At 65.4% G+C, this 48405-nt stretch carries 41 protein-coding genes, 2 tRNA genes, 1 rRNA gene, 1 other RNA gene and 2 pseudogenes; 16 read left to right on the forward strand and 31 right to left on the reverse strand.

Annotation, left to right across the window (positions count from 1 at the left end):
* Positions 1–118 (forward strand): annotated as a pseudogene (locus HCR68_RS14300) (GntR family transcriptional regulator); the annotation flags it as partial.
* Positions 119–143: 25 nt separating this feature from the next.
* Here the strand turns inward: HCR68_RS14300 and HCR68_RS10970 are convergent.
* The gene (locus HCR68_RS10970) at positions 144–734 is read right to left on the reverse strand and encodes a methylated-DNA--[protein]-cysteine S-methyltransferase (RefSeq protein WP_167149419.1); all 591 of its coding nucleotides are present in this window, start codon (positions 732–734) and stop codon (positions 144–146) included.
* Between the two features lie 1198 nt (positions 735–1932).
* Between HCR68_RS10970 and HCR68_RS10975 the strand changes: the two genes are divergently transcribed.
* From HCR68_RS10975 to HCR68_RS10995, 5 genes are all read left to right on the forward strand, one after another.
* Positions 1933–3231, forward strand: coding sequence for a hypothetical protein (locus HCR68_RS10975; protein WP_167149421.1), 1299 nt, complete (start codon positions 1933–1935; stop codon positions 3229–3231).
* Positions 3232–3302: 71 nt separating this feature from the next.
* Complete coding sequence (locus HCR68_RS10980) at positions 3303–3584, forward strand: hypothetical protein (protein ID WP_167149423.1); 282 nt, start codon at positions 3303–3305, stop codon at positions 3582–3584.
* A 283-nt stretch (positions 3585–3867) separates the two neighbouring features.
* Complete coding sequence (locus HCR68_RS10985) at positions 3868–4212, forward strand: hypothetical protein (protein WP_208320590.1); 345 nt, start codon at positions 3868–3870, stop codon at positions 4210–4212.
* Positions 4209–5447: a relaxase/mobilization nuclease domain-containing protein gene (locus tag HCR68_RS10990; protein WP_167149425.1), complete on the forward strand. Its 1239-nt coding sequence runs from the start codon at positions 4209–4211 to the stop codon at positions 5445–5447. Before HCR68_RS10985 ends, HCR68_RS10990 begins: the two co-directional genes overlap by 4 nt.
* On the forward strand, positions 5398–6000 hold the full coding sequence (locus HCR68_RS10995; protein WP_167149427.1) for an SNARE domain-containing protein: 603 nt from the start codon (positions 5398–5400) through the stop codon (positions 5998–6000). Before HCR68_RS10990 ends, HCR68_RS10995 begins: the two co-directional genes overlap by 50 nt.
* 82 nt (positions 6001–6082) lie before the next feature.
* On the opposite strand, the gene HCR68_RS11000 is transcribed toward HCR68_RS10995, so the two are convergent.
* A complete protein-coding gene (locus tag HCR68_RS11000) occupies positions 6083–6715 on the reverse strand; it encodes a hypothetical protein (RefSeq protein ID WP_167149428.1) in 633 nt (210 codons plus the stop codon).
* Positions 6716–6821: 106 nt separating this feature from the next.
* Positions 6822–7670 (reverse strand): hypothetical protein, encoded by an 849-nt coding sequence (locus tag HCR68_RS11005; protein ID WP_167149430.1) that lies wholly within the window; start codon positions 7668–7670, stop codon positions 6822–6824.
* 162 nt (positions 7671–7832) lie between these two features.
* Between HCR68_RS11005 and HCR68_RS11010 the strand changes: the two genes are divergently transcribed.
* Positions 7833–8075: a helix-turn-helix transcriptional regulator gene (locus HCR68_RS11010; RefSeq protein WP_167149432.1), complete on the forward strand. Its 243-nt coding sequence runs from the start codon at positions 7833–7835 to the stop codon at positions 8073–8075.
* Here the strand turns inward: HCR68_RS11010 and HCR68_RS11015 are convergent.
* From HCR68_RS11015 to ftsE, 9 genes are all read right to left on the reverse strand, one after another.
* Positions 8063–8302 (reverse strand): hypothetical protein, encoded by a 240-nt coding sequence (locus HCR68_RS11015; RefSeq protein WP_167149434.1) that lies wholly within the window; start codon positions 8300–8302, stop codon positions 8063–8065. The genes HCR68_RS11010 and HCR68_RS11015 overlap by 13 nt on opposite strands.
* An 11-nt stretch (positions 8303–8313) precedes the next feature.
* Positions 8314–8859: an antirestriction protein ArdA gene (locus HCR68_RS11020; RefSeq protein ID WP_167149436.1), complete on the reverse strand. Its 546-nt coding sequence runs from the start codon at positions 8857–8859 to the stop codon at positions 8314–8316.
* A 782-nt stretch (positions 8860–9641) separates the two neighbouring features.
* Positions 9642–9893: a hypothetical protein gene (locus HCR68_RS14000; RefSeq protein WP_208320591.1), complete on the reverse strand. Its 252-nt coding sequence runs from the start codon at positions 9891–9893 to the stop codon at positions 9642–9644.
* A 144-nt stretch (positions 9894–10037) separates the two neighbouring features.
* Entirely contained in the window at positions 10038–10343 is a 306-nt protein-coding gene (locus HCR68_RS14010; RefSeq protein ID WP_208320592.1) for a hypothetical protein, read from the reverse strand.
* 278 nt (positions 10344–10621) lie between these two features.
* Positions 10622–10992: a transfer-messenger RNA gene (gene ssrA, locus HCR68_RS11030) on the reverse strand.
* Positions 10993–11174: 182 nt separating this feature from the next.
* On the reverse strand, positions 11175–11711 hold the full coding sequence (gene smpB, locus HCR68_RS11035; RefSeq protein ID WP_167149438.1) for an SsrA-binding protein SmpB: 537 nt from the start codon (positions 11709–11711) through the stop codon (positions 11175–11177).
* Between the two features lie 161 nt (positions 11712–11872).
* Positions 11873–13189 (reverse strand): M23 family metallopeptidase, encoded by a 1317-nt coding sequence (locus HCR68_RS11040; RefSeq protein ID WP_167149440.1) that lies wholly within the window; start codon positions 13187–13189, stop codon positions 11873–11875.
* Between the two features lie 6 nt (positions 13190–13195).
* A complete protein-coding gene (gene ftsX, locus HCR68_RS11045; RefSeq protein ID WP_167149442.1) occupies positions 13196–14113 on the reverse strand; it encodes a permease-like cell division protein FtsX in 918 nt (305 codons plus the stop codon).
* A 12-nt stretch (positions 14114–14125) separates the two neighbouring features.
* On the reverse strand, positions 14126–14815 hold the full coding sequence (ftsE, locus tag HCR68_RS11050; protein ID WP_167149486.1) for a cell division ATP-binding protein FtsE: 690 nt from the start codon (positions 14813–14815) through the stop codon (positions 14126–14128).
* Positions 14816–15030: 215 nt separating this feature from the next.
* On the opposite strand from ftsE, the gene HCR68_RS11055 reads away from it, so the two are divergent.
* Positions 15031–15603: a hypothetical protein gene (locus HCR68_RS11055; protein ID WP_167149444.1), complete on the forward strand. Its 573-nt coding sequence runs from the start codon at positions 15031–15033 to the stop codon at positions 15601–15603.
* On the opposite strand, the gene HCR68_RS11060 is transcribed toward HCR68_RS11055, so the two are convergent.
* From HCR68_RS11060 to HCR68_RS11075, 4 genes are all read right to left on the reverse strand, one after another.
* On the reverse strand, positions 15596–16270 hold the full coding sequence (locus tag HCR68_RS11060) for a single-stranded DNA-binding protein (protein WP_167149446.1): 675 nt from the start codon (positions 16268–16270) through the stop codon (positions 15596–15598). The two genes, HCR68_RS11055 and HCR68_RS11060, sit on opposite strands and share 8 nt — an antisense overlap.
* Positions 16271–16438: 168 nt before the next feature.
* Positions 16439–17941 carry a GTPase gene (locus HCR68_RS11065; RefSeq protein ID WP_167149448.1) on the reverse strand — a complete coding sequence of 501 codons (1503 nt, stop codon included), beginning with the start codon at positions 17939–17941 and terminating at the stop codon, positions 16439–16441.
* On the reverse strand, positions 17938–19539 hold the full coding sequence (locus HCR68_RS11070) for a GTPase domain-containing protein (RefSeq protein WP_167149450.1): 1602 nt from the start codon (positions 19537–19539) through the stop codon (positions 17938–17940). The genes HCR68_RS11065 and HCR68_RS11070 overlap by 4 nt, the downstream gene beginning before the upstream one ends.
* Before the next feature lie 329 nt (positions 19540–19868).
* Positions 19869–19941, reverse strand: a tRNA-Arg gene (locus tag HCR68_RS11075).
* Between the two features lie 395 nt (positions 19942–20336).
* On the opposite strand from HCR68_RS11075, the gene HCR68_RS11080 reads away from it, so the two are divergent.
* Positions 20337–23030, forward strand: coding sequence for an ATP-binding cassette domain-containing protein (locus HCR68_RS11080; protein ID WP_167149452.1), 2694 nt, complete (start codon positions 20337–20339; stop codon positions 23028–23030).
* Between the two features lie 88 nt (positions 23031–23118).
* Here HCR68_RS11080 and HCR68_RS11085 read toward each other — a convergent pair whose 3' ends face one another.
* Positions 23119–25692, reverse strand: a complete 2574-nt coding sequence (locus HCR68_RS11085; protein ID WP_167149454.1) for a serine/threonine-protein kinase — start codon at positions 25690–25692, stop codon at positions 23119–23121.
* Between the two features lie 179 nt (positions 25693–25871).
* Here HCR68_RS11085 and orn point away from each other — a divergent pair, with 179 nt between their 5' ends.
* The 3 genes from orn (at position 25872) to HCR68_RS11100 (ending at position 27756) form a co-directional block, all read left to right on the forward strand.
* Positions 25872–26483, forward strand: coding sequence for an oligoribonuclease (gene orn, locus HCR68_RS11090; RefSeq protein WP_167149488.1), 612 nt, complete (start codon positions 25872–25874; stop codon positions 26481–26483).
* 125 nt (positions 26484–26608) lie between these two features.
* A tRNA-His gene (locus tag HCR68_RS11095) sits at positions 26609–26684 on the forward strand.
* A 211-nt stretch (positions 26685–26895) separates the two neighbouring features.
* On the forward strand, positions 26896–27756 hold the full coding sequence (locus HCR68_RS11100; RefSeq protein ID WP_167149456.1) for a polysaccharide deacetylase family protein: 861 nt from the start codon (positions 26896–26898) through the stop codon (positions 27754–27756).
* Between the two features lie 5 nt (positions 27757–27761).
* Here HCR68_RS11100 and tagD (HCR68_RS11105) read toward each other — a convergent pair whose 3' ends face one another.
* Positions 27762–28169: a glycerol-3-phosphate cytidylyltransferase gene (gene tagD, locus HCR68_RS11105; RefSeq protein WP_167149458.1), complete on the reverse strand. Its 408-nt coding sequence runs from the start codon at positions 28167–28169 to the stop codon at positions 27762–27764.
* A 907-nt stretch (positions 28170–29076) separates the two neighbouring features.
* On the opposite strand from tagD (HCR68_RS11105), the gene HCR68_RS11110 reads away from it, so the two are divergent.
* The gene (locus HCR68_RS11110) at positions 29077–29850 is read left to right on the forward strand and encodes a DUF6270 domain-containing protein (protein ID WP_167149460.1); all 774 of its coding nucleotides are present in this window, start codon (positions 29077–29079) and stop codon (positions 29848–29850) included.
* Between the two features lie 25 nt (positions 29851–29875).
* On the opposite strand, the gene HCR68_RS11115 is transcribed toward HCR68_RS11110, so the two are convergent.
* From HCR68_RS11115 to HCR68_RS11145, 8 genes are all read right to left on the reverse strand, one after another.
* Positions 29876–31492, reverse strand: coding sequence for an OmpA family protein (locus tag HCR68_RS11115; RefSeq protein ID WP_167149462.1), 1617 nt, complete (start codon positions 31490–31492; stop codon positions 29876–29878).
* 451 nt (positions 31493–31943) lie between these two features.
* Positions 31944–34364: a hypothetical protein gene (locus HCR68_RS11120; protein WP_167149466.1), complete on the reverse strand. Its 2421-nt coding sequence runs from the start codon at positions 34362–34364 to the stop codon at positions 31944–31946.
* Complete coding sequence (locus HCR68_RS11125; protein WP_243859070.1) at positions 34361–34813, reverse strand: hypothetical protein; 453 nt, start codon at positions 34811–34813, stop codon at positions 34361–34363. Before HCR68_RS11125 ends, HCR68_RS11120 begins: the two co-directional genes overlap by 4 nt.
* Before the next feature lie 60 nt (positions 34814–34873).
* Positions 34874–35266 carry a glycerol-3-phosphate cytidylyltransferase gene (gene tagD / locus HCR68_RS11130; RefSeq protein ID WP_167149468.1) on the reverse strand — a complete coding sequence of 131 codons (393 nt, stop codon included), beginning with the start codon at positions 35264–35266 and terminating at the stop codon, positions 34874–34876.
* Between the two features lie 216 nt (positions 35267–35482).
* Positions 35483–35605: a hypothetical protein gene (locus tag HCR68_RS14475; RefSeq protein ID WP_279586994.1), complete on the reverse strand. Its 123-nt coding sequence runs from the start codon at positions 35603–35605 to the stop codon at positions 35483–35485.
* Positions 35606–35679: 74 nt separating this feature from the next.
* Positions 35680–36810, reverse strand: a complete 1131-nt coding sequence (locus HCR68_RS11135) for an LCP family protein (RefSeq protein WP_243859071.1) — start codon at positions 36808–36810, stop codon at positions 35680–35682.
* Between the two features lie 26 nt (positions 36811–36836).
* On the reverse strand, positions 36837–38012 hold the full coding sequence (locus HCR68_RS11140) for a branched-chain amino acid aminotransferase (RefSeq protein WP_167149470.1): 1176 nt from the start codon (positions 38010–38012) through the stop codon (positions 36837–36839).
* A gap of 84 nt (positions 38013–38096) precedes the next feature.
* The gene (locus tag HCR68_RS11145) at positions 38097–39164 is read right to left on the reverse strand and encodes a 3-isopropylmalate dehydrogenase (RefSeq protein ID WP_167149472.1); all 1068 of its coding nucleotides are present in this window, start codon (positions 39162–39164) and stop codon (positions 38097–38099) included.
* A 120-nt stretch (positions 39165–39284) separates the two neighbouring features.
* Between HCR68_RS11145 and HCR68_RS11150 the strand changes: the two genes are divergently transcribed.
* Both HCR68_RS11150 and HCR68_RS11155 read left to right on the forward strand, forming a co-directional pair.
* A complete protein-coding gene (locus HCR68_RS11150; RefSeq protein ID WP_167149474.1) occupies positions 39285–39905 on the forward strand; it encodes a TetR/AcrR family transcriptional regulator in 621 nt (206 codons plus the stop codon).
* Positions 39902–41152, forward strand: a complete 1251-nt coding sequence (locus HCR68_RS11155; RefSeq protein WP_167149476.1) for an MFS transporter — start codon at positions 39902–39904, stop codon at positions 41150–41152. The genes HCR68_RS11150 and HCR68_RS11155 overlap by 4 nt, the downstream gene beginning before the upstream one ends.
* Before the next feature lie 95 nt (positions 41153–41247).
* Here HCR68_RS11155 and ilvC read toward each other — a convergent pair whose 3' ends face one another.
* The 3 genes from ilvC to HCR68_RS11170 are packed head-to-tail and all read right to left on the reverse strand — an operon-like array spanning position 41248 to position 44591.
* The gene (gene ilvC / locus HCR68_RS11160; RefSeq protein WP_167149478.1) at positions 41248–42279 is read right to left on the reverse strand and encodes a ketol-acid reductoisomerase; all 1032 of its coding nucleotides are present in this window, start codon (positions 42277–42279) and stop codon (positions 41248–41250) included.
* A gap of 9 nt (positions 42280–42288) precedes the next feature.
* A complete protein-coding gene (gene ilvN / locus HCR68_RS11165) occupies positions 42289–42801 on the reverse strand; it encodes an acetolactate synthase small subunit (protein WP_126413069.1) in 513 nt (170 codons plus the stop codon).
* A 5-nt stretch (positions 42802–42806) separates the two neighbouring features.
* A complete protein-coding gene (locus HCR68_RS11170; protein WP_167149480.1) occupies positions 42807–44591 on the reverse strand; it encodes an acetolactate synthase large subunit in 1785 nt (594 codons plus the stop codon).
* Between the two features lie 432 nt (positions 44592–45023).
* Between HCR68_RS11170 and HCR68_RS11175 the strand changes: the two are divergent.
* A pseudogene (locus HCR68_RS11175) lies at positions 45024–46653 on the forward strand (TrkA C-terminal domain-containing protein).
* Between the two features lie 104 nt (positions 46654–46757).
* On the opposite strand, the gene HCR68_RS11180 reads toward HCR68_RS11175, so the two are convergent.
* Together HCR68_RS11180 and rrf are read right to left on the reverse strand one after the other, a co-directional pair.
* Positions 46758–48068: a threonine/serine exporter family protein gene (locus tag HCR68_RS11180; RefSeq protein WP_208320594.1), complete on the reverse strand. Its 1311-nt coding sequence runs from the start codon at positions 48066–48068 to the stop codon at positions 46758–46760.
* Positions 48069–48284: 216 nt separating this feature from the next.
* A 5S ribosomal RNA gene (gene rrf, locus HCR68_RS11185) occupies positions 48285–48402 on the reverse strand.
* Between the last annotated feature and the right edge of the window lie 3 nt (positions 48403–48405).

Here is a 48405-nt window from a genome sequence, read left to right on the forward strand (position 1 = left end):
GATCAGCTCGGCGAAGGCTCATCGGGCCATGCTCCAGGCCGCCCGCGCCGGAGACGCCCAGGCCTACCGCCAGGCCATCACCCAGCACTACGCCCCGCTCCTGGCAGCCCTCACCTGAGCCGACCGGGGCCCGCCGGCTCAGGTCACTCGAGCCCCTGGGCACCTTCACGGCTCAGCAGAGCGGTCTTCACCGCGGCCCCATAGCGGAATCCTCCGATACTCCCGTCTGAACGCCGGATCCGGTGACAGGGGATGAAAAGCGCCGCCGCGTTACGCGCGCAGGCTGAGGCCGCGGCCCGAGAAGCGGACGGGTTCCCGCTGAGACGAGCGAGCTCGGTGTAGGTCAGAGTCGTGCCGGCCGGAATCTCTCGCATCCGGGACCAGGCCCGCTCGATGAAGGGGCCACCTGTCTGGAGAACAGGCACCTCTCGGGGCTCGTTGTCCTCACCGCGGTAGTAGGAGCGCACGGCGGCGACGGCGCGCGCCAGGAGCCCGTCGATCTCCTCGACCGAGCACTCCTTGATACGAGACGGCCTCAGGCTCGGATGGATGAGTCCGGCCAGCTCCGTGGTCTGAGAGGTCCATCCGGAGGCGAGCACGTACTCGGTCCGATCGGCTCCGTCACCGACGCAGTCGTCAGCACCGTCGGCGCCACCATGACCAGTGACGATGGTGAAGGGGCCGTCCGGGGTGCTCACGGTGAAGCTGCGAGCAGTGGCGTTCGTTGTCGTCATGACGCCAGGCTACGCAGTGCTCCAGACGCGTTCCACCGGTTCCGTCCTTCGGCCACGACACAGCGGAGGGCCCGCTCGAACCTAACCGTTCAGCGGGCCCTCTCATGGGAGTCGTGGGGCTCAGGGTGCACGTGTCGAACTCATCCCGGCGCGAGACCACCTACTGCTGGTGACGATCGCTGCGTAGAGCGGCGATGTGGCAGAAGCAGACTGGAGCGCCACTCATTTGACCCGCAGTTGACATGCTTGGTAGAGTCTGGCGCACGCACTTTCAAACGAAGCGCCAAGGTGTCGGGTCGCCCGTTGTACGACGAAATCCCAGCTGCCGTCGAATCTTGCAGGGCGGAACTCATCGGGTCGACAGGCACAGAAGCACGACGAACCGATATGGCCGTTGCATAGGAGACGTAAGACCGTTCTGGCGAGGTTCACCCACGGGGTGAGTTATGTCTACTACCCAGACGACCAACGATTTAGCCGCGCTCTCGGTCCCGGCCACGGGGGCCGCCGCCCTCATCGGTGTCGACCCCCGCACGCTCTCTAACTGGCGCACACAGGGCATCGGCCCGGCCTTCATGCGCGTCGGTACGCCCCACTCACGCACGCTTTACCGTCTCGATGACCTGCGGGCCTGGCTCAACACCAACCGGATCGAGACACCCACTTTAGGCGGTGGCACGATGACCTCCGCCGGCCTCTCCCCCGCTGACCCCTGTAGCAGCTTTGACAGCCACTCGTGCAGCGGTTCTGCTACACGTCGTGCTACACCGTTTCCCCTCGAATACCAGGCGAACCGTCGCGAAGTAGCAGAAGCGGTAGCAGTTCGTAGCAGAGCCGCTGCAAGAGCTGCTACAGCGTTCCCCCTGACATACCAACCGAAACAGGCCCTTGTAGCAGATGTAGCAGTTTTCGGTAGGTCAATGGCACAGAGATGTTTTCACGTAGAACACGTGCATCTCTGTACCTTCTGTACCTCCTCGCCTGCTCCTGAGTCTGAAACCGTGCTCTATCAAGGAAAACGGATTACGCGCGCAGGCGCGATTCGGTGGGGTTCAGGTACAGAACGCGTTACACGGATCTGTACCTCTGTACCTCTTCCAGGTGCAGAAGGCACCGATGCGTACCCGAGGGCTGGGGCCTCACATGACACGGTTAGTGGGTTCCCACGTGCCCCACGCTCAGCAGGAAAGGACTCGCCATGAGTGACAGCAACATGATCGACCTCTTGGAGGACAAGCACCCAGTGCGTGTCTACAAGTTCGTTCAGCACCTCGATGGGACGGACTGGACTCTCGACGCTCTGGAAAAGGGCTTCAGCCACCGCACCATCAAGGGCTGGGCCTGGATTCTCCATGACCAGGACGTCGGTACCGATCACGTCCACGTCCTGCTATGGACCCACAAGGAGATCAGCCCGGAGGTCCTCGCCTCGTGGTTTGCATTGCCCGGCCCGCAGGCCCAGAAGGTGCGCGGCGGCAAGGCCGCGATCAAGAATGAGCTCGACTACATGCGGCATCAGGACCGCAGTTCACAGGACCTCGGCAAGGTCCGTTATCCCGACTCGGCGATCCGCACCGTCCCTGGCTGGGACTGGTTGGCCTTCGACCGGGAGATGGATGAGCGCCGCATCCTGTCGGGTAGCAGTCGGCAGCGTTCCCGCAACGTCGCGCAGGCCATGAGCAGAGGTCTTTCGGTGAGGTCTGCACTCACGCGCTCGACGACGACGGAGACCCGTCTGCGTCGTGCTCGGGCGCGCTACCTCCTGGCGCAAGAGCCGCCGCTGTTTCGGCTCGCGTTCTACATGTACGGCAGTGACGCCCTTCTCGTGGACGCGATCGGCCAGGGTCTCGCCGAGGCACTGGCAGGGGGTCATGATGAGGTGTTCGTCGCCAAGGACGGCATTGACGAGTACGACGGGGAGCGCGTCCTCTACTGGAACACATCCACGTCTGAACTGGTCCCAGGAGATGACCTGCGAGGTGCCGCACTGGTAGCGGCACTTGACGTGTTCCCAAGCAGGACGCCGGTCAGCACGAGGTTCGGACACACCCAGCTCATCCACGAGTTCACCGTCATTAGCGGCACACAACCGTACCTCAGACCGAAGGCGCCCCTAGGCGGTTTTCGCGAGTTCTTGGAGGCGATGATGAACCACTTAGCACCCGCACGTCTGCCGGTCCTCGTCCTTGTGAGCACCGACGAGTTGGAGGTTCAGGTGAACGCCGGACTCCTCGACGAAGGCACGTTCGACCAGTATCTCACCCTGGGACGTTTTCGGATGAACCTCCACAAGGTTCTCGCCCATGCCCGCGGTCTTCCCGAGAAGCAGCGTCGTGCCGTCGAGCGCGACGCCACCCGGCGGCAGGTCGCGCCGGTCCTTGAGGCCAGGGATCGGGTCATTGGGGCGCTCACCCCGTCTGACTCCCCTGCTGGAGAGAGCCTGCCAAGCGCGCTGGAGCATTTGCTCGCCGAGATGGGTGAAGAGGTGGCCACATAACCCGCAGTACCCGCCCGTCAAGTGAGCAAACCGAGGAAACAGACCAACCAGTAGCCGAAAGGAAAGTCACCATGAGCACCACCAACCTTGAGCGGCTCATCGCCGACGAGCAGCGCAAGCACGCTGAGCGTCTCAAGCGCCTACGCACGCAGGCCGAGAAGCAGGAGAAGATCCTGTTCCAAGAGATCGCGCGCCTCCTACGTGCCCAGGACCCTGAGCGCTTCGAGCAGTACGCCGAGCACGTCAAGCAGCAGCGTGAGGCCGATCGCCAGGCGCGATCAGAGCGTGCGGCTGCCTCGCGTGCTCGGAAGAAGGCTGAGACTGGCAGTGAGGACGGTGGCCGGTATGAGTGACGCATGTCTGAACCGGCTCGGCGTCGCGAACACTGCATTGTCTGTCCCTGCCTCGGGCGCCAGGCAGGTAGGGGTGGCGTCCTCCTCGCCCACAGGGAGCGAAGCGAGCGAGGACGAGGGCCAGCGCACGGATGGAGGACACGGGAGCTTGCTCCCGATGTCCGACACCGTGCCTGCTGGCGCCATGAACTTCCACTCGCCCACCGTGCTCAGTACTTCGGGTGGAAGTTCATGTGAGCCTGCCCCAACGATGCAGAAGAAAGCACAGGGGGCAGGCTCACGGGTGACCCTCGACGCACATCTCGATGTGAGGGTCACCCAAGACGAGCGCGAGGCCGTCAGGCGTCGCGCGAGCACGCTCGGCGTGAGGCCGAGCACGTGGACGAGAGCCATCCTGCGCGACGCGCTGGACGAGCGTCGCCACGAGGTCGAGGCGCTGGCTGCGCAGGCGGCTGTGCCAGAACCCGCGCCAGAGCTCACTCGGCTTACTGAGCAGCTGCGTCGGGTTGGGGTGAACCTCAACCAGACCAGGCGCGCCGGTGACGCGGTGGACAGCAGCCTCTTGCACGACGTCCTGGCGGCGGTCACCGAGATACGTGCGTACCTCGGTGACGGGGTCTCGCTATGAGCACGGTCAACGTCCAACCCACGACGAGCGCACGAGCAGCCGTCACCTACGCGTTGCTGGGCACCGGCAAGCGCAGAGCACAGCACACAGCCGACGGCACAACGCGCGCGGCGGCGCTGTCGTGTTCTCTCAGGTCGGTCGAAGAACTCATCCTGCGAGCGGAGCTAGTCTCGGCAGCGCTGGGTCGTCGCAACGAGATGTACACGTACACGCAGAACTTCTCGCCCGAGGAGTTCGACGTTAGGAACCCCGAGCACGTGCAGCGCGTGCACGAGCTGGGTGTCATGCTCGCGAAGCGAATGAACACCGCAGACCACCTCGTGGTCACGCACACCGACAGCGCGGGTGGTCACGTGCACAACCACATATACGTCATCAACCACGACAACCTCACCGGCAAGGCGCTCACACGCTGCCGGTCGTGGTCGCGCGGTCTACGCCAGGTCAACGACGAGCTCATGCGTGATGAAGGATGCCAGGTGCTCCCATCGCCCGAGGCTCCCAAGCCGGACTGGGACCTACGACGCGGCGCGTTCAAGGACGGCGGCTTTGAGCAGGTGCTCGGTGACAAGATCGCCGAGGCGCTGATGGATGCTCGTTCTGTTGACCGCGGGGCCTTCGAGGAGGTCCTAGCCGAGCACGAGGTACGGCTGCGTGTCACCGATCGTGACGGGTGGACCTACTCGATGAGACGAGCAGACAACGGCAAGTGGGGCAGGCGCAAAGCCTCGTCCCTGTGCGACGAGTTCACAGCATCGGGCGTCCAGCCCATTTTCGAGTACCACGCCAAGAAGATGAAACACAACCCACGTATGAAAGGAAACCATAATGGGGCTTCTCGAACAGATGAGGGAGCAAGACGACTGGGACGCATCTACGGAGACCTTACCCAACTTGATCTCGAGGTTCGACAGCGTAGAGCAGCATCTATCCAAGCTCACAAAGCACATCTCGGATCAGACGGCCTACATGAAGAGCGCCGACGAGAATACGGCAACACAACTGGAGAGTCTGTTAACCTCGCATCCAAACGAGCAGCACTTGACCGAGTTCGTCGAGATGCGGAGCAGGCTGAGCGAGATCGAGAAGACGATCGTCGCCGTCTCCGAAACGCTCACCGCATCACAACACGTGACACTCCCCAACGGCACGACCATACGATCAGCAGATTTTCAGGCCTACAACTTGACGCAGGGAATCAACAACCAGCTCAAGACGATGGTTTCGAGCTGTGATCATCTTGCTAAGGAAGTCCGTCAACGCGGCACCGTTCGCATCAATACCGACAAGCTCACCCAGCATTGCGTTGGCGTCCTCGATAAACGACTAGCGCTGGCCGTCGAAGGCCCTTTACGGCGTCTCGAAGAAAGATTGGACGATCTCGAGAGACGCGTGTCCTCTCTGGGCGCGAAGGAAGTCTCTCGTGCTGTCGGCGAGGTTGAGCGGGTAACCGCCAAAATCGATGAGCTGATGGAAGCGATGCGAGACGCCGAGCTTCGTATTGACAGGCTCTCAGCCCGGGTGACCTGGGTGAGCGCAGGACGCATGTGTCTTGCGCTGCTTCCACTTGCCGTCGTGCTTCTGGTGGTCGGAGGCCTGACCTTGGGGGCCTTCCACGCACTCGGCGTGGGCCCCATTCTGGGCTGGGCGTGGGCATCGTTCGCAGCGGCTCAGGCATGGTGGGCCAAGGCATTAATCGCACTGGGGACGCTCAGTTGCGTTGCGGTCTTCATATGGCTCGTCGGGAGGGCCTCGCGCTGGATCGCCGATGAGTACGCGCGCTGGTAGCAATAACGACGCACAGAAATAGCGGGGCCCTGAGACCGTTGCGACGGTCTCAGGGCCCCGCAGACACCTTCGTGGAGCCAGGTCACATTGTTGTGAGCAGGTGGATCGTCTGGCCGGCGGCCAGAGAGATTAGTGGAAGGAATCCTCCTAGAGGTGAGAACGAGATGACGATCATGATGCCTGCTGTGATGGCGCTTCTCTTCGCCAGGGTGCGTAGCGGCAGGTCGAGCTTCGTGGCGATAAAGCCGAGTAGCACAGCGGGGATGGCCCAGATCAGAGTGGGGTTGATGAAGGAGAAGATGAAGCCCGCGACGTACAGGGGGTTGTCCTCGAGCACTTCTTCGGTGGTGGTGCCCTTGAGACCTTCGATCATCATGTCGAGCCCGAGCACATCGGATATCGTGGCTAGGGTCAGGCAGAAGGCACCTACCGCTACTAGGCCGGGTGCGAGCTCTCTAGCCTGTCGCCCCGCCGGGCTGTCCCATTGAGAGCGTAGCCACACCCAGAACCGGCTGTTGCAGGCGGCCTTGGTGATGATCAGTGACACAGGGACGAAAGCCACCGCCAGAATGACTATCACCGCAAGCGCGGCCGGGAAGATGACATCGCGATCGGGGTCGATCCCCATCACAGGTCTACCTGCGGCGACGATGTTCGCGGATATCACATCTATTGCCCTGAACTCCACGGCGACCAGTGCGATCCACACGAGCATCAGGGCCCACCACCGCTTACGTAGCACGCGACTGAGCGTCCAGGTGCGGGGCTGTGCACTTCTCATCTTTGCTTCTCCTCGTGGGCACCTCAAGGGCCAGTTGATCCTACTTTTTCTTGAGCCAGTTGCCCGAGGTGTCTCGCTCGTACTTCTTGGTCTCGTTGTTGACGAATCCGATAGTGCCGTCCTGCATCACGGTGATGCCGATCTCGGCGATATCGTCGCGGTGCTTGCCGTCGTACATCCGGAAGGTCATGTCGGTGGCGGCCGATGTGTCATCGAAGCTCGTAGCGCAGGACTCCACGATGGTGAAGCTGCTCGTGGAAGTCATGTACAGGCCCCTCTCGGGGTTGGACTCACTGAGCTTTTTGTTATCAAAGACGTCTTTCCTCCCCGGAAACAGGAAGGCAGCCACGTTCTGTGCGGGCGTTTTCTCCTCACCGCTACTGGTGCTCTCCTGCTCGAGCTCGGCCCGACGGGTGCTGAGCTCAGAGGCGCGGGCCTTGGTCTCCCGCTCGATCGCTGCGTCACTGGCCTTCTCACCGAGTTCCTCCTCGACATCCTCGCGGATCTCGTCCTCGGTGGCACCCCCGAACTCCTCGCGCAGCTGTTCATCGACGTTCTTGGCTCGCTTCGTCGCCTGCTGCTCCTTGGTCTGCTCGGGCGCTGACGCGACGACCTCGCCGCCACTTGCGTAGGTAACCGCGCCATCGACGGCGCACATACTCGATGAGTCGAGCTTGTGCGCGGTGAAGGTGACGCCGGTGACGGGAACCTGGTTGCCGTCCTTGGTGACGACGTCGATAAGCCCCTGAGGCAGCTGGGCAGTCGCTGTGCCCTTGGAGACGAAGTTGCTCAACGAGGCGAACTCGTAGACCTGGGCTGACGGGCTGCTCGCACCGCCTGAGGCGCCGCCGGACGGAGCGGTAGCGGCTGAGCACCCAGCGAGCGACACAGCACCTACGAGCAGGGCAAGAGTCAAGACGGTTCTGGAGGGACGGGACATAGGGGTACCTCGATTCGGTTGGTGGTTCAGGACGATCATACGGAACTCATCGCTTCCTGTAGAAGCGATGAGTTCCTGGAATCGATGGATTCCGCCTCTCACGATGGGGACGTGGCGACATCGTTGAGGCAGCGGCTTGGCGCGAATCTGCGCGCCGAGCGTCGTCGCCGTCAGCTCACGCAGGAGGACCTGGCTGAGCGGCTTGGGGTGACAGCCCGCTACCTGGGCGGTATCGAGCGGGCGGAGCGCAACCTGACGCTCGACTCCGTTGACGCCTTGGCCCAGGACCTCGGGATCGACGCCCTGGACCTGCTGGCCAACACGCCCGCAGAAGGGCCGATTCAACGCCCGTAGAGACGCTGAAGGACAGCCGGGCTCGGACTCAGCGATGAGGCCACGGCGCTCCAGCTCATTGCCTCGAACTCGACCAGCTCACGCACGTGGACAGCGATCGCCACATCCACAGCGTCACGCAGTGCCGCCAGGCTGCGCAGCTCAGACTCCCCCACTGAGAAGTGGGGGTCCTCATGTTGGACATGGAAGGCCGCGACATGGGCCCGGGCGTGCTCATAGGTCTTCATGCGCCCTCTCCTCAGAAGTCGCGGAAGACGAAGACGCCGCCACCAGAAGCATCAACGATGGTGAAGTCGTGCCGGCAGTCGCACTCGTACCTGTCCCAGTCGAAGTACCGGACAGCTTCCTCCGACCACTGGCAGAACACGCCACAGTCGTCGGCCCAGGACTCCACGAACTCGCGGAACGAGTCCCAGCAGCCCTGATCGGCCTCCTCGAACTCTCTGGCCGATGGCACGCCGTTGACATCCAGGGAGGGTGAGCAGTTCTCGCACCAGGCGAGAAACTCTTCCCAGCGGTCAACCCCGACGTCGACGAGGATCTCGCCCCAGGCAGCCGCCTGCGACTGCGAGATCTCACTGACACCACGTGGGAGGTAGTCAGAGTCAAGTACGACCACTTCTTCGCAGCCTGGGTAGACATGCTGCCGGCCTCCGTGGACCTCGGCGAGGGTCACCTCTTCGACCATGTCACAGGGGAACCAGCAGCCGACCAGGTGGCCACTGTTGTTGCAACTCAAGCATCCGAGCCACACAGCGGGATGAACACAGGTGTTCGTTGTCATTGGAACCTCCCAAGTAAGGGGAGGTCAGGCTGCGGCAGTCCAGTCTCGGTAAGGACGCTCACGGGGACAGCCCGACCTCCATTACCAACCTCGGGCCGTCGGCGACGGCCCCTGCCCCGCCCCATGCCCTGACGTTCAGGGTGGCGACCACGCCGTAGGATCGTTGATGAGTTCGACTGGACAAGGAGCGAATTGTGAGGTCTATGCCCACGTACAACGACAATCAGATGGTCGTCGCGTACTACCGGTACTCCTCCTCTTCCCAGAACGAGGCCTCTATCGAGCAGCAGCGCGAGATGGTCCACCGCTGGGCGAAGTCGCAAGGTCTCGTCGTCGTGAACGAGTACGAGGACGCAGCCAAGACCGGCACCAACGCCGACCGGCCTGGCTACCAGCTCATGCTGCGCGAGCTCCCGAAGATCAAGCCCGCCTATGTCGCGGTGTGGAAGAACGACCGTCTGGCACGCAAACGCGCCGAGCTGATCCTGGTCAAGCAGACAATCCGCAAGGCCGGTGCCCGTGTGCACTACATCGAGGGAATCTCCCCCACCGACTCACCCGACTCGATCCTCATGGAGGGCGTAGCGGACGCCTTCGCCGAATACTACTCGCTCCAGCTCTCAGCCAACATCCGACGAGGCCAGCGGTACAACGCCGAGCGGGCGCTGAGCAACGGCCACAAGATCTTCGGCTTCACCGTGGATACCGACAAGCGCTACATAGCGGATCCGGAGACCGCGCCCATCGTCACCCAGATCTTCGACGACTACGCCCACGGCATCTCAATGCAGAAGATCGCGGATCGCCTGAACGCCCAGGGTATCCGCACGATCCGTGGGTACCAGTTCACACCCAAGAACCTGAACAAGCTCCTGAAGAACCGCGTCTACATCGGTGAGTACTCCTTCGGGGAGCATGTCATCGAGGACGGTATGCCCCGCCTCGTCGCCGACAACGTCTTCGAGCAGGTCCAGCGCAGGTTCGCAATCAACAAGCGTCGCGGGGCCAAGACGAAGGCCGAGCTGGCCGCCCAAGGAGAGGAAGCGCCCGACTACTGGCTCACAGGGCGAATGTACTGCCTGACCTGCGGGGGACCGATGGAGGGCGTGAGCGGCACGTCCAAGACAGGCCGGACCTATCGCTACTACTACTGCCTCAATCAGCGCAAGAAGAAGTGCTCAGCCAAGACGGTGCGCAAGGACGAGATCGAGACCCGCGTCACGGAGATCATCGAGTCCTTCCTCCATCAGCCTGACATGCTGGCCTCGTTGGCTGTCGACTTGGCCGACCACTACCACGAGACCCACGAGCGCGGCGATGAGATCCTCAATGCGCTGGAGGCCCGCAGAAGAGATATTGAGACCAAGCTCGCCAACTTCGTCAAGGCGATCTCCCAGGGGATCTTCAACGAGTCGACCGCTGAGGCCATGAACGCCCTGGAGGCCCAGAAGCAAGAACTCGACGCCGCGATCCAGACCGAGCACGTCAAGGCTGCCCTCTTTGAGGACAAGGTCTCAATCGGAGCGTTCTACAAGAGGTTTGCCGAGGCCACGATCGACACCGTCGACACGCGCGACCGACTGTTCGACTACTTCGTCGACAAGGTCTTCGTCGGGCGGAACCAGATCGTCATCGCGTCCTACTACTACGACAGCGAGAAGCACATCGAGTTCGAGGACCTGGAAGAGACCCTTCTCAGCGGGGACAGAGCAGGGGAAGTGCGAACCTATGCTCGAAAGCACGAGTTCGACACTTCCCCCTCAGGTGGAGATGGGGGGAATCGAACCCCCGTCCGACGGGCGCACAACAGGACTTCTCCGGGTGCAGCTCGCTAGCGATTTTCTCGGCCCCGGCGTCTCACGCGAGCAAGGACGCCGACGGGCTCAGTCGATAGAGAGTCCCAAGAGCCCTACCGACACGGGCTCTCAGCAGTGGCTTCCTAGATGACGCCAGGAACCGGGGCGGAAGCGCTCCCCGGGCTGACGGACTTCGAGGCTCGCTCAGGCGGCGAGGGCGAAGTCGGTGCGAGTGTTATCGGCACCTATTGGTTCGCGCAGAGCGTTGACGAGATGACTGCGCATCCTCGACCCGCTTCTCCTGAACCTACGACCGTCGTCGAAACCGATCATCCCCTGTGGACTTGTCACCGGTCTCCCGAAGGGGGCCGGAACATGCTCCCGATGGAGCCAAACAATCCTAGCAGCACAGAGGGGTGAAAGCACCGGGTCATGGATGCTCAGCGTGTCACACGATCATGCAGCCGGGGCTTCCGGGACGGGCATCTCACAGACGGAACGCCACGGCCGTCCGTCCTCTCAGCCCCGACGCCGGTTTGCTGCCGCCATGGCTCGGGCGGCCTCCCGCTTGTCCTGGGCCTCACGCAGTGCCTGGCGCTTGTCCCAGTCCTGCTTGCCTCGCGCCAGGGCGATCTCCAGCTTGGCGCGTCCACCGATGAAGTACAGCTCCAGCGGAACCACGGTGTAGCCCTTGGCCTGGACCCTGGTCTCAAGGCGCTCCAGCTCGGTGCGGTGCAGGAGGAGCTTGCGCTTGCGGCGTGGGGAGTGGTTGTTCCACGTCCCTTGCAGGTACTCGGGAATGTGGGCGCCCTGGAGCCAGGCCTCACCGTGGCGGTCGATCTCGACCCAGGCCTCAGTGAGCGAGGCGCGCCCCATGCGCAGTGCCTTGACCTCGGTACCGGTCAGAACCAGCCCCGCCTCGTAGCGGTCCTCGATGAAGTAGTCGTGGACGGCCTTGCGGTTACGAGCCACTGTCTTGTGGGCGTCGGAGGCGGCCTTGGCCTTCTGCCCAGCGGTGGGCTTAGGAGCCCGACCGGACCTTGCTCCAGGAGTCATCGGCCTGTCCTTTCACGAGTACGGGATTCGAGCGCGCCCGTGTCAGCACGGCCCGAGGCGTTCTCAAGCAGCCCTCTGGTCCCTGACCCGGCCGCGGAACCACGGCGTGGCACGAGGATGCGCAGGCTCAGGAGTTTACGGGGCGCGTCAAGACGACTCGACTAGAAGCCGGGCAGAGACATCGGGTCGATGTAGACCCCGTCCTGAGCCACCTGGAAGTGGACGTGCGGTCCCGTTGCGTAACCGGTCGAGCCGGTGGAGCCGACGACGTCACCGCGGTTGACGTACTGACCGTCGGCAATGGTGCGTCCCGAGAGGTGGCACAGAGTGATGACGTAGGAGTGCCCGTCGATGATGCCACCGTTGATGTCGATGCCGATGCCGCAGGACTCGGAGTTCCAGTAGGTGGCCACTCCGGAGACGGAGGCGTACTGCGGTGTTCCCTCACTGGCAGCGAAGTCGACCCCCTGGTGCCCGGTTCCGGTTCCGGTGACCGGGTGAACGCGGTAGCCGAAGGGCGATGTCACCTCGAGCGGACCGGTGATCGGGTGACCGATGTACCCGTCTCCCAAGGAGTCTGAGGCGATCGAGCTGGAAGGAACTGATGGCATCGTACCGGCGCTGGCCGCAGCCCGGTTGGCGGCGTCGATCTCGGCGACCCGAGCGGCCGCTGCCGCTGCATCGGCGTTGGCCTGGTCGAGCTGAGCCTGCAAATCACTCTTACGGCTCTCCAGCGCTGACGCGGCTGCCTGCTTATCAGCAGCCAGCTTGGCGACCTCGTCCCGCTTGGTCTGGGCTGTATCCCGAGCAGTCTTGGCATTCGACTCAGCGGTGTCGGCCTCGGTCTTGAGCGTCCCCACTCGCGTTGTAGCGGCGTTCTGCCTGGCCTCACGGTTGGCGTTCTGAGCGCGCTCGACCTCGGCGGCGGAGAGAACCGCCTCCTGGACCCCTGAGCCGATCTCGACGGCGGAGGCGCGTTGGTTGAGGTCCTCGACGTCCTGTGAGGCGAGGACATAGCTCCAGGAGGTGACCGAGTTGTCACCCTGGTAGGTGGACACCACGATCTCCGCCACGGAATCCGAGGTCTCCGAGGCGGTCTTCTTGGACGCCTCCGACTCCTGCTTGACCGTGTCGAGACTGCTCTGCGCCGTGGTCAGGCGGTCACTCGCGATCTGCTGCTCCCTCTCCTTCTCGGCCAGGGTGTTCTCGGCACTGGTCAGCTCATCCTCCGCGGCGGTCAAAGAGTTCTGGGCGTTCTGCAACGAGATGTAAGCCTGTCCCAGATCGGCGCTGACCCCCTCGAGGGAGGAGATAACCTCCTGCTGCTTGCGCTGCGCCTCGTTCTGGTTCGCGACGGCGTCATCGCGTTCATCAGCCAGGGAGATGTCACCGGAGTAGAAGAAGGCGAGGCTGGCGGCGGCCAGGGCGCAGATCGCGGCGCGTCGACGCGAGTGGCGAAGGGACAGGCAAGACAGCATGTGAGATCAGACCCTCGTGTACTTGGACAGTGAGAAGGCGGATGAGACCGCAGCCAGGGCGATGGCCGCAAGGATCAGCCAGGGCGACAGGAGGAGGACGTCCCTGGTGCTGATGAAGGCGCTCGTGAAGGAGATCGAGGATGCGAGCCACCCCTCCACGACATATCGGACGCCCACCCACAGGGTGGCCACGGCCAGGACCGCTCCGGTCAGGGCCGCGATCATTCCCTCGAGGATGAAGGGCAGCTGGATGAAGAGGTTGGAGGCGCCCACCAGGCGCATGATCCCCGTCTGGCGGGCACGGGATATGGCTGACAGCCTGATGGTGGTCGAGATGAGCAGAACCGCGGCCACTGCCATGATGGTTGCCAGCCCACCTGTGATCCAGGAGGCGCGGTTCATCACAAGGAAGAGAGGCTCCAGGGTGGAGCGCTGGTCGACCACGCGCTCCACGCCGCTGTGTCCCTCGAACTGCTCGGCCACCAGCTTGTAGTTCTCCGCGTCCTTGAGCTTGATGCGGAAGGACACGGGCATCATGTCCTCCGTGGCGTTTCGCCCCACGGCCGAGTTGGCGTAGGCCTTCATGAAGTTCTGGTAGGCCTGCGCCTTGGTCTCCATCTGATAGGACTTGACATAGCCGGAGGGGGCGCCGCTGGTGATGAGCTTCTCGACGTCGCTGATCTGAGCCTCGGTGGCCTCGCCGTTGGCGCAGTTGGAGGAGGCAGATGCCTTCGGGCACATGTAGACCGAGACCTCGACCTTGTCGTACCAGTCGCCCTTCATGGTCGAGATCTGGCTCTGCAGCAGCGACGATGCGCCTACGAAGAGCAAGGACACGAAGGCGACGAGAATGACCGACACCGTCATCGCCAGATTACGGGACATGCCCTTGGCGGTCTCCGAGAGGATGAAACGCAGTCTCACAGTTCTTCTCCTTCAGCGGTCCGAGCCGTAGACACCGCGGTCCTGGTCGCGCACGACCTCACCGCCCTTGAGCTCGATGACGCGTTTACGCATCTGGTCAACGATCTCGTCGTCGTGAGTCGCCATGACGACCGTGGTCCCCTGCCGGTTGATGCGGTCGAGCAGACGCATGATCCCGACCGAGGTTGAGGGGTCCAGGTTTCCGGTGGGCTCATCGGCAAGGAGAAGCTTGGGCCGGTTGACCATGGCGCGGGCGATGGCGACGCGCTGCTGCTCACCCCCGGAGAGCTCGTGCGGGAGACGCCTCTCCTTGCCTGCCAGCCCCACAAGGTCGAGGGCCTCCGGCACGGCGGAGAGGATGTAGTGGCGGGGCTTACCGATGACCTGGGACGCCAGCGCCACGTTCTCCAGGACGTTCTTGTTCTCCAGGAGCCGGAAGTCCTGGAACACGAAGCCGATCTCCCGGCGCAGCTGAGGCACCTTCCATGAGGAGATCTGCGACAGGTCGCGTCCCAGGACGTGGATGCGTCCCTTGGTGGGGCGCTCCTCACGCAGGACAAGACGCAGGAAGGTCGACTTCCCTGAGCCCGAGGCGCCCACGAGGAACACGAACTCGTCGCGGTTGACCTTGATGTCGACGTCGTCAAGTGCCGGACGCGCCCCGCGTTTGTAAACCTTCGATACGTGGTCGAAGCGGATCATCTGCTCGTTGCTCCCCTGCTGCGCCCCGAGCACGGCGCCCGGGTTCATGGCGTTACGGTCACCGTATGCGCCAACACGCCAATTTCCCGCCGTGACACGCCCACCATCGATGTGGCTTGTCCTGGCGACACCAAGGTGTGATGCTCTTGTGATCGGAGGAACCGGACGAACCGCGCTCCAACAGCTGACCGGGAAGGCGTTCTAGGCTTGGCCGCATGAGTGAGATCTCCTTGTCGCAGGCATTGTCACGGGCCTTCGAGGATCGCGTCGATCTGGGGTCCTGGGCAGGTTTCACCCCTTCACTGGCCCAGTTCCTCGATGAGGTGTGCCGGCCGGAGCCGAGACCGGCCACGCAGTGGGGAGAGGCTCCCGACCAGGCCATTGATCCCTCCGGAGGAACCCTGCTGCTGACTGCTCCCGTCCCCATGGTCAAGGCGGAGGAGCTGGTCCAGGAGGGGCGCTGGTCGCGACTGCTGTCGCGGCTGGCGCTGTCGGCTGCCCCTGTCCCGTCGCCTGACCTGCCGGGCATGGTCCTCATCGGTCGCTCCGACGGGATCGAGGTGTCTCTACCCGAGCTTGATGCACAGGGCAGAGTGCTGCTCGGTCCCACCGAGCGAAGGATCCTGGGCGCGATCGGATGGCAGGAGACCAGTCATGTCTTCACCCGGCTGCTCCCCGACGGCGAGGAGACGGCCGAGCTGGTGACCCGCATCCTCATTGAGGTGCTCGAGGTCGCTCATCCCGCGGACCTCGACTATCTTCTCCGCGCGCATTCCGAGGTCAGCTGATCTCCGTCGCCTCCTCGACGAGATCGTCGGCGAGCTCATACGCCGGCCATTGCCGCCCGGTCTCCAAGGAGGTCGGACCGATGACGGCGGGCTCGGGGCTCTGAGACGGCGCATAGGACTCCGATGAGCCTGCAGGGGGCTCAGTCTCCTGCGAGACGAGGTCCGAGGTACTCGAGGTACTCGAGTTGCTACTGTCGGCCGGCCCCTCGGTGTCCCAGTGATCCGATGAGACGCGGTACTCGCTGCCGGACTCGACCTCGGTGTCACCGGCACCGGCTCCTGAGGAGGCGGAAGGCGCTGACTCCGAAGCCCTGACTCGCGCGAAGCGGGACTCTCCTCTGGTCAGGTCATGCCCCGCGGCCTGCAGCGTGATGACGTTCGTCTCGTGCTTCCTGCCGTTGCTCTCCCATGACTCCTGAGAGAAGCGCCCGGTCAGCAGGACCGCATCGCCTTTGCGCACCGAGTGACTCAGGTTGACGGCGAGCTGGCCCCACGCCTTGGCGGTGAACCAGATCGTGTCGGCGTTGTTCCAGCCCTGATCGGTGCGGTAGGTCGGTGTCACGGCGACGCGAAGACGGCAGTAGGGACGGGCGTTGTCCCCGACACGGGACAGGACCGGATTCGTTCCGACAACGCCCTGGACGGTGAGTTCGAGCTGACGAGTCATGAGGAGGCTCCTTGGTCGTGAGCGGGCGGCGCTCTGCCGCCCCTTGACCACAACCGTGCTCGTCAGACCCCTCACCCGCCCAACGGTCCCCGCGCTGCGTCCCCGCACGAACGCCAGCAGGTGCAGCACCGTCGGCTGTGGCCACCGAAAGACCGCGGAGATTCTGGCTTACAGTCCCAGGGCGGCCTGCAGCACCCGATGCTTCTCCAGAACTCTGGCGGCGGGCCGGCTCAGGCCGCGCTCGACCACGGACTCCAGTCGAGCACGCACCTGCTGCCCGTAGCGTTCAGCCTCGCGGCGTGCCCTGGTGCGCCGACGCACCGTGGCCAGCAGGACAGCCATGATCCCGAGGACGATGAGGCAGACGGGGACGATCTCGATGCTCTGGCGCAGCGCCTCAAGCCCCTCCCGGACCACGGAGGCGACCAGCCACGACACCCCGCCGATGGCCAGGAGCAGGCCGCCCCACCACAACAGGTCGATCACCGGCTGACGGTGTCCCGGCAGCGGGACGGAGCCGACCGCCTCAGCGGTCTGTCCCGCCAGGGTCTCAGGCGGGACCACGGACGACTCCATGCTTCGGGCCCAGGCCGGCGGCAGCCCCTGCGAGGTGCGGTGAACCCAGGTCGAGTGAGCCGAGGCCACCGCGGTACGAGAGGGAGGCTCAGGACGGGCCAGGGCCCTGGGTAGGACCCGCGACAGACCGGCTCTCACCGAGTCCTCCACCGCCTGGGCTCCTGAGGCCTGCAGCAGCACCTTGGTGGCGTCCTCGGTCAGATCGGCATTGAGCTCCACCTTGTTCTTAGCCACCGTGGGACGCAAGCGCCGCGTGATCGCATCGAGCTCGGCAGAGGCGGTACGAGCCGCATTGGACTCCCGGGCGACGCGCTGGCGCAGCAGACCGCGTACGACGTCGAGATTGTCACCGCGCACCGCCGACACCGGCAGCACCTGAACCCGGCTGAGACCGTCCTCCTTGAGAAGAGAGCCGACGTCGTCGAGCAGGCTCGCCAGTCCACTCTCCGGAAGGGTGTCCACCTGGTTGACCAGGACGAGCATGTCCTCCTGACGGGCGCCCAGCCCGCGCAGGTAGCCGTCGTGAAGGGCTGCGTCGGCGTACTTCTGCGGATCAACGACCCAGACGAGGATGTCGGCCAGCGGCACAAGTCGGTCCACCTGCAGCGAGTGCTCCGTGGTCACTGAGTCGTAGTCGGGGACGTCGAGCAGGACCAGGCCGGACATGCTTCCCTGGTCCTGTGCGTCAAGAAGTGAGTCCCTCCGGATCCGCCGCTCCGAGGAGACCCCGAGAAAGTCCAGGAGCGGACCGGCATCGTCGCCCCAGGAGCAGGCGGCGGCCCGCGACGTCGTGGGCCGGCGCGCACCGACATCGGCGAAGTTCAGCTGGGTCAGGGCGTTGAACAGGGATGACTTTCCCGAGCCGGTGCCCCCGAACAGTGCCACGACCGTGTGATCCACTCCCAGTGCCAGGCGTTGCGCCACGGCATCAAGCGCCTTGTGAGCGGGGATCGACAACGAGGCCGGCACCTCGGTCGGGCACGTGCGCAGGGCATCTCGAACCGCGTTGAGACGGGCGTCGAGGCGCGCGGCGTCGAGCACCTCGAAGTCCGTCTGCGTGGCGGACGAGGCGGAGGAGGCGTTGGGCTGGCTCATGCTGTGGCTCCGGGACGGGTGAAGGGCTTGAGCTCGCCCGAGCGCAGGCGCAGCGCAGCGGCGAACCCAGGAGCGGGGGCGAGCGAGGTCGCCGCCCCCTTGGGGACTGTGGCGGTCAGCGCCTCCGTAACCGCTTCCACCAGGAGGGTACCGGCCTGAAGGGTCTGCTCCTCCAGCCCCAGACGCCTGGCGGCTAAGACGGCTCCGTCGACACCGGCGGCCGCGGAGATGAGGAGGTCGATGACGCTGGCGGGGGTCAGTCTACGAATATCCTGCGGAATCTCGATATTGGCCTCGAGGTAGCCGACCCAGGCATCGATGGTCGCCACCGCTTCATCGCCCTGCCCCAGGATCTTGGCAGCACGCTCACCGGCACCCACCTCGGCCCAGGCTCGCTCCGCCTTGGCACTCAGGGCGGCGATCGCGGCCTGGAGCTGGTTGGCAAGTGCCTCGCGGGCATCGTTGGCCAGGTGGGAGAGCCCCTCGGCACGGGCCTTGTCCGCCTTGCCCAGGAACCCCCTGCGCATCCTGCTGCCCTGCGCCAAGGAGGCCAGCGGGCCGCCGGATGAGGCCAGGGTGATCCACCGGGTGGCGGTAGCCCCCTGGCCCGCGGAGCCGGATGTGATGTCGGCGCTCAAGGACTCGATCGCTCCATCCCTCAGCCGCTGACACTCCTTCTCCAGGTCCTGCGCCACCGCCTCCTGGGCATCGACGTCATCAGCCAGGTGCTCGAGGTCAGTGCGCAGGGTGCTCCACACGCCTCTGCCCGTACGACGCACAAGACCGGCGGCGCGGTGACGGCCGGCAAGGAGCTGCAGCCAGTCGCGCAGCTCGGTGACCCCTTCACCCGACAGCAGCCCCTCGTGCGGTCCGGCGTCCGGGACGACGAAGAACGGCGCCTCCGACAGCCCCAGCCCCTGCAGTCGGGTGATGAGGTCGCGGCGCACCTCGGCCAGGATCGTTGCCGGCACCCGGTTGAGAACCACACCGATGGGGGTCTCGCGTCGTGCGGCCTCCTCCAGGGTCATCCAGGGCGTCTGGTCGCCGTAGCGCGCCGCGGTGGTGACGAAGAGCCACAGGTCGGCCGCCTCCAGCAACCTGCCTGCCAGCGTCCGGTTGGCCTCGTGCACGGAGTCCAGGTCCGAGGCGTCGATGAGAGCCAGGCCCGCTGGGATGGCAGCGGAGACCTCCTGACGGCATACCTCCGTCAGAGGGTGCTCGCTCAGCGACTCCATGTCCTCGGGGTTGGCCACCAGGACGGGGACCCGAGTGGTGGGCCGCAGCACTCCGGCGTCCGAGACCTCCTGGCCGAGCACGGAGTTGACGAGGGTCGACTTTCCCGCACCCGTGGAGCCTCCGACAACCACGATGGACGGGATGTCGGCGTCCTGAAGTCGGGGAATCACCTGATCACGGACCTGTCCGATGAGGCCGTCGCGCAGCGTGCGCGCAGCCTCGATGCCATGGGAGCTCAGGGTCAGGTCGAGGCGCTCGAGGTCCCTGACCAGGTCAGTGAGGACATCGAGGAGCTGGACACGACTCAGCGAGGAGACGGGGGCATCGTCCTCGGAGTGGTGCGAGGGGACAGGAGCGGGCATGTGCCAACACTATGAGCACATCAGGGCAGAGTCGACGATTGATCTCGACAGTTCGCGCCATGAGTGTCGGGAGCTCGGCGAGAATCTCCTGTTACTCCACTGTGATGATCGAGATCATGCGCCCGACGTCGCGAAAGCGAGGAGCACCTCCCCTCAGAGGCACGACAGACCGGGACCGGACCAGGACAGACGCAGACCGCCACCGGCGGCTCATACGGCAGGCAGGACCATCAGTCCTCGGCAGGACATCGTCGTCACGCCCGTGCGACCCAGCGGCCCGAGTGGTCGGTCATCCTAGGAATCTCAACCTTTTCGAGGCCGATACCCAGTGCCCCCGGCCGGACTCGAACCGGCAACCTGCGGATTAGAAGGCCGATGCTCTATCCATTGAGCTACGGAGGCGTGCGCAAGCGCTCGACCAGCCTACGCCATCAGCGGGGAGGCTCCAGTCCCCGACGAGAGTCGCCCCAGCGTCGCCTTCAACACCAACAGGCGATCACGAGCCGGTCACGCCGCCATTACGGGAGCACATCCAACCGGGCGTGCGGCCGATTCCGCACGCCCGCTTACAACCAGCCTCCGCGCCGCTCTCCACACGGGCTGCAACGCAGCCGTGACAGCACTGCAACCACGCTGTGACCAGCCAGAACGACAGCCCGTGGCGATCAGCGCCCTGGACCACGACAGAATCTCAATGTAGTCAACCTCATACTGGATAGTCCTTACTCTTAGCGATGACGGCGAAACCCCAGTATCGTGGCCGGAGCCCCGCCGCACGCCCCTGGAAGGACCGCGCCTTGCCCACTCCCGCACTCATCGTGCGCTCCCTCTCTGCTCAGGCCTCGCTGGATCCTCATACCTTCACCACGCCTTTCACCGTGGGAAGGTCACCTGACAGCGATGTTCAGATCGTCCACCCCCTCGTGTCTCGAACGCATCTGCTGGTGACCCCCACCCCATCCGGGTGGGCCGTGAGCTGCCAGGGACGCAACGGCATGCTCGTCAACGGGGCCGTCACACGTGAGGCGCTCGTGACCCAGGGCACTCGAATCCAGCTGGGTGACGCCTCAGGACCGGCTCTGGGACTCACCCCGGTCGTCTCCGACGCCGCTCCTCACGCCGGGCCCCCCATTCAGTCGCAACCGATGGGTCAGCCTGTCCGATCAGCACCGAGCGCACCCTTCATCCCGTCCCAGCCAAGCGCGGCTTCAGCGCCACAGGCCACCCCCCACCCCCAACCTCCTTCCTCGGGTCTCCCCCCGACAACAGCCGTCCCGTCACAGGCCCGCCCCATGCCCCCGGCCATGAGCTCAGCGGGTTCAGCGGCCACCTACGTCGCCTCCGGAAGCCCGCAGGGAGCGCCGTCGTCGAGCTCGGCGAACTCCGGCGTCTTCCCCTCCTCCCGACACACGCTCAAGTCCTTCCGCATCACCTCCTCGGGCACTATCGGGCGAGCCCCCGACAACACCCTCGTTCTGGACGACCCGCTCATCTCCAAGCACCACGCCCGTATTGACGTCTCCGCCAACGGCATGGTCGTCACCGACCTGGGATCCACGAACGGCGTCTACGTCGCCGGCCAACGAGTCTCACAGGTCCAGGTGACCCAACCCGTGCTCCTGGGACTGGGATCGACCTTCATCGCCCTGAGTCCCGATGGGCTGTGTGAGGTCCAGGTCGCAGGCGGTGCCGGCGGCGAGCTGGTGGGCAAGGACCTGACCTTCCGCGTCAACAACGGCAGCCTGACGCTGCTCGACGGAATCTCCTTCTCACTTCCCGGCAACGAGCTGCTGGCCGTCGTCGGACCGTCAGGAGCCGGTAAGTCGACGCTGCTCAAGGCCCTCACCGGTGAGCAGAAGGCTCAGGAGGGCCAGGTGCTCTTCAACGGGCTGGACGTCTACGAGCACTATCCGGTGATGCGCAACAAGATCGGAGTCGTCCCCCAGAGCGACGTCATCCACTCCGCTCTGACCGTCCGCAAGACTCTGGAGTACGCCGCCGAGCTGAGATTCGCCAAGGACGTCACCAAGACCGAACGGCGTCAGCGCATCGCCGAGGTGCTGGAGGACCTGGATCTGACCGCGCACGTGGACAAGCGCATCAAGAAGCTCTCAGGAGGACAGCGCAAGCGAGTCTCCACCGCCATCGAGCTGCTGACCCGTCCTAGCCTGCTCTTCCTTGACGAACCCACCTCCGGCCTGGACCCTCAGCTGGATCGCGACGTCATGGACCTGCTGGCATCCCTGGCCCACGGGACGCGCCCCGGTGACAGCGGCCGCACCGTCGTCGTCGTCACCCACAACGAGAACCACATCGATCGGGCGGACAAGGTCCTCATCCTGGCGGCCGGCGGAAAGCCCGTCTACTACGGCTCCCCCCGCGAGGTGCTCTCCTACTTCCGCCAGCGACTCAACGAGATCGCCTCCCAGGGACGCCTCCTGCTCAACACTCCCAAGGGCACGCTGCCCGACCCGCCTGCCGTGGACGGCTACGCCGATGTCTATGCGCTCATCCGCAACCACACTGCCGAGCTGCGCCAGTACATGGAGGCCACGGTGCCCTCGACGCGGCGCGGCGGGGCTCCCGCAGCGGCCGCCGCACCGGCCACTCAGGAGAAGCCGCCCAAGCAGCAGTCCGTGCTCCGGCAGGTCTCAACGCTCGTGCGACGTCAGCTGAGGATCGTCGCGGCCGACCCCTCCTACCTCGCCTTCATGCTGCTGCTCCCCATCATCATGGGACTGCTGACCAAGGCGATCGAGGGCAGCGACGGCTTCGCGGTCCCCCACTACCCGGAGCCGACACCTCCGACACCGGAGAACCCCACTCCCCAAATCATCAAGTACTCCAGCCAGGCCATGCAGCTGCTGGTCATTCTCATCACCGGGGCGGCCTTCTCCGGCATGTCGGCCACCATCCGCGACCTCATCGGGGAACGGGACGTCTTCCTACGAGAGAAGGCCGTCGGGCTGAGATCCGGCGCCTACCTCTTCTCCAAGGCAGTCATCCTGGCTCTCATCACCACCGTTCAGACCGCGCTGATGATGGGAATCGCCCTGGCGCTCAACAAGGGCCCCACCGATGCCGTCATCCTGAACGGGTGGCCGGGACTGGAGCTGGCCTTCTGCTGCTGGGCCGTCGCCTTCGTCGCCGGCCTCCTGGGACTGGCGGTCTCGGCGATGGTCTCCTCCTCCGAGCAGGTGATGCCGGTGCTGGTGGTCACCATCATGGCTCAGCTGGTCCTGTCCGGAGGCATCATCCCGATCTCAGGACGCGCGGTCTTCGAGCAGCTGGCGTGGTTCATGCCCTCCCGATGGGGCTACGCGATGGCCGCCTCCACCTTGGAGATGCTCGCGATCATGCCCAACCGCGACGACGCGCTGTGGAAGCACGAGACCGCGCAGTGGCTGACGAACTACGGCCTGCTCTCGGCCATCGGCCTGGCCTGCATGGTGGCCTGCTACATCGCCCTGGCCCGCCGAGGGCGGCGCTGACCTCACTCATCACAGCCACTCACTATCGTCCGTACAGGCGCCGGGGTGCCAACCCAGCTGGTTGGCACCCCGGCGTCCGTGTATGAGGCTATCTGCTGGTGATGCTGGATACCACCAGGTCGTAGTCATAAGTGGTTCCCTGACCAAGCATCAAACGGGCACCGCTATCCCCGTCCAGTGGCGACGCCGTAGCGACATAGGTCCCCTGAGTCTTCCACCCGACCTTGCCGGATTCCGGAGAGACTGCGACAACTAGGGCACCGGTCTCGTCGGCAAGGTAGCCCAGCTTGCCGACCTGCATGAGGAGCTGCCCATCCCTTAGTCCACCTATGGGTCTGATATTGCATTCCTCACCTTTGGCGGGCTCAGGAAGCGAGAGCCTCTTGCCACCAACCTTGGCTGTGCACGCCTTCACATCGATCGAGACATTGACAGTACCCTGGGGACCGATGACAGGGATGGTTGATGACGACGCCTTCGCCAGCGCCCCGTAGGCCTCCTTCAGTGCTGAGGAGTCCAAGGGAACTGATGCGGCCCACCGGTGATTCTCAGTGAAACTTCCCGATACGGTGCCCGCCTCACTGCCATCGGCCTTGTAGATCGTGGCGCCCGACGACGTCACTCTCGAAAAGGCCTCCGGCCCAGTCTCGATATTGACTCCACCGGGGAAAGGCTTGTCGCCGGCGAAGTCCGGCTCCTTGCCGGTCTCGGACATCAGGACAGCACCATCCTTGGCGGACAGCACCTGGACCTGTTTGGACTTGCTCTCATAGGCCAGGACAAACCCGTTGCGAACTCGCCCTTTCTCATAGTGCCCGCCCACACGCCATTTCTCCTTGCCCGCCGTGTCATAGGCGATCAGAGGACCATCGGTGGCCGTTCCCTTGCCGGAGGAGACCACTGCGACGTCGGTTGTCGCTCCCAGGAAGGTGGAGCCCTCAGGGAACGGAGCCTTGGAGGTCTTGCCGCTGTCACTGACCAGTGACGCACCTCCAGTCAACTTGATGCAGAGCAAGGACGTGCCCGCCCAGAACCGAGCCTCATCGCATTCTCCGCTCCACACCTTGCTGGTGCCCTTACGCGTCAGATCGAACAGGTGCACCTTGCCCATATCGGAATACACGAGCATTCGCCTGTCCTCGGAGAGATAGGGGTCATCGACGTCGGTATAGCGCTGGTCCTCTTGAACGCGGTCGCCCTCGGGTAGTGCCGCTGGCCAGGCGTTACCGACGTCCGGTCCGGAGAAGAAGTACCACCAGGTAGCACTCGCCCCGACGACCGCCAGAACGGTGACGACGACGGCCGCTGCGACCCACCGGCGACGCCACCACCGCTTCGGGACGCCGGCAGCCGCCTCGGAGGACACGTACCCGGCTCCCTGGGGGGCGACCTGCGAGGAGAAGGGCGCGAGAGAAGCCCCGTTGGCCGAGATAGCCGGGTTGACTGAGGCAGCCGGGTTGACAGCGCTACTGCCGGGCATGGTCGCCATGGTCGGCGCAGTGGCTCCCATACCTCCTTGGAGACCTCCCTGGAAGCCGTGTCCAGCCTCCAGCCGGCCGGGAGCGTGGGCGTGCTGCCCGGCTACCAGGGTCGGCGCCACCGGTTCCATCGGCACCGTCCCCGCATGCGGGGCGGAACCCGCCTGTATCGTCTGCATCGTCTGCGCCGTCACCGCATTCGCCGTGCGGCCCGACGACGGAGCGTCCCAGTCGTAGGGGACGACCGAGGCCGTCGACTGAGGCGGCGACGCAAGCCTCGGGGCTGCTGGAAGACCTGCCAGCGCGGACTGCATGACCTCCAGGCGCTGAGCGACGAACTCGATGGAGGGACGCATGTCGGGCTGCTTCGAGGTCATCAAGGCGATGAGCTCCCACAGGGCGTCAGGAACACCGTAGGGACGGCCCGGGTCACGACGCGCGTGCTGACTGAGCAGCTGGGCGGGCTGCCCCACGAACGGGGGCGTTCCGCAGGTCATCTCATAGAGCATGATGCCCAGCGAGTAGATGTCGGCCGCGGAGGTCGGGGCCTGCATCGACAGGATCTCCGGAGCCATGTACAGCGGGGTACCGATGGCCCCGGTGAGGTGGGATGCGGAGAAGGTGTCACAGATGCGAGCCACTCCGAAGTCCGCCAGGCGAGGCACGACGGCATCCGGCACGACCCCTCCTGGGGCGACGCCGGTGGCAACCGTCTCCGCCGGGTCACCGCCGCTGCTCGGGCGCGAGCTGAGCAGGACGTTGGCGGGCTTGATGTCCCGGTGAATCACCCCGGCCTGATGGACCGCGGTCAGTCCCCGAGCGATGCGCGCGCCCAGGGCGGCCACCTGCGCGGGAGGCAGCGAGCCGCGAGCCCTCAGCAGATCACGCAGGTCTCCACCGTTGACGTAGTCCATGACGATGGCGAAGGTCGCGCCCTCAATGACGACATCACGAATAGCGACGACATAAGGGCTTCGCACCCGAAGCAGCGTTGATCGCTCCTTGATGAAGCGCTCAACGACGTCGGGGTTCTCCACGAGATCGGCGCGCAGCACCTTGAAGGCCAGGACCTCGCGGGCGTCAGTACGCCGACCGCGCCAGACCTCGCCCTGGGCGCCCGCACCGATCCGGGCCTCCATGATGTAGGAGCTTCCGAGGTGACGAAGGGCGGGGCTTTGGGACATAAGGGCTCCGTGTCGCTCAGGGGCAGTCAGGCTTGGCAGAGACCTTATCGCGATATTCACCCCGACCAGGCCGCTCGACCAAGAACCGGCCGTGAGCCGCGCCGCCCCGGCCGCAGGCTCCATGACCTGAATTCCGGTAGGGGTGGGTGGCGACTAGAGTGGGGCTCGTGAGCAAGCAGATGACAACCTCCGACCCGCTGGTGTGGATCGACTGTGAGATGACGGGCCTGAACCTGAGCGCTGACGCACTGATCGAGGTCGCCGTCGTCGTCACCGACTACGAGCTCAAGCCACTGGCTGAAGGAATCGACGTGCTCATCAAGCCTCCCACCGCCGCCCTGGAGCAGATGGACGACTATGTGCGGAACATGCACACCTCCTCGGGTCTTCTCACCGATCTGGAGGGTGGTCTGACCATGGAGGCGGCCCGCAAGACGGTCCTGGACTATGTGACGTCCCTCGTGCCCGAGCCCCGCACCGCCCAGCTCGCAGGCAACTCGGTGGGCACGGACAAGGCGTTCCTGGCTCGCGACATGCCTGAGCTCATCGAGCACCTTCACTACCGGATCGTTGATGTCTCCTCTCTCAAGGAGCTGGCCAAGCGCTGGTACCCCAGGACCTTCTTCCACGCCCCGAAGAAGGTCGGCGGGCACCGCGCACTGGCGGACATCCTGGAATCCATCGATGAGCTGCGCTACTACCGTGCGGTCCTGTTCCCCAGCGGCGAGGGACCGAGCTCGCAGGAGTGCAAGGAGGCAGCTGAGCGCGTCCTGGCCGAACCGACCAGGTGACGGGACCGAAGACGATGGACGATCGCCAGGTGGTCTCGTGAAGTGACGCAGTGCACCGAGTTCAGTTTGGTGTGCGAGGAGTCGACCGGATACAGTACCGACTCGTTGCGGCTGTGCCGCATATGGTGGCTGTAGCTCAGTCGGCAGAGCGCCTGGTTGTGGTCCAGGAGGTCGCGGGTTCAAACCCCGTCAGCCACCCCATCGTCCGAGACCGGACTGCTGGCGCCGGTCTCGACCTCCGGCCCGCAGTGAGACCCACCTGCACGCCTCGGGAACGTGCCCGACAGTGAACGTGTCGACTGCGCGCCCATGGCGCCCTGAGCAACGGCCCGCTCGGACGTCCCCTTTTCATGGTGCTTGCCGAACAGGTCCTTGATGCTCTCACAACCTCATGCCTGAGAAAGTCCTTCCCATGCAACGACGCGACTTCCTACTCGCCCTGGCCGCCGGGACGGCCGGCTGTCTCAGTGCCTGCACCGCGGTGCAGTCGGCGCCCCGAGCCGATTCTTCGAGCTCCTCACCGATACAGGCCACCCCTTCGGAATCCGCACCTGTGTCACAGACGCCCTCCCCCACACCGTCCCTCAGTCCGCTCCACCTTCAGGACGGACCACCCCCGCTACCCGCTCCCGCCCCAGCGGACTCAATCATCACCGGCCTGCCGGAGAACGTCGGCAACGTCGTGGCCATCACGGTCGACGACGGCGTCGACTCCTCAGTGGTGGACGCATACCTGGACTTCGCCAAGGACTCGGGAGTCCGTCTCACCTTCTTCGTCACGGGCGCCTACCCGAGCTGGACGGACAACCGGGACAAGCTGGCGCCCCTCGTGGAGTCGGGACAGATTCAGCTGGCCAACCACACCTGGACGCACCCGGATCTGACGACATTGTCAGAACGGGCAATCATTGACGAGCTCACCCAGTGCGAGAACCTTCTGCGCAATACCTATGGCGTCACCGGAGCACCCTTCGTCCGTCCCCCCTACGGCAGTCGCAGCTCCTTCACCGACTCGGCCTGCGCTCAAGCCGGCTACACGAATGCCGCCCTGTTGTACGGCTCGTTCGGAGACTCCGGCCTGCTGACGGAGGACGTACTTCTCGGCGAGGCGCAGAAGTGGTTGCTCGCGCAGCACATCGTCATCGGTCACGCGAACTTTCCCACCGTCACGCACCTCTACGGCCAGATCATCGACATCCTGCGTCAACGATCCCTGCTGACCGCCACACTTGACGACGTCTACTTCGGCCCCGGGCACAGCCGTCACGTCTAGACCATTCACATCACCTGCGCCTGATCGACGTCACGGCACTCCTGCATCCTCGCGGAGTCGATCTCCGGAGTCCGCGGCAGATAGACGATCTCGCATCGCCCTTCAAGCTGCTCATTGAAGGTGTCGACCCAGTCGTCACCGATGACGAACACGTCAATGCCGTACTCGTCGATGTCCTGGCTCTTCTGCCCCCAGGTCCGCTCGGGAACGACCAGATCCACGTACCGAATGGCCTCGAGCATCGTCTTGCGCTGAGAGTAGGAGAAATAAGCCTGCTTTCCCTTGAAGGCACTGAACTCATCGGTGGACAGAGCGACAATGAGATAGTCACCCATCGCCTTGGCTCGACGCAGCAGCTCGATATGCCCGTAGTGGAGCAGGTCGAAGGAGCCATAGGTGATCACGCGTTTCATCAAGATTGTCCTCGGGTCGGGGTCATCGGTTCTTGTATGAATCACACAAGAGTCGATGGCATTGTCGTTGGTTGCGCGTATGGCGGTTGAACGCGCTTGCCGTTAAGTCTAGACAGTTCCCACCCCCCAGAATCCCCTTGTTACCCCTCCGCAGCAGGTTCCCGACTATGGCGGCGATCACCCCTTATCACTTAACCCAATGAATGCGCGGAACTGCGCCCCCACCCCTGAGCACATGGAATCATCAGCTGAGGCCATCATGTGACCGACCCCAGTTATTCCCTGGTATCGCAACGATGACGAGGGGTTTCAGCGTCGTCACGGCGAGCCTTGAACGTCACAGTCTGATTGCAGACAACCTCATCATGGCGGTAGTCGCTTTTCCAGTTCCTCGACACAACTACCGTTATAAGAATGCGAACAAAGAAGGCCTTCTTGCCGGGCCTCACCCATCCCAGCATCTTGGAGGTCGTCCGTGGTGACAGAAGCTCCTACTCGAGCCTTCACAACTCGTTCCCGCACACCGTCAGCCGTCCCGTCGCCGACCACGTCACCCCCTCATCTCCCCACCGATTTCTCGACAGCACACCGATACATGATCTCCCGGGCGCTATGGCTCCTCCTGGCGACTCTTATCAGGACACTCTTGTCAACGCGCCGAATTTTCTATCCTCGTATGCTGCCGATAGGAGTCACGGCCGCAGTTCTCATTCAGCTGACGGCATGGTGCGTGACATGGCGGTACTGGCCATGACCGATGGCGGTCCTGGAGCATCGCCAAGGACAAGCCTGAGAAGACCGTCGGGATTCTGGCCACGTGCCGGGAGAAGTGGAAACCGGCTGGAGTGCGGATCCAGCGATCAGAAGGTCGCACACTGCCCTTCCGACACGCTCGAGGAGTATGACCATGCATGCTGAGAAGAACAGGCCGGCCGGACGAGTCACCGTCTACGGCTCCTGTGTGGCCAGAGACGTGGCCGGCGAGATGGAGAACCGGGGCTGGAGCGTCGAGCGTTACATCGCCCGCCAGTCGCTCATCAGCGCAGGGCGCCCGGCCGACGTCGGCGACCTCGACCTGTCGCTGCTGACCTCGCCGTTCGCCCGGCGGTCCTTCCTGTCTGACATGGTGGGCAATCTGGAGGCGCAGCTGACGGCTGTCGCCGCCTGCACGGATCTGCTGCTGTGGGACCTGACCGACGAGCGTCTCGGCGTACTGGAGACGGCCCCCGGGGCATTCCTGACACGCTCGACAGAGGCACTGACGGCCGGCCTCTACAAGGGACTGACCGCCAGGTTCCTGGAGCTGGGGACGGCTGAGCACCTGCACCTGTGGAGACCGGCACTACTGCATTTCCGCAGTCTTCTGGAGCGGCTCGACCTCACGAGCAGGACGGTGCTGGTCAACGTTCCGTGGGCGACGAGAACCACGTCCGGAGAATCGACGGTACCGAGCTGGGGACAGACGGCGGTGGAAGGCAACTGGGTCATGGCCCGCTACGTCGATCTCGTCCGTCAAGAGACCGATGTGCGAGTCCTCAACGTACCCGATGAGCTCGTCGTCGCCGACAACGCGCATCGCTGGGGATCGGCCCCCTTCCACTACGTCGGCACCGTGTACTCATGGATCGCCGACGAGCTGGAGGTCGCTCGATCACCGCACAGCCTCGCTCCGGCTCTCTGAGCCCGAGTCCCGTCTCGTCGTCGACTCACCCTTTGACGGGGATGTCGGTGATTCGGAAGGGGTTGTTGGGGCGGGTGGGGCGCTTGGAGGGTTCGAGGTCGAGGGTGACGGTGTCCTGTCCGGTGTCGGGCCACACCACTATCAGCGTGGTGGCGTCGCCATCGCCTAGTTTGTTGTCGGCGGTGATCTCGCTCAAAGGGTGGTGGCCGCCCTGGGCGGTGGCGTAGTCGACCGGGTAGTAGCGCGTCTGGGCGGTCAGCAGGCTCAGCCCCGTGATCGCGCCCAGCAGCTTGGTGTCCTCCTCACCGCGGGCGCTTCCGGCCAGCTGGGTCGGCTGCAACCAGTCCGAGGGCCCGACATCAGTGCCTCCAGGCCCGCCGGTGGCCTGGACCTCACCGACGAGGTACTTCCCACGGCGGGTGACCTCCTTGAGCACGAAGGTCAGCTTGTCCTCCCCGCTGCCCCGCTTCACCGTGACCTCCTCACCGCCCTTGGCCACCGGCCCCTCGGCCTTGGGAAGATCACCGCCCTGCCCCGCGTCCTTGCCCGCGTCGGACTTGGTGGAGGACTCCTGGGTGGGCACCAGCGTGATCTCCACGCGACGGTTGAGCTGACGGTTCTCATCGGAGTCGTTGGGCACCCGGGGCTCGCCCTCCCCCTTGCCCGAGACACTCACGCTGTAGGCCGACATGCTCGTCAGCTGCCCCAGCCGGTCGGACACGGCCTGAGCCCGGCGCTGGGACAGGTCCTGGTTGTGAGCGTCGTCGGCGACGTCGTCGGTGTGACCCACGATCGTGACCTCACCGGCCGGGTAGGTGGACAGCTGGTCGGCCGCCTTCTTCAGCGTCGTGTCGGCCTGGGCGCTCAGGTCGGCCGAGTCCGAGTCGAACAGGACGTCCGAGGCCAGGTTGATCACCACCGACTTGCCCGTCACCCGCGTATCCGAGGCCCCGTCCACCGACGCCGTGAACGTCTCCAAGGCCACCGGATCCGGGGTGCTCCCGGTGTCGTAGGTGTACTCCAGCGCCTTCTTGGCCTCCTCGGACAACGTGCCGTCGCGCACCACCGGCACGCCCTCGAACAGCCCCGACTCGGGCACCAGCACATTAACGCTGCCGCCCTCGACCGGCTTGAACAGGGCATGCACCACCCCATCAGGCTCCTTGTCGGACAGGGAAACACTCTCGGAGGAGGCCTTGAAGGTCTCCTGGACGGTGCCGGCATCGAAGTCCACCAACCGCACCCCATCAGCACCAGTAAAAGATCCAGTGCCGTTCCAGACCTGGGCCGCCTCGAACTTCTTATCAGAAGAGGACGAGGAGGCACCGGCCCCGGCCTTGTCCAGGTGGGCGGCCAGGGGAACCACCATGACGTCGTTGGAGACCACAGCCGGCCCCACCGTGACCTCCACGGACGCGCCCTCAGTGCTCACCGTCCGGGTCACACCCTGACCCGAACCGCCCGACGCCCCCGCAGAACCCGACGCCGAGGCCGACGCCCCGGCCGATCCTGTCCCTGCGCCGCCGGACGCCGCCGAGCCCCCGCTCCTGCCGCCACCCCCGCCCAGGCAGGCGGCCAGCACCGGAACCCCCAGAACCGACCAACCACCCACCAGCAGCACACGCCGAGACACACGCCCCATGACAGCCTCTCCTCCTTGCTCTCCTTCGTGGCAGAACCAGCTGCGTTCCTCCGCGCTACACAGCCGCGAAGACGCACCCAATCAGGACAACGACCACACTAGAGCACGACACCGCGGCAACACCGGAGATCAGCAGAGACGATCCAGGCGGATGGTCGATTGAGCGACGTAAGGGACTTCTCCTTTCTCCGTCAACGGGGCGTCCCAAGCCGCTCAGCACCGTGCCTCCGCCAGGCGGGGTCTCCTGGGCCCAGACCCTGCAAACTCCGGGAGACTCGGCGCAGACTCCGTCCAGGACAAGCACGACCTGAAGACGAGAGTGGATAGTCCTGGGCATCGAGCGAGTCGAGGAAGCGCCGCGGGTAGGGAGCCACGCCCTAGAGGGGACTGACGAGGCTGACCCGGGGCGGGTGATGACGCCCTCGGGACACCCTCGGCATCGGACCGAGCATCAGATCGAGTCGCGCTGGAGCAGATTAGTGAGGCGGGCACACGCGCCGGCGTCAAGCAGGATGAGGTCCTCGGGAGCGACGACGCGACCGGAGACGACATCATCCACCGCCTGATACACCTGCTCCAAGGTGTCGACGCCGATGGCGCCGATGGCCTCGTGGCGGGAGCGGTAGTGATCCGTGTCCGGCCGACCGCGGGGATCCCAGACGATACCGACGCAGCCGGCAAGCATGCCCTCGTCGAGGACGGAGGACCGGTCCGAGACGACGGCCCATGAGCGGGCCAGAACCTCAGGCAGATCGCGGCCGGTGATGGCGGGAACCCCCAGGGCCCTGAACCATTCGGGAGCATTGGCTGCGAGCTTGGGGTGGGCGAAGAGGACGATCTGGTGTCCGGCCTGGGTCAGGCCGGCGGCCAGCTCGAGCCACGGCCGGTAGAGCGCACTGAGGAGCCCGGCGCAGTCCGGGGCGCTCTCCAGGGCGCTCGCAACCTCCGGGTCCCAGGTGGGGGCCAGAAGGATGCGGTCACGTTCCTGCCCCAGGAGCCCGTGGAGATGGTCGTGACGGGGAAATCCGGTGCGCCACACCTCACGGTCCGTGAGCGTGTAGGAGGTGTGGTCCGCCGTCAGCCCCACCTGCTCAGGAGTGGTGGCGCACACGACGACGTCCAGGCGGGTGCCGTTGAACCAGCGCCACATGTCTCGCATGGTCACGCCGTGCTGGAGGAAGACGAGGCGCTGATCTGGGCTGGTGCCCGCACCTGTGAGCCGGTGCTTGATGAGCGGGTCGCCGATGTCGGACAGGAGGATGGTCTCGGCCCCGGTCCAGGCGGCATCGAAGCCGGGGGCGGTCGGATCAAGGAGGACGAAGCCGTCCTGTGCGAGTCGGTCCCAGTCCGGGCAGGTGCGTTCGATGACGAAGATGTGCCGGACGCTGGGGGCGTGAGTGCGGGCGTAGCGATACAGCGGCTCGGCGTTGTCGCCGGCGCTGTTGTGACGGTCCATGTAGAGCCAGGTGCGGGGCCAGTCGGTCGGGGACGAGGCCGTGTACGGCGAGGGCGCCGAGGAGGACACCGAGGCCGGCGTGGAGGACGACGCGGAAGAAGACGCGGAGGAAGACGGTGTCGAGGTCGATGACGCGATGGTCTGCTGTGTCTGCTCCTGCGCGCTGCCGCGGCCGAGGACCCCGGCCAGGCGGCGGCGCAGCCCGGACGGCAATGATCCGTGGCGGCGCTGACCGGGGATCGTCTCAGGTGGCCGGGGGCTGCCCCGGTCAGGAGCCACCGGGAGCTCCTGACCGTTGATGACGGCGGTGACCTCTCCCTTGGGCAGCCAGACGATGCGCTCGTGGAGCACCACCTCATCGAAGTATCGGTGATCGACCGTCTTGGCGCCGGTGGGGCTGGCCCAGGTGCCGTCCACCGTCCACTGCTCCGTGGGCGAGGCGCCGGTGTAGAAGTAAGTGACCTTCTGGTCGCTGCGGAACCTGCGTCTTGAGCACAGGATCGGCGCCGGCATGGGGCCCGCGGCCATGGCCATCAGGGCTGTGCGGCGCTCTACTGCCAGTGGTGTGGAGCAGTACGCCTCGATCTGGGAGGCGGGAACGCGCCGTGTGATGGCACGCAGAAGCCGGGCCACCTCGGCGCGCTCGGCGACCGTGAGCCCGGCCGAGGGGTAGCGCAGCCCCCGGTCGGCCTCGGTCACCTGGATGAGGCGATGAATGATGAGCTGGTAGACCCAGGCGGGAGGGGGCCCGTCGGCCTGCAACCACGCCGGGAGGATCGTGGCCAGCAGGTGGCGGTAGTGGTCGACCTCCCCCCAGGCGCCGGGGGACGGCGAGGCATGACGGATGACAGCTGGGCCGTTGTGGAGGCCCACCCGGTTGCCGGTGGACACGATATGGGCGATGAGTCCGCTCAGGCCGACGTTCTCGTCATCGCCACCGGCGCCGTCGGCGTCATCGACTCCGCGCAGCGGTCCCGGCCCGCCCCAGTCGGGCAGACCTCGGCGGGGGACGGTGAGCACCACTCCGCTGATGGTCTCGGGGAAGACGTAGGGCTCAGCTGTCAGGTCCGCACTGCGGCTGCCGTGGCTGAAGCGCCACTGCATTCGGTCGTCCCGGGTGCCGTCGGCACGGATGACGGCGGACGGTGTCAGGAGGACCCCGACGGCCTCGTCCGGACCGTGCCGGTCCAGCGAGGCGAGGTAGCCGGGTTCGACCCGGTCACCGGCCCTGAGGAACAGGACCCGGGTCCCGGCGCTCAGTGGCTTGAGAACCTGGGCCACCGCGGTTGGATCAGGGCAGCCGATGGGGACGATCCCGCTTTCTGGCGGGCTCTGCTGAAGGGAGTCGAGCGTGTCCTGACCACCTGCGGAACCGATGATGACGACGTGCAGGGTCTCGGCGCTGCGGGTGTTCATGAGGTGGGCATCTCCATTTCGTGGGGCGGTCCCCAATGACTAATGGTGGACGTCGCCAGCACCTCCGTGTTGGAGATGTCCCAGGTGTGTCCGAAAGTCGTTCCACGTTGTTGGACGAATCCGAACCGGGAAGCCGAATAGATACGGGCCCCGGCACGTACGCAGTCATTGAGGAAACCAGTATCCTCCCCAGGGGTTGTATCGGGAAAATTGATGGCGCGCGCCAGGCCCGTACGGGCCACCAGCGCAGGTCCGGAGACGAAGGTCGTATAGCGGTGCTCCCAGTCAGCGAAGCGCAGTACCGTCAGGTCCGGACCGGTCAGGCGCAGGTAGTGGGCATGCTTGCCGACGATCTCGGCGTAACGCACGAGCCCGGTGGCCACCGGCAGCTCCGACCGACCAGAGACGGCACGGCCGATCCTCCTGAGGACAGCACCCCTGATGCTCATCACCGTCCTTGTTCCACTATGGGGTCCGCTATGGGGCCCGCTGCGACCCTCACCGAGAGCTCAGCGCAGGCGCATGTCATTCTTGATCCGAGTCGTCGAGACCTCAGGAGTACGGGGGAGGTAGACGATCTCACACAGCCCCTGGAGCTGATCGTCGAACTCGCCGCTCCAGTCATCACCCATAACGAAGACACCTATACCGTACATGGAAATATCCTCGGTCTTCTGCCCCCAGGTGAGCTCGGGCACCACGAGGTCGACATATCGAATGGCCTCGAGCATTAACTTGCGCTCCTCATAGGAGAAGTACGCCCGCTTCCCCTTCGCCGCGCTGAACTCATCACTGGACAGCGCCACCACCAGGAAGTCGCCGAGCGCTCGCGCACGCTTCAGCAGTGCAATATGACCGTAATGGAGAAGGTCATAAGTGCCATAGGTGATCACACGCCTCATGGAGTCACTTCCTGGTCGAACGTCCGAGAGCAGCCCGCTTGACGGACCACAGGGAAAACCACCATGAGTATTACCCAGTCGCAAGCTACCATCGAAGGAGTCACAGAAATGACGCCATACTGATATATTTTCGATATATATGCGGAGCCTCGTCGAGACGCGATCTCCGTCCAGGAAAGTCCGTCAATCCAGGAAGCGCGGCGTCCCCGAGCGTCCTCACGTTTCGGGGTACTCCCCCGCCCGGACCTCCCCGGCGTATCCCAGCGTCCGCTTCAGGCGCCGGCCGGCCTGGCGGTTCTGGGCGAGCAGCAGGCCCCACTGGGGGACCTGACGACCCATGAGCCGGTGGTAGCGCGGACTGACGGCTGCGCACCCACCCGGGGTCAGTCCCCGGTCCGCCCGGCCCTCTGCCGTTAGTTCACCGTGGCGGGAAGCAGCTCGACGGCGTCGGGGTTCTCGGCGAGGTAGACGCCCACCCGGTCCTCGGCGAAGGCCTGGAACAGCGGCGCGTCGGCGTCGACGTCGAGCAGGACGATGGACTGGCCGTCCGCAGAGGTTCCCGTGCCGGCGGTCGGCACGGTCATGAACTTGATGTCGTTGCTGCGCAGGTGCCGCGTTCCCAGGGCCAGGGACTGCATCTGGTTGATGGTGAAGGACTCGTCCACGGCGACCGTCCGGGTGGCGGTCTTGAGGAAGGAGTAGAGCTGCGTGGGGCTCGACAGGGTGCCGTTGGCGAGGACCCTGCTCACGATGGAACGCATCCAGGTCTGCTGACGCTTGACGCGGTCGAAGTCACCGCCCGGCAGGGAGGAGCGCTCACGGGTATAGGCCAGGGCCTGAGTCCCGTTGAGAGTCTGCGGCCCGGCCCCGAACTCCTGACCGGCGATCGTCTGAGGCGTCTTGAGGTTGATTCGTACCCCGCCGATGTCGTCGGTCAGGGCGACGAAGGACTCGAAGTTCGCCACCGCGAAGTGATCGATATGAATACCGGTGAGGCTCTCCACGGTGTGGATCGTCAGCGAGGGACCGCCGTAGGAGTAGGCGGCGTTGATCTTGCCCTGGCCGTGACCGGGTATGTCCACCCAGGAGTCGCGGGGGATCGACATGACCGAGACTGTTTTCCGATCACCGCTGACCTGCAGGATCATGATCGCGTCCGTGCGCTGCGCCCCCTCCTCCCACTGGGAGGGATCGGAGGCGCTGGTACGGGAGTCGGTCCCAAGGACCAGGATGTTGGTGGCCGGCTCCTGGCCGGCCGGGACCGACTGCTGCGGTGCTCGCGTGGCAATACCTGCGAAGGGATTGGCGATGGTCTCGATGCCGGAGGCGATGGAGTGACGCACCCACAGGGCAAGGCCTCCCGCGGCCAGGGTCAGGACCAGGAAGACCGCCAGGACGCTGAGAAGAGCGATCCTCCAGCCTCGCCCGGGGCGTCTCCGGGGAGTGCTCGTCGGCGCCGCCTCGGTGCCGTGAGAGCTCGGGGCAGCGCCGGCGTCCTCTTCCTTGGCCGGGACGCTTCCGGGATCTGGCAGGTGGGTCCGCACGGTCGGGAGAATGCCGTCCGGTGACTTCATGAGCGGGGCGGCACGAGCCGGTACATCCACCCGTAGGGGTCCTCGGCGCGACCGGACTGGATGGAGGTGAGCCGGTCGTGGATCTGCCGGGTGACCTCGCTGCCCTCGATGCGGGCGTCGAAGCCCTCCCCCTTGAGATGCCCCAGGGGCACGACGACAGCGGCGGTGCCGCAGGCGAAGACCTCGCTGACACGACCGGACTCGATGTCCGCCAGAAGCCCCTCCAGGCTGATGGTGTCCTCGACGACACTGCGGCCGGAGTCGCGCAGCATGCGGATGATGGCGCTGCGGGTGGAGCCCTCGAGGATCGTCCCGGTCAGGCGGGGAGTGCGCACGGAGCCGTCGGCGTCGACGACCATGATGTTCATGCCACCGAGCTCTTCGAGGTTCTTCTGCGAGACGTCGTCAAGGAAGCAGACCTGGTCACAGCCCTGCGCGTAGGCCTCCTGCTGGGGAAGCAGGGAGGAGGCGTAGTTGCCTCCGGTCTTGGCCGCTCCCGTTCCGCCGCGCCCGGCACGGTGGTACTCGGTGGTCACCCAGATGGAGATGGGCTCAAGGCCGTTGGTGAAGTAGGGGCCCGAGGGAGAGGCGATGACGTAGTAGTCGACCACCTTGGAGGGACGCACGCCGAGGAAGGCCTCGGAGGCGAAGGCGAAGGGACGCAGGTAGAGGGACTCGCCCTCGCCTGAGGGCACCCAGGCGGCATCGGCGCGCACCAGGTCCACCAGGGAGGCCACGAAGTCCTCCTCCGCCAACTCGGGCAGGGCCAGACGACGGGCGGAGGCGTTGAGCCGAGCCGCGTTGTAGCGAGGACGGAAGGTCCACACCGAGCCGTCGTCGTGCCGGTAGGCCTTGATCCCCTCGAAGATCTCCTGGCCGTAGTGGAGGACGGCGGTGGCCGGGGACAGGCTGAGGTCGCCGTAGGGGACGACGCCGTAGTCACCCCACCCCCTGTCCTGGGTCCAACGCGCGTGGGCCATGTGATCGGTGAAGTGGTCGCCGAAGTGGAGGCCCGCCAGAATCGCCGTACGCTCATCCTCCGCGACGGGCGACGGGTTGACGGTCAGAGGGAAGCGACCGGCGATCGCGTCGGCCTCGGGAACGGGAACCTCCGCGGCGCGGGCCAAGGAGGTGGATGCGGAGTCGGTTGAGGTGGCGTCTGTCTCGGGCATAGGCCCACCCTACCGCCGAGGCCACGACCCGGACACAACCTTCCCATATCCTGGCTCACAGCCATCAGGCCTCGGCCAGGCGCGTCAGTGCGATGGCGTATTCGCCCCCTGCGCCACGGCAGCGGCAATGGCGTCACCGACCTGGCTGGTCGTGCGCTCGGCACCGCTACCGCGGGCGGCCATGTCGGCCTTGACCCCGGCCTCGACCCGGGCGGCCGCCACAGGCAGCCCCAGGTGATCGAGCATGAGACCCACGGCACTGATCGTGGCGGTCGGGTCGGCCTTGCCCTGCCCGGCGATGTCCGGGGCCGAGCCGTGCACGGGCTCGAACATGGAGGGGAAGGCCCGCTCCGGGTTGATGTTGCCCGATGCCGACAGCCCGATGCCACCGGTGACCGCACCGGCCTCGTCGGTGAGGATGTCTCCGAAGAGGTTGTCGGTGACGATGACGTCGAAGCGGCCGGGGTCGGTCACCATGTAGATGGTGGCGGCGTCCACGTGGCAGTAGTCGACGGCGACCTCGGGGTACTCGGCGCCGACGGCCTCGACGACGCGGCGCCACAAGCCACCGGCGTGAACGAGCACGTTGTGCTTGTGGACGAGCGTGAGGTGCTTGGCCGCCCTGGCCTGCGCCTTGGCGAAGGCGTAACGGACCAGGCGCTCCACCCCGTAGGCGGTGTTGACACTGACCTCGGTGGCGATCTCATGCGCCGTGCCCTGGCGCACCACTCCCCCGTTGCCGCAGTACAGGCCCTCGGTCCCCTCCCGCACCACGAGGAAGTCGATGTCGCCGGGATCGGCCAGCGGCGTCGGTACTCCCGGGTAGTGGATCGAGGGACGCAGGTTGACGTAGTGGTCCAGGGCGAAGCGCAGGCGCAGAAGCAGGCCGCGCTCGAGGACGCCGGAGGGGACGGACGGATCGCCGACGGCGCCCAGCAGGATGGCGTCATGACCCTTGATCGCCTCAAGATCCTCATCGGTGAGGGTCTGTCCGGTCCGGTGCCAGCGCTCGGCCCCCAGGTCGAAGGTGGTCGGTTGAATCTCGACCCCGGCCCCCTCCAGCGCTCGGTCAAGAACCTTGAGCCCCTCGGGAACGACCTCCTTGCCGATGCCGTCGCCCGGGATTACTGCCAGCTTGATGGTCTGCGTCATGGGGCCACCTTAGAACACGGCCACGATATGAGACGAGAGGTCCGCATGATGGGAGTCATGCCCATTCGCTTTTCGACCGACGGTCGGTTAGTCTTGTTTCAGTCACACCAAGGAGGAGCCATGCCGCGCACCCACCGCCCTGCTGCACAACGTCGTGAGGAGATCCTCGACGCCGCACACGCCCTGTTCACCACCAAGGGCTTCCAGCCCACCACCATGGAGGACATCCTCAAGGTCGTGGGCATCGCCAAGGGGACGCTCTACTACCACTTCCCCGGGAAGGAGCAGATCCTCAAGGCTCTCGTCCTGCGCATCGTCAGCCAGGTCGAGCAGCGAGCCCGCGAGATCGCCTCCTCATCGGCTCCCGCAATGGACAAGCTCATGGCGATCATGGGGGCGATGCGGGTGGAGGACACCGAGACCGAGCTCGTCGAGCAGTTCCACGCGCCGGGCAACGCCGAGTTCCACCTGCTGTCCATCACGGCGATGATCGAGCACCTGACGCCGGTCCTGGCCGACGTCGTCGCTCAGGGCGTCAGCGAGGGGGTCTTCACCACGGAGCGGCCCTACGACGCCATCGAGCTGCTCCTGAGCGCCTCCGGAATCCTTCTGGACCATGAGATCATGAACTCCGGCCCGGATGAGCTCGCCCGCCGCCGTGAGAGCCTCATGTGGGCGAGCGAGACGCTTCTGGGCGCCCGGCCGGGGAGTCTCAGTCTCCTTGTAGAGGCGGAGTCGTGAAACGCGTCGGACTGCTGGTCCTGGGCTCGTTCATCAACTCCCTGGGAACGGGCCTGACCGCCTTTGGACTGACCATCATCATGCTGCGCGCCTACGGAACGGCCTCCTCGGTGGCAGCCGTTCAGATGAGTGCCTTCGCCCCCGTCGTTCTCCTGGCGCCCTTGGCCGGAGTCCTGTCGGACCGCTACGACCGCCGCCTCATGATGATCATCGGCGACGCCGGCTCGGTGCTCGGCCTGGGCGTCATCCTTGCGGCCCTGTCCTCAGCCCGCCCCTCCCTTGCCTGGGTCTGCTCGGGGGCCGTCCTGTCCTCCTGCCTGGCGGCCCTTACCGAGCCGGCGCTGCGGGCCAGCGTCACCGATCTGGTGGCCGAGGAGGACTACGTGCGCTCCTCCGGTCTTCTCCAGCTCGCCTCAGCGGCCAAGTACCTGCTGGCCCCTGCAGCGGCGGGGTTCCTCATGCCCCTCGTCGGTGTGCGGGGACTCGTCCTGCTCGACGCCAGCACCTGCCTCGTCACCGTGGCCTGCACCATGACAGTGCGCCGCTCTCTGGCTGCGGAGGCACCGCGACACACCGGCGTTCAGCGAGGTGGCGACCCCGACGTCCTGGCGGGGTGGCGGACCATCACCTCCTCACCCGGCCTGCGCACTCTCGTCACCCTCATGACCCTGGCGACTCTCGCCATCGGGGTCATCCAGGTCCTTATCAAGCCGATCCTCCTGCCCACCGTGGGTACCTCAGAGATGGGTGTGATCGAGACCGTCGCAGCCACCGGTATGCTCGTAGGAGCGGCCCTGGTCACCGCCTGGAAGAACGCGCAGCCGACGACGCTGCTCGCCGCGGGCCTGGCCACGACCGGCGCCGCAATGGTCCTGGTGCCGTTGGGGCCGGGGGCCTGGTGGGTGACCGCCTGCGGGTTCCTCACCTTCGCCAGCCTTCCTCTGTCCCAGGCCGGGGCGGAGGTCCTGGTGCGCACCCGGGTCGACAACACCCGACAGGCACGGACCTGGGGCACCATCAGCCTGGTCACCCAGATGGGCTACCTGATGGCCTACCTGTGCTCCGGGGTGCTGGTCGACAGGGTCCTTCAGCCCCTCTTGACCCCGGGGCGGCCGCTGTCGACCACTCTGGGAGCCGTCGTCGGCACCGGTCCGGGACGCGGTGCCGCGCTGCTGGTCGGGATCATGGGGCTGGTCATGGCCCTGGTGGCCCTCGGCGTCCGCCTCCGACGCCGCCGGCTCGCCTGAGTCGAGTAGGCGTCAGCGGCGACGGCAGAGACACGGCGGTGCCTCCGACGACCCGAGTCGCCGGAGGCACCGCCGCATGCGGTCTCAGTTGGTTCTCAGCGGGCCACGGAGCCCTCGGTGTAGTCCTTGTCGACGTCGGCGCGCCAGGCGAACATGGAACGCACCTCGCGGCCGGTGGCCTCGATCGGGTGGGCCTCGCCCTCGGCCCTGAGCCTCTTGAACTCGGGGGCGCCGGCGGCCTGGTCGTCCATGAAGCGCTTGGCGAAGGTCCCGTCCTGGATGTCGGCCAGGACCTCCTTCATGTGCTCCTTGACGTCGGGGGTGATGACGCGCGGGCCGGAGATGTAGTCGCCGTACTCGGCGGTGTCGGAGCAGGACCAGCGCTGCTTGGAGATGCCGCCCTCGTTGATGAGGTCGACGATGAGCTTCATCTCGTGGCAGACCTCGAAGTAGGCCATCTCGGGCTGGTAGCCCGCCTCGACCAGGGTCTCGAAGCCGTACTGGATGAGCTTGGAAACGCCGCCGCACAGAACCGACTGCTCACCGAAGAGGTCGGTCTCGGTCTCCTCGCGGAAGGTGGTCTTGATAGCGCCGGCGCGCGTACCGCCGACGGCCTTGGCGTAGGACAGCACGAGGTCCCAGGCGGTGCCGGTGGCGTCCTGCTCCACGCAGACGAGCACGGGGACGCCCCGCCCGGCCTCGAACTCACGGCGCACGGTGTGGCCGGGGCCCTTGGGGGCCACCATGACGACGTCGATGTCCGCAGCCGGCTTGATGTAGCCGAAGTGGATGTTGAAGCCGTGGGAGAACAGCAGGGCGGAACCGGCCTTGATGTTCGGCTCGATCTCCTCGCGGTAGAGGGCGGCCTGAACCTGGTCGGGGGCCAGGACGGTGATGACGTCGGCCCAGGCGACCGCCTCGGCGATCGGCTTGACGGGCAGGCCGGCCTCCTCGGCCTTGACCACAGAGGACGAGCCCTCGCGCAGGCCGACAACGACCTCGACGCCGGAGTCGCGCAGGTTCAGAGCGTGAGCGTGCCCCTGGGAACCGTATCCGATGACGGCGACCTTCTTGGACTGGATGACGGACAGGTCGGCGTCGTCGTCGTAGAACTTCTCAGCTGCCATGATTGCTTCTCACTTCTCCTTGAGTTGATCGGTGATGGATCGTGGGCCGCGCGTGATCGCCACGGCACCGGACTGGACAATCTCTTTGACGCCGTACGGCTGGAGAGCCGTCAGCAGAGCCTTGACCTTGGATTCTGAGCCGATGGTCTCGATGACCACCGACGTGGGGGCGACGTCCACGACGTGGGCGCGGAACAGGTCGACGACCTGGAGCACCGCGGTGCGGTTGGCGTCATCCGCGTGGACCTTGATGAGGTAGAGCTCGCGCTCGACAGAGGTGTCGGGATCCAGCTCAACGATCTTAAGGACGTTGACCAGCTTGTTGAGCTGCTTGGTGACCTGTTCCATGGCCAGTCCCTCGGCATCGGCGATCACCGTGATGCGCGAGATGTCCTCGTGCTCGGTGGGCCCCACGGCCAGGGAGTGGATGTTGAAGCCCCGACGCGTGAACAGCGCCGACACCCGGGTCAGGACGCCGGGCTTGTTCTCCACCAGGACGGACAGCGTGTGCTTCTGGCTCACAGCGCTCACTCCTCTTCCCACACCGGGCTCATGCCGCGGGCGTGCTGGATCTCGTCGTTGGAAACCCCGGCGGCGACCATCGGCCACACCTGGGCGTCCGCGGAGACGATGAAGTCGACGACGACGGGACGATCGTTGATGGCGTTGGCCTGGGCGATGACGTCGTCCAGGTCCTCCAGGCGCTCGCAGCGCAGTCCCACGGCCCCATAGGCCTCGGCCATCTTGACGAAGTCGGGGACCCGCGCCGTTCCGGCGCCGGTATGCAGATCGGTGTTGGAGTAGCGCTGCCCGTAGAACAGCGTCTGCCACTGCCGCACCATGCCCAGCGAGGAGTTGTTGATGACGGCGACCTTGATGGGGATGTTGTTGAGGGTGCAGGTGGCCAGCTCCTGGTTGGTCATCTGGAAGCACCCGTCACCGTCGATGAGCCACACGGGGCGGTCGGGGCAGGCCTCCTTGGCGCCCATGGCGGCGGGCAGGCCGTACCCCATGGTGCCGGCACCGGCCGAGGTGAGCCAGGTGTGAGGACGACGGAAGGTGAGGTAGTGCGCCGACCACATCTGGTGCTGCCCCACACCCGTCACCCAGATGGTGTCCTCGGTGGCGGCCCGGTTGAGGTGGGTGATGACCTCCTGAGGCTGGAGCAGCCCGTCGTCGGTGTCGGTCCAGTCCGTCGGGTAGGTGGCCTGGATGCGCTCGACCTCACGGCGCCACGGTGCGATGTCCACCCGCCCCTCTGCAGCGACGTGGTCGCGGAACTCGGCGCCCAGGGCGGGAACGACCTCCGCCAGGTCACCGACGATCGGGACATCAGCGGTGCGGATCTTGGAGATCTCGGCCGGATCGACGTCGACGTGGATCACCGAGGCCTTCGTGGCGAAGGTGTCGGGTCTGCCGGTCACCCGGTCGTCGAAGCGGGCCCCCAGGCAGACGATGACATCAGCCCGCTGGAGAGCCCCGACGGCGGCGACGGTGCCGTGCATGCCGGGCATCCTCAGGTTGAGCGGGTGCTCACTGGGCATGACGTCCAGAGCGGTCAGCGTGGTGACGAACGGCGCTCCGATCAGCTCGATGAGCTCGGCCAGATCCTTGGTCGACACCTGCGCACGGTTCAGCCCACCACCGAGGTAGAGGACGGGACGATCAGCCGCGGCGATCACCTCGGCGGCCTGAGCCAGGCGCCGCTGGTTGGGCTTGCCGGGAAGCCGGTAACCGGGCAGGTCCCGGGCCGGGGGCCATACGAACTCCGTGGGGCCCTCCTGGGCGTCCTTCGAGATGTCGATGAGGACCGGACCGGGGCGTCCGGTTGAGGCGATGTGGAAGGCCTCGGCCACGCGCGGGACGATGTCCTCGGGGCGGGTGATGAGGAAGGAGTGCTTGACGAAGGGCATCGTGGCGCCGACGATGTCGGCCTCCTGGAAGGCGTCTGTCCCGATCCCGCGACTTGAGACCTGACCGGTGATAGCGAGCATCGGCACCGAGTCCATGTGCGCATCACCGATGGCGGTGATGAGGTTGGTGGCACCGGGGCCGGACGTCGCCACACAGACTCCGGGCCGACCGGTGACCATTGCGTAGCCCTCTGCGGCATGGCCCGCCCCCTGCTCATGACGTACCAGGACGTGGCGGATCCTCGTCGAGGCGAGCAGCGGGTCGTAGAAGGGCAGGATGGCGCCGCCCGGCATCCCGAAGATGTCTGTGACCCCGAGCTCCTCCAGTGCGCGCACCAGAGCCTGGGCGCCTGTCATGACCTGTTGGTCCTGACGTGCGGGAGCGTCATCGCGTGTCATCGCTCGCTCTCCTTGTCCGTGCTGAGCGTCCGGCGACCTGCCGGGTAATGAACGTTAGATCAGCGGCTGCAGAGAGTCATATTGAGACACCCACGGTCTCACATCATGGAATCACGGACTCGTCAGGGCCGCCGGGAGACGAGCCTGTCGTACGTCGTCTTCGGCCGGCGAATCCCGGACCTTGGTACGGCACGAGGCCCTTAGGAGATGACACAATGAGGCTGTTACTCATGACAAACTCCGCTGCGTCACTTTCAGCGGCGAGACGGAAGGCGGCACAGCGACGTGGTCACCACTGTCCTGGACTATCTGTTAGACAACCCGGTTGTCATCGTGCTCCTCATGGTCGGCGCCGGGATGCTCCTCTGGCGCGCCAAACGCCGGAGCATACGCATCCCGGCGACGGTGCTTCTGGTCTGCAGCACCGCCCTCATGGCCTGGAAGGTGGCGCACGCCAATGTCCTGCACCACCTGTCCGGGAACGTGGTTCTCGTCCTGTTCCTCCTGGTCGGCACTGGGATGCTGCTCGGACACGTTAAGGTCAAGGGAGTGAGCCTCGGGGCGGCGGCAGTTCTGTTCTGCGGCATCGCGCTGGCCGCCTGGGGGGGCGTCCGCCTCGACCCCCATCGAGGTTCCCAGAGAGCTGGGAACCCTGGGGCTGGCGATCTTCACCTTCGCCATTGGCATCCAGTCCGGGCCGAACTTCTTCCACGTGATCCGAACCGCCGGCGGGCCGCTGGCCATCCTCCTGGGGGTTCTGGGTGTCGCGGCCCTGGCGGCCGTGGGCGTAGGACGTCTTCTCGGCCTCAAGGCGGCGATGATCGCGGGCGCATTCGCAGGCGCCGTCACAAACACGCCCGCTCTGGCGGCGGCCGGAAACGCCGCGGCTATGGCCGGTGACAAGGCCGGACCGGGAGACGCCACCGTGGCCTACGCCGTGACGTACCTCTACGGCGTGATCGGCATGCTGTTCTTCTGCCTGCTGGCGCTGCGCTACCGCCGCAGCGACAAGGACACCCCCTCCCCGCTCATCAACCGCACCATCCGCGTGGAGCGTGAGGACGGCCCTCTTCTGGGCAACATCGTCGAGACCATCTCGGGACAGCTGCGGTTCTCCCGTCTGCGTCGTGGAGAGAAGGGCCCGATCACCCGACCGACGAATGACGACCGTCTGCACAAGGATGATCTCATCACCGTCGTCGGCACGCAGGAGGCCGTCAACCAGGCGATCAAGGCGGTGGGCCACGGCTCGTCGCACTCCCTCATCGAGGACCGCAAGTACCTCGACTTCCGCCGCATCACGGTCTCCGACCCGAAGCTGGCCGGCCGCACCATCGGTGACCTCGACATCGACAACCGTTTCGGGGCGACGATCTCGCGTGTGCGCCGTGGCGACGTGGACATGGTGGGCACCTCGGACCTCGTCCTCCAGCAGGGAGACCGAGTTCGCGTCGTCGGCCCGACCGGACGCATGAAGGAGATCTCAACCTACTTCGGCGACTCGTCGCGAGGTCTGTCGTCCATCAATCCGGTGGCCCTGGGCCTGGGCATGGCTCTGGGCATCTTCATCGGAGAGTGGAAGTTCCTCACCCCTACCGGTGCTACCTTCTCCATTGGATCGGCGGCCGGCACACTTCTGGTCGGGCTCATCTTCGGTCGCATCGGCCGCATCGGGAGCTTCGTGACCGCGATGCCCTTCACCGCGACGGCGGTGCTCTCGGAGTTCGGGCTCCTGGTCTTCCTGGCCCAGGCCGGTACCAAGGCGGGTGGAGAGATTGCGCACGCATTCACCGGCGGCGACTGGTGGAGGATCTTCGTCACCGGCTTCGTCGTCACCACCATAGTGGGCCTGGGGATCTACGTCTCCATGCGATGGGTGGTCAAGATGGGTGGAACTCGCCTGTCCGGCCTCATCGGTGGCGTCCAGACCCAGCCGGCGATTCTGGCCTTCGCCAATGAGCGCACCGGCGCCGACCCGCGGGTGGCCTTGGGGTACGCGATGGTCTATCCCGTGGCGATGATCGTCAAGATCTTCATTGCCCAGATTCTCGGCGGGCTCTAAACCTCCAGCCTGAGCCTCACGCGCTTGACAGCAGCAATGGTGGCCTGTCGCTGTACACCAGCGGCAGGCCACCATCACGTCTCGTGAGCACCAGAGACTTCGCGTCAGTCCTCGATCGGCTGTCTCTCCGCCTCGTCCCGATTGCGAGGCAGCGTGATGTGTCCGGAGGTGGCGACATCGTGACGCCAATTGTGGTCAGTGATGATGCGCGCCAAAGCGAGCCCAACACCAATCGCCGTAATGACGAAGAAGACCTCGGCCAGGTTCGTGGCCGCCTCTCCGACGTCAACGCCCTTGTCCACCGACAGCGTGTTGAGTGCGGAGATGGCGCGGTAGAAGGGAACCCCGGGGATCATGATGACGACGGCGGGCACGGACAGCGCCACCCGGGACAGGGACGCGCGAGAGACGAAGAGCTGGGCCAGCAGGCCGATCGTCACCGCCGCCAGCCCCACGGCAAGCTGCCACGGCACATGGAAGAGGTCGATGAGAAGAAGCCGCCCGGTGTTGGCCAGAGCGCCGACGACAGCGGCCAGCGTGCTGGCCTTGGCACCCGCATTGAACAGCATCGCGAATCCGTAGGCGGCGATGAACGAGCAGAAGCAGCGCAGAACGTACAGGAGCGGCCCCTCGAGTGCGACTCCGCTGGCCGCCGCAACATCCCAGCGGAAGATGAAGGTCACCGTCCATACGGCGACGCCTGCGGCCGCCATGACCATGAGGACATAGGCACTGCGCGACAGCGCCGAGGAGAAGTCCTGACGGAACAGATCCAGCATTGCCGTGACCATGGGGAAACCCGGGATGAGGAACAAGATGGCCGAGATGATGCCGCCCTGGTGGTTCCCCGTCACCACGCCCGCCGCGTTGAGCGCGGTCACAATCCCCATGTAGGTACCGGATGCGGCGACACCGCAGACGAGCCACGTGAAGAAGTGCTGATAGTGCCGTTCAAGCATCTGCCGACGAATGAACTGACCGAGAAAAGCCGCCACGAGTACCGTCAGACACTCGACCCAGCCACCCATGTTGAGGAAGCAGAATCCTGCACAGGCCACACCGGAGGCGGCGGCGTTGGTGAAAACGTTGTAACGGGCGTGCATCTTCTCGACCTGCACGAGCTTGGCCTCGAGGTGCTCAACGGTCTCGTGCGCCCACAGATCATGGACGATCCTGCGCAGAGCCTCCAGTCGGTCCACGTTAACGCCGACACGCCGTACCTCGCAGGCCTCGGTGCGGAATCGGTTTCCGACATAGGAGGAGGTGACGATCTCCGTCATCGTTACAGTCGCCTCATGCCGATCAAGGCCGACTGCGGACGCAGCTCTCGCCATGGACGACTTAATGCGGTAGGAGCCTGCGCCCGCCGCGAGCATGAGGCGCCCAAGATGCAGCACGACGTCGGACTGTTGCATGAGCCGGTCAGCATCGAGACCCTGCTCACGGCTGCCTGAACGGGAAGGTGGTAGGTCGGTGTCAGTCACGGAGACAATGGTGCACCGTTTCATGCCCCTGTGTCAGATCGTGTGTGGATACAACACGGCGTCGGTAAGCGCGGCAGAACGCGAGAGGACGACGTAGGGGCCCATGAGATCCAAGGAGGATTTCATGGGCCCCTACGAGTGGTGTGTGCTCGGTGGTGTCCTACTCTCCCGCACCCTGGCGGGTGCAGTACCATCGGCGCTGTCAGGCTTAGCTTCCGGGTTCGGGATGGGTGCCGGGCGTGTCCCTGTCGCTGTGACCACCGAGACG

The organism is Actinomyces sp. ZJ308 (assembly GCF_011752065.1).
Lineage (GTDB): Bacteria > Actinomycetota > Actinomycetes > Actinomycetales > Actinomycetaceae > Actinomyces.

Coding starts and splice junctions, on each gene's coding strand:
- HCR68_RS10970 (WP_167149419.1), bottom strand. CDS start 734: ATGACGACAACGAACGCCACTGCTCGCAGCTTCACCGTGAGCACCCCG.
- HCR68_RS10975 (WP_167149421.1), top strand. CDS start 1,933: ATGAGTGACAGCAACATGATCGACCTCTTGGAGGACAAGCACCCAGTG.
- HCR68_RS10980 (WP_167149423.1), top strand. CDS start 3,303: ATGAGCACCACCAACCTTGAGCGGCTCATCGCCGACGAGCAGCGCAAG.
- HCR68_RS10990 (WP_167149425.1), top strand. CDS start 4,209: ATGAGCACGGTCAACGTCCAACCCACGACGAGCGCACGAGCAGCCGTC.
- HCR68_RS11000 (WP_167149428.1), bottom strand. CDS start 6,715: ATGCTCGTGTGGATCGCACTGGTCGCCGTGGAGTTCAGGGCAATAGAT.
- HCR68_RS11015 (WP_167149434.1), bottom strand. CDS start 8,302: ATGAAGACCTATGAGCACGCCCGGGCCCATGTCGCGGCCTTCCATGTC.
- HCR68_RS11020 (WP_167149436.1), bottom strand. CDS start 8,859: ATGACAACGAACACCTGTGTTCATCCCGCTGTGTGGCTCGGATGCTTG.
- smpB (WP_167149438.1), bottom strand. CDS start 11,711: ATGACTCCTGGAGCAAGGTCCGGTCGGGCTCCTAAGCCCACCGCTGGG.
- HCR68_RS11040 (WP_167149440.1), bottom strand. CDS start 13,189: ATGCTGTCTTGCCTGTCCCTTCGCCACTCGCGTCGACGCGCCGCGATC.
- ftsE (WP_167149486.1), bottom strand. CDS start 14,815: ATGATCCGCTTCGACCACGTATCGAAGGTTTACAAACGCGGGGCGCGT.
- HCR68_RS11055 (WP_167149444.1), top strand. CDS start 15,031: ATGAGTGAGATCTCCTTGTCGCAGGCATTGTCACGGGCCTTCGAGGAT.
- HCR68_RS11060 (WP_167149446.1), bottom strand. CDS start 16,270: ATGACTCGTCAGCTCGAACTCACCGTCCAGGGCGTTGTCGGAACGAAT.
- HCR68_RS11065 (WP_167149448.1), bottom strand. CDS start 17,941: ATGAGCCAGCCCAACGCCTCCTCCGCCTCGTCCGCCACGCAGACGGAC.
- HCR68_RS11070 (WP_167149450.1), bottom strand. CDS start 19,539: ATGCCCGCTCCTGTCCCCTCGCACCACTCCGAGGACGATGCCCCCGTC.
- HCR68_RS11085 (WP_167149454.1), bottom strand. CDS start 25,692: ATGTCCCAAAGCCCCGCCCTTCGTCACCTCGGAAGCTCCTACATCATG.
- orn (WP_167149488.1), top strand. CDS start 25,872: ATGACAACCTCCGACCCGCTGGTGTGGATCGACTGTGAGATGACGGGC.
- HCR68_RS11100 (WP_167149456.1), top strand. CDS start 26,896: ATGCAACGACGCGACTTCCTACTCGCCCTGGCCGCCGGGACGGCCGGC.
- tagD (WP_167149458.1), bottom strand. CDS start 28,169: ATGAAACGCGTGATCACCTATGGCTCCTTCGACCTGCTCCACTACGGG.
- HCR68_RS11110 (WP_167149460.1), top strand. CDS start 29,077: ATGCATGCTGAGAAGAACAGGCCGGCCGGACGAGTCACCGTCTACGGC.
- HCR68_RS11115 (WP_167149462.1), bottom strand. CDS start 31,492: ATGGGGCGTGTGTCTCGGCGTGTGCTGCTGGTGGGTGGTTGGTCGGTT.
- HCR68_RS11120 (WP_167149466.1), bottom strand. CDS start 34,364: ATGAACACCCGCAGCGCCGAGACCCTGCACGTCGTCATCATCGGTTCC.
- HCR68_RS11125 (WP_243859070.1), bottom strand. CDS start 34,813: ATGAGCATCAGGGGTGCTGTCCTCAGGAGGATCGGCCGTGCCGTCTCT.
- tagD (WP_167149468.1), bottom strand. CDS start 35,266: ATGAGGCGTGTGATCACCTATGGCACTTATGACCTTCTCCATTACGGT.
- HCR68_RS14475 (WP_279586994.1), bottom strand. CDS start 35,605: ATGGGTCGTCAGGTCCCCCAGTGGGGCCTGCTGCTCGCCCAGAACCGC.
- HCR68_RS11140 (WP_167149470.1), bottom strand. CDS start 38,012: ATGCCCGAGACAGACGCCACCTCAACCGACTCCGCATCCACCTCCTTG.
- HCR68_RS11145 (WP_167149472.1), bottom strand. CDS start 39,164: ATGACGCAGACCATCAAGCTGGCAGTAATCCCGGGCGACGGCATCGGC.
- HCR68_RS11150 (WP_167149474.1), top strand. CDS start 39,285: ATGCCGCGCACCCACCGCCCTGCTGCACAACGTCGTGAGGAGATCCTC.
- ilvC (WP_167149478.1), bottom strand. CDS start 42,279: ATGGCAGCTGAGAAGTTCTACGACGACGACGCCGACCTGTCCGTCATC.
- HCR68_RS11170 (WP_167149480.1), bottom strand. CDS start 44,591: ATGACACGCGATGACGCTCCCGCACGTCAGGACCAACAGGTCATGACA.
- HCR68_RS11180 (WP_208320594.1), bottom strand. CDS start 48,068: ATGCAACAGTCCGACGTCGTGCTGCATCTTGGGCGCCTCATGCTCGCG.